Below are 53,782 nucleotides of genomic sequence, written 5' to 3'. Positions count from 1 at the left end.
ACCTGCGGCCCCGGTTTACGAGCTTCGACTTCTTGGTTTGTACCGTCGTAATAACGAGGGTGAACAGAAAGTCGTGTATGATTTCGCAGCCAAGGTGGCCAAACTCGACGCCTTTGGTGTGACGGATTTCGATAACAATCGTGACAAGTATGTCATCAAGGTGGACTCTGGGACTGAAGAGGACCGTTACGCCTACCAATTCGAGATTAAACTGCCGCTGCGCAAGCCCCTGCAATTCAAGTAAAGCCCCATGGACTGGATTCGTGAAAATAAACCGCTGGCCGCCATTCTTGGCGTCATCACTGCCGGGTCTCTTGCCCTGGGTTACCTTTTGTTTGGAGCCTGGAACAGCTATTCGGAAGTAAAGGAGAGCTATCTCGCCCAAGGAGGCCAGGTGGCCGCTTTGAAAAGTACTCGCCTCTCACCTGATGAGAACAATTTGAAAGCCAAGCGTGGGCTGGTCGATGAATACGCCGCGAACGTTAACAAGCTTGGCGGTGCGCTTCTTATTCTCCAGCCACCAGTGTCGCCAGTCAAAGATATTGAATTCCAGACAAAGCTGAAGGCAAAAATTGCCGAGGTACGCAAGTCCGCCGTCGCATCCAAAACCGTCCTCCCGGCTGAATTTGCCTTTGGCTTCGATGAATACACATCTGGCCTGCCAAAAGCCGAGGCCGCCGCCGAATTATCCAGCTATTTGGATGCGATGGTGGAACTGGTTAAGTTGTTCATGACTTGTGGAGTGCAATCCGTTGATGTGCTTGAACGCTCCAAACTTCCTGTGGAGCAAGAGCAGGCCTCGGCGACTTTGCAGCAGCGCAGAGGTCAGCAACAGACCATGGTGGGGCCGCAGATCTTCGAAAAACGTGAAATTTCGGTGATACTGACACTCGACCAAGGACCCTTGCAGTTGCTTATCAGCCGTCTGGCTAATCCGTCTGACATGCCTTTCTTTACAAGCCTTCGCCTGTTGCGTGTTGAAAATCAGATGCCCGAAGGTCCCCTGCGCGCAGATGTGCGTGTGCCGGAAGCTGTTGCCCCGGTTGAGGGTGGGAACACCACTGCTGCTGCCCCTGCCGCAGATGAGATCAAGCCGCCGCCGCCCGCTCCGGTGGACTCGGTTCCGGTCATTGGCCGAGAGCAGTTGAAGGTCAGAATGGAGATCGACCTTTTGAAATTTATTGACGCCGCGAAAGGCGCATCCGCTTCGACGCCTCTTCCCGGGCGCTGATCACTCTTATTTCTTAACCGCAGTCTCCTAGTACCATGCAGAACAGCCAGGGCAGCTACGAAAAAATCATCTTGACCGTTTCCTCCCTTTTAGCCATCGGGACGGCGGGGTTTCTCGTTTTTCAATCGCTGGGTTTTGAAGACGACTTGGTATTGGCGCAGGGTTCATCCCGCAATGACCTCAATCCGCCTGACAATCCAGCGGTTGTCGCGGCCATCGACACCATTAAGAAAAAATATTCTTGGCTGTCACCTGAGCGTAATGGCAAAGCAGTGCCGCTGAACAAGTCGGTGCTTTTAGTGATGAAGGGCGGAGAGCTTTTTGACCTCTTGCTCCCGGAGCCTCAATTCCGCCCGCCGATGACCAACCTCTTCCTTACGGGGGATCGCGCTAAGAACCCACCGGAACGGGAACTGCCTTCCATTTACTCACCCAATGTGGGTGACTTGGACGCAGATGACGATGGGTTTTCCAACATAGAGGAGTTTAATTCCAAAACTGACCCTCGCGATGCAACGAGCATGCCGCCTCTGACCAATAAATTGGTGCTGCGCCAGCGTATCAGCCATGACTACATCCTGGTTCTCAAAGGAGGCAGCGACGGCACCTTCCAGATTCAGCGCATACAACCCGCCAAAGGCAGTGTTTTCAAACCGCTAAATGAGGAGTTTGGGTTTGATAAAGGGGTTGTCCGCTTCAAAATGCTTGAGGCTCAGAAGAAAACCATCCAGCACCCGACGCTTGGTCCAATGGATGCATATGTTGTGAAGGTTAAGGATCTCTCCACCAACAAAGAATTTGAATTGGTTCAGGGCAAGGAGACAAACCTCGCTGAGTATGAGGCCGAGCTCGAATTTCGCTGGAAAAAACGCCAGCCAATTCCAGGGGTGAGGGAGGGAAAAACGTTCCAGCTCCCCGGTTTGGGAAGGACCTATTACATTTGGAAGCTGGAGGAGAGCAAAGCCATCATTTCACCCTTGGGCAATGACGGCAACCCCACCTCGGAAAAAATTGAAATTCAACAGGGTTGAGGAAGCCTCATTTTTTTCATCCGCTACAAAATTTATCTCGCCAAACTTCGCCATTGTCTGTTAGAAATCTCACTTTACCACAAAACACGCTGCTAGTCCGCCTATGACCCTCCACTCCCGTCCGGTCTTCAAATTCTCTCTTATCGCATTGGTCGCCCTGTCTCCACATGTCATGGCGCAAAGTTCTGTGTCAGGTATGGCAAGCCGCGAGATTGCTCGTCGTTATGCTCGCATTGAAGACGCTCGTACCGCCATGGATCGCGGTGACAAAATGTTCAGTGAGGGGGATTACGAGGGCGCTCTAGGTTCTTACAAGGCCGCCATTGACGCCCTTCCCAATGCCCCTCTGACTCGCGACTGGCTTGATTTGGCGCAGCTAAAACATGCCGATTGCAGCGTGGTTGTCGCTCGTGAGAAAGCCAAAATTGGCAAATATGACGAGGCGCGCCAGCTTCTCGAAGCCGCGATGCTTTCCGTTCCGGGGCACAAAGATGCCGCGTTGTTTCTCCGGCAGTTGGAGGATCCTGACCGTTGGCCGCCTGCCTTGACTGCTCAACATGTTGAGAATGTGGATAAAGTTCAGAAGGGATTGCTGCTCAGTAACAGTGCGGTTGAACTGGGCAAGTATGATGAGGCGATTACAGCCTATCAGGATGTCCTGCGCACGGACCCTTATAACAGTGCCGCTCGTCGTGGAATGGAGAATGCGGAGCGCAAGCGCATGGAGTATTTCAAGGCCGCTTATGATCACCAGCGTGCCAAAATGCTGGCGCAAGTTGACGAAGCTTGGGAGGACAAAGTTCCTGTGCAGGGGGCTGCAGTTACTTTTGATTATGGCATCGGTCGCAGTCCTGGAGCATATCTCACCGAGAAGATGAACAAAATCATATTCCCGACCGTTCAATTTCAAGGGGCTACCATTGATGAGGCTATCGAGTATCTGCGAGTCAAAAGTCGAGACCTTGACACGTTTACAGATGCCTCTGGAGTTAAGGGGGTGAATATAATTCTGCGAACAGGAGATGCTCCTAGCAATGCTTCCATTAGTTTAGATCTGAAGGACGTTCCTATGTCCGAGGCGCTTCGTTACATTACAGAATTGGCGCAGATGAAATACAAAGTTGAAGCGCATGCTGTTCTTGTGGTTCCCCTCTCCGAAGACGCTAATCAGCAGTACACTCGCACTTATCGTGTTCCGCCTGATTTCTTAAGTGCTGGCGGAGGCGATGTGGGTGGGGGGGCTGCGCCTGCTCCTGCCGCTGACCCTTTTGCTGCGGGGGGAGGGGGCGCCGCTGCTGGTGGCAGTGGGCTGATCACAAAAAAATCTGCCAAGCAGATTCTGGAAGCTCAAGGCATCACTTTTCCTGAGGGATCTTCTGCAAGTTTCAACCCCGCAACCTCGCAACTCATGGTTCGTAATACTCAGCCTAATCTGGATGTGGTTGAGGCATTTGTTGAAAGTTTGATCAACCAAGGACCCAAAATGGTGGTGATCACATCTAAATTTGTTGAAGTGACACAGAAAAACACTGAAGAGCTTGGCTTTGATTGGTTACTCGGCGGTGTGGGCACTAACGGGAATAACGTCTTTTTGGGCGGAGGTAATGCGGGTAGCGGCAATGCTTTCAATGCGACTAATTACCCATTCCAGACAACTGCAACCACAGCTCCTGTTCTTGTAAATGGGGCTGTAGTATTTCCTGCACTCCCCGTCTCTGGTGCTTTTGCTGGTGGCTTGCCTTCTGGAATTGCTTCAACGCTAACTTCGCAGATGCCTGGCGGAGCCGCAGCCCTACCAGTAGGTGGTGGCCCAATTAGTTCTGGGCTTAGATCTGGCAATTATGCAATCAGCAACAATAGCATCGATAACCTGCTTAGTACAGGATCAACTACGGGTGTTTCAAATGTTGCGCCTGGTATCTTTTCAGCAGCAGGCATTTTCACGGATCCACAATTTCAGACTGTTATTCGAGGTCTTAGCCAGAAAAAAGGTGTCGACTTGATGAGTGCGCCTAGTGTAACCACTAAAAGTGGAACCCGAGCCACAATGGAAGTTACTCGTGAGTTCATTTATCCAACAGAGTTTGACCCACCTCAATTACCTCAAGGCGGCGGCGGCAATCTCCAGCTTGGTGGTGGTGGTGGACAGCAAATCGCAACGCCAACAACTCCCACAGCATTCGAAATGCGCCGAACGGGTGTGATATTGGAGGCCGAACCTACAGTCGGCGCTGACGGGAACACTATCGAACTGACTTTGGCACCTGAAGTTGTCGAGTTCGACGGGTTCATTAATTACGGTTCCCCTATCTTATCTCCTTCGAGTCAGACGGTATTGCCGATCCAACTTGGTGGGGTGGCTGCGGGGGTGGCCGCTACTACTGGTTATATTCCAATTAGTCAGCCCGAACGCTTGATTACCCCTAACGTTATTAATCAGCCTGTGTTCTCGGTTCGCAAGGTTAGCACTGGGGTTTCCATTTGGGATGGGCAGACGGTGGCACTTGGCGGATTGATTCGTGAAGATGTGCAGGACGTTGAGGATAAGATACCAGTGATCGGTGATCTTCCGTTTATCGGGCGCTTTTTCAGGTCGGAATCTGAGCAGCATTTTAAGCGTAACCTGATGATTTTTGTCACAGCGCATTTGATTGACCCTTCTGGTCAAAGAGTGAAGAATAATCAGCCTGTGGCACCGGCAGTCGGAGGTACTGTTCCTGGTAATCCCCTCTTGCCAGCCGTGGCCCCATGATCACTTTAAGGGTGTCCAATTAAGAAATCTAAGGCAGGTGATTCAATCACCTGCCTTTTTCTTTTCTGTGTTCCAAGCAAACATATAATGAATATTTGGATAGTTACAGGTGGCATGGGTTGTGGTAAAAGCGCTCTAATTTCAAAGCTTAGAGGTGTGAATACTGGGCTTTCGATACTTATTTTTTCCGCCGATGAAGCCGTGGCGCTTGTTCTGCAACGTCAGGATATATTAGCGTCGCTCAGGGATATGTTTGGCCCTAATGCCGCGAATGCAGAAGGGCCTTGTCGTGGGTGGTTGCGCGCTGAAGTCCTTTCGGTGCCAGAAAAAAGGATCAAACTGGAGAAGCTTCTGCACCCGCCAGTTCTTTCTCTGTTAGAGGCCGCTCGTGAGCGTGCTCGGGAGGCGGGCTGCAATCTTTTCCTTGCGGAAGTCCCCCTGCACTATGAGATTGGCTCCACAGTTTCAGCAGACTTCGTCATCGTGGTGGCTTCCAGCCGGTCGGTGCAGGTCAGGCGGATGATGGAAAAACGGGGACTCGATGAACACACTGTTCAAAAGTTCCTGCAGGCCCAATGGCCCATCGAAGCCAAGGTGGAAAGAGCGGACGCCGTCATTTGGAATGATGGCAGTCTGGCCTCTCTCGAAGCCCAGGTGCTGACGCTGGCAAGTCCACTCTTGCAAGCATGAATGACCAACCCATCGAATCCCCTGTCACGACCCCGGTTTCCGCTGTCGAAGAGAACGCGCCCGACGTCCGCGTGGCTCCTGCTGTCCTAGATCGCGGCAGCGCACGGCCTGAACCTGTGCAGATGCCAACTGCGGAGCCTCCAAAGACTGATGGCGCACAGGCACCTTTCCCGCAGGAAGTTTCAATTAACGACCTGCAAAACGCCACTCTCACCGAGCTGCTGGAACTGGCGGAAACCGTCTCCTTCCGTCTCAATGCCAGCCGCACCAAGCACCAGCTCATTTATGATTTGTGCTCGTGGATGGCCGAGCACAAAACACGCCTAAAAGTCGAAGGCGTTTTGGAGATCGGAGCCGACAACTTTGGCCTCATCCGTTATCCCAAATACAGCTTTGCCCCGCTGCCCGAGGATGTCTTTGTTCCTCTGTTCCTGGTCAGGAAATTCAACCTGCGTCCGAGCCAGCGTATCACTGGCTTTGCCAAGGCTCCCAAAGACAAAGACAAATACATCGCCATCGACCGCATCACCGAGGTTGAGGGCATGCCCATCGAGCAATGGGAGCCACCGGTGGATTTCGACAAACTGACCGCCACTTTCCCGAATCAGCGTATCATTCTCGAAACCGCTAAGCCCTGCGCCGTCAGCTCCCGTATTCTGGACATCATCGCGCCGCTCGGCAAAGGCCAGCGCGGCCTCATTTGTGCTCCGCCGCGCTCGGGCAAGACGATCATCCTCAAGGACATCGCCAAATCCATCGCTCTCAATCACAAGGAGATCACCCTGATCGTCCTGCTGCTTGATGAGCGCCCCGAAGAAGTCACGGATTTCGAGGAGACCGTGCAAGGCTGTGAGATTTACAGCTCCACCTTTGACGAAAGCCCCAAACGCCACAGCCAGGTGGCTGAGATCGTCCGTGAGCGCGCCTGCCGCCTCGTCGAGATGAAAAAAGATGTCGTCATCCTGCTGGACAGCATCACGCGTCTCGCGCGTGGCTACAATTCCATGCAGGGCGGCAAAGGGGCCGTCATGTCCGGTGGTGTCGGCACCAAGTCCCTGCAAAAGCCCAAGAAATTCTTCGGCGCCGCTCGCAATGTCGAGGAAGGCGGCAGCCTCACCATCATCGCCACCGCGCTCATCGAGACCGAGAGCCGCATGGACGAGGTTATTTTCGAGGAGTTCAAAGGCACCGGCAACATGGAGGCCACGCTGGATCGTGAAATCTCCGAGCGCCGCATCTTCCCGGCCTTGCATGTGCTCAAATCCGGCACGCGCCGTGACGACTTGCTCTATCACCCCGACGAGTTCCGTCGCATCACGCAGGTGCGCAAGCAGCTTGCCGCAGTCCCTGCGGTCGAGGCGCTCGAGACGCTTATTCGCAACATCAACCGCACCAGCAACAATGCGGAAATCCTTCTCATGGGGCTGAAATGATCACGCCAGCACCAGAACAGACGGACCACGAGTTCATCGACAACCCGGAGCATCTTGAGCAATGGACCGCGAAAATGCACCAGTGGCTGGCGGAAAGCCCGGACAAGCGTTGCTGCATTGACACCGAGGCCGACAGCCTGCATCACTACCATGAGAAGCTTTGCCTCTTGCAGGTGAACTGCGCCGGGCGTTTCGCTTTGATTGATCCGCTGGCGATTGCCGATGTTTCCCCGCTGCTGGAGCTGCTCGACGCGCACGAGCTGTGGTTCCACGGCGCTGATTACGATCTCACCATGCTACGCCGCAGCTACGGCTGGAGCCCCCGGGTAATCCGTGACACGCAAATCGCGGCCCGCCTTCTTGGCGCTCGCCAGTTCGGCCTTGCCGCCCTGGTGAAGAACAACTTCGACATTGAGCTCTGCAAAGCCTCCCAGAAGGCCGACTGGAGCCGTCGTCCGCTTCCGCCGAACATGCTTTCCTACGCCGTTGATGACGTGCGCTATCTGCTGCCGCTGGCGGACAATTTTGTCGCCCAATTGCGAGAGAAGGGTAGGGAAGACTGGTTTCATCAAAGCTGTCTAGATTTGCAGGAGGATGTCGCCGCGCGTGACAATGCCGCTCGTGAAGATCCCTGGCGTGTGCAGGGCTGTGGGCGCTTGCAGCCGCGTGGCCTGGCCCTTTTGAAGGCGATGTGGGAATGGCGTGAAGGCATCGCGAAGGAGCGGGACACGCCATGCTTCAAAATCATGTCGAATAAACAGATGGCCGCTTATGCCGAGCAATTCGAGGCCGGTCAGCCGCTGAATCCGCCCAACGGTTGGCGTCCACGTTGGAAAAAAGAGTTCCAGGACATCGTTGTTGCCGTCATGTCTTCTGATCCTTCTACATGGCCGGCGCGGCCGAAAAAGACCAAGGGGCGTCTCAGCGACACGCAGCGTGACCAGATCGACAAACTCTGCGCTCATCGCGAAAAAGTGGCGCTGGAGCTGGAGATCGAGCCATCGCTGCTCGGTTCACGCAGTACGATTGAAGAACTCGTCATCGAGGGAAATCCCGCCAATCATCTCATGAGCTGGCAGCACGACCTCATGGCGCGTGGTCTGGAGCAGGTGCTCAAGGCGGAGTAGCCTCCTGCGGCGCTATTTCTGCTTCAGCCAGTCTGGCAGCACGATCTCCGCGCTTTTCACCGGCATGGTGTCGCCCTTCCATGCGAAGCCTGCTTCCTCAAAGCTGGCCCGGTTTTCGCGCAGGAAGGCCAGCAGGCGATGTCCCATTCGTTTGTTCGGCGAATCATGCCGCACCGCAAAGGGTTGCACGGCCTTCGATTTGTCGGCGGGCAGCGGCACGGCTTCAAAATGCTCTGGGGCAGACTGGATGTTGATTCGGTAAACCACCGCCGCGTCGAGCGATCCCGTGCGCATCTGGTTCACCAAGAAGTCGCCCGTCGGCACTTGTGATGACGCGTTCTTGCTCACACTTTCCCACAGGTTCATCGACTTCAGTATCGAGCTCGTCAGAAAGCCCAGCGTGGACTGCTCAGCATTGCACAAACCCACGCGCAGCCCGGGTCGTGCCAGATCTGCCAGCGTGCGGATGCCCTGCGGGTTGCCCTTCGGCACGGCGATCACGATCTCCGCCTCCGTCAGCATCACCGCCTCTGGGAAGTGCTCAGCCACTGGCGGCACGAAGCACACGTCGCACGCATAATACACATCTGGGAACTTCGGGTTGCTGCTGTCGCCCATCGTCTTCATCGCCGCGCACAGGATGCCGCAGCCGTTGTAGGTCGTTGTCACGCTGATACCCTCCCGGCTGGCAAATTTTTGCAGCACCTTCTCGATCGCCGGGCGGTTTACGCCGCCGCTGTAGAGAATCAAATCAGGCCGCAAAGCCCATTGATCGCCCGGCACTGCCTTGAAGCCATGCTTCTCAAAGACCTTGGCACCTTTTTCAGGAGCTGACAGATAACGCGCAAAACGCATCGCCTCCGATGGTTGTCCGCACGCATCCAGCACCGCTGCGGTGGCAAACTCTTCGTGTTTTGCCAGCTCGGCTAGTAGCACTGCCTCCAGACCTGCAAACTGAGGCACTGTCGAATCCCACACAATCGCCGCATCCACCGCTCCCAGAGACAAATCCGCCGCGATCTCCGTCACCGTCGGCTTCATGACCGCTGCCTTGGCCGCCAGCGCGTCCCATTCGGCTCCGAGCAGTTTTTTCGTCACCCGTCCGATGCTGGCTGATTCAGGATTCGGCAGCGCCAGTTTGATGCCATCCGCTTTCAGCGATGCAAGGCTGTCAATTTTCTTGGGATTGCCCTTCGCCACTGCCAGCACGGGCTTTTGCTTCGCGAGCTGAAACTCCTCGCGTGTCACGCCCAGCTTCTTCGCATCCGCCAGCGCCCCGTCATCAGCGGCGATGAACAGATCACCCTGCTTCGCGATCCTGATCTGGCTCAGCAGCGTTCCCGTGCCGCCATATTGCAACCTTACCTCCGTCCCGGTCTCTTTCTGATACGCCAGCGCGATCTCCTCCACCGGCTTCTTCAGTCCTGCGGCGCAAAACACTGTGAGAGGCACGCTGCCACCCTGTTTCGGCTTCAAAGCCATCCAGGCGCCTCCGGCGAGCGCTCCCAGGCACAATACAACGGCAAATTTCTTCATCATGACAGACCATGAACGTGCCAGACCACCGCTGTCGCTCATTTTTTACGCGATCAGCTTCTCGATCACCTGCCCGCCGATTTGCGAGAGCTGTTTGAAGCGCCCGCCGTGGTAAAAGGTCAGCTTGTTGTCATCCAGGCCGAGCAGTCGCAGCAGCGTCACATGCACATCACGCACATGGTGGACCTCCTCAATGGCCTCCATGCCGCGATCATCGGTGGAACCGATAGTATGCCCCGCCTTCACGCCGCCACCAGCGAACCAGATCGTCATCGCCTTCGGGTTGTGATCGCGTCCATACGCCGTACCGCCACGCACGCCATTGTCCGGCGTGCGGCCAAACTCACCGCACCAGACGATCAGCGTATCCTCCAGCAGCCCACGTTGCTTCAAATCCGCGATCAACGCCGCGATGGGCTGGTCCACCTGGCGGATGAGATTGCCGTGGGCACGCTCGATGTAGTCGTGGCTGTCCCAAGTGCCCGCGTAGAGCTGCACGAAGCGCACACCTTTCTCGACGAGCTTCCTTGCCAGCAAACACTTCCGTCCAAAGGCATCCGTGGCGTCTGTTCCGATGCCATATTGCTCCTTCGTCTTCGCGTCCTCCTTTTCGAGATCAATCACCTCAGGCACCTGCATCTGCATGCGGAAAGCCAGTTCGTAGTTGTTCATGCGTGCCTTCAATTCGTCATGCCAAGGGTGATCCTCGGCATGTTTGGCGTTCAGTTTGCCCAGCAGGTCCAGATTCGCCCGCTGATGCTCCGGCGTGATGGCCTGTGGCGGTCGCAGATCGAGAATCGGTGAGCCTTTGGCGCGAAGCGCCGTGCCTTGAAACTGAGCGGGCAGGTAGCCATTCCCCCAGTTTGCGCTGCCGCCCTGTGGATAGCTGATCTCCGGCAGCACGATGAAGCCGGGCAGGTCTTGATTCACCGAGCCAAGCCCGTAATTCACCCACGAGCCAATCGCCGGATCACCGCCGAAGCGATTGCCGCAGTTCATCTGATACATCGCCGTCGGATGATTCACCGAATCGACCTGGCAGCCGCGATAAAAGCACAACTCGTCTGCCACTTTGCTCAAATGCTGCCAGGGCTCGCTCATCCACGCGCCGCTTTGCCCGTGTTGAGCAAACTTGAACGGCGACTTCACATAGTAGCGCTTTCCGCTCTCCATCGCCGACTTCATCTTCCCTTCACGCGTGAACTCCTTCAGATGCAGCTTCTCCAGCATCGGTTTAGGATCAAAGCAGTCGATGTGGCTCGGACCGCCCTCCATCATGAGGAAAATGCAGTTCTTCGCCTTCGCCGGAATCTGCTGAGGCTTCGGTGCCAGCGGTCCCTTCGCTTCCGCCGCCAACAGTGAAGTCAAAGCCACACTGCCGAGCGAAGGGCCCAGCCCATACACAAACTCACGCCGTGTCGGCGCATGAAAAGCCCGCGAACCGGCACAAGGGAAGAAGGAAGTGTTCATGGCTCAGTAGAGATAAGAAAATTCGTTCGAGTTCAGCAGCACGAGGCACACATCCGCCAGGGCACGAGTTCGTGCATCGACATCCGCAGGTTGGAGATCGGGAACAAACTCGGTGTATCCGGGAAGCTTCTCCTGGAACGAAAACTTCTCGCCCGTGTTCTCTTCCACGGCGTCACGTTTCACGGTGAGGGGAGGTTCGGACGTGGTGAAGGTCAGTTTGGCCTGCTTGACCTCCATTTGCCTCCAATGGGCCTCACAGGCCGCTTTTTCATCCGCCGAAGGCTTTCGCCCATAGGTGAGTTTAAACACGCGGGTGATGACATCGTTCGGTTGTTCCTTCAAAACACGATTCGCCAGCGCCAGGGCGCGATCATAACTGCCCTGACCGTTGAAGAGACTGAAGACCTGCGGCGTCACCGTTGAGACTTCACGCGCCTCACACGAAAAATCCGGCGCAGGCTCGTTGAATACCTCCATGAACGGATCGCGCAGGCCGCGAATCTTCAGCGCATACAAGCTGCGGCGATGACGCTGCTGCGGCAGCGCGTTCGGCACCCACGCGGACGCAAATGTGCCCATGACCTGACGCGGTTGCATCGCCACCTCGATGTTGATCTGCGGTCGATTCGGAATGCCGCCGAGCGTCGGATTCAACTCGCCTGTGATGCTCAGCATCGCATCGCGCATCTCTTCCGCCATCAAGCGGCGGGGCTTGAAGGTGGCGTAGGACAAGTTTTCCAACTCGTTTTCCCCGGAACGAGTTGGAAAACTCGTCCTACGATAAGCCTCGCTCATCATGATCACGCGATGCATCTCCTTGAGGCTCCATTTCTTCTCCACGAGCGTTGCAGCCAGCCAGTCGAGCAAATCGGGATGCGTGGGCTTCTTACCGGTGCTGCCGAAGTTGTTTGGATTGCCCGCGATGGCCTGACCGAAGTGCCAGAGCCAGAGGCGGTTCACGATGGTGCGTGTGGTGAGCGGGTTGTCTTTGCTGGCGATCCACTTGGCGAGCGAGGTTCGACGACCTTCGACGGCCTCGGGGAACTCGATGCTGCCGAGCACGGACAGCACACCGGGTTTGACGGCCTTCGTCGGCGAGAATGGATCACCACCTCCGAGAATGGCAGTTTGTTCGAGCTCGCCTTCGGTCATGCGGTTCTGCGGCATGCGCATGGGCTGGTTCACCGATTTGAGTTCAGGCGTGCGGCCATTGTACACGCTGAAGGCAAAAGGCTCGTAGCGCTCCATCTCCCAGCGCAGCCGCTCCAGCCCTTTGCGGGCCACGCGTTCGTTGCCGAAGTCCTCGGGCTCAAAGCCGACGAGTTTCGGCGGATACTGGTCCTCGGCCACGTCTTGTTTGGTCAGGATCTGACGCGCACCGCCAAACACATCAGAGAAGGCCCGTTTGGCTTTCTTGCCACCGCCTTTTTGCGCTTGGGCCACGGCAGCGTTCCACTTGGTGGGATCGAGCTTTTTGTCAGCGAACCACTTCTGCGCATTGGCGAGCAGTTTGGCATCGAGCCGCTCCAAGACGGCCATGTGCTCGGCGCGGCGGGTTTCGAGATGTTTTCTCTCGTCGAAGCCGGTGGTGTTCTCCTCCTTCAAAAACGGCGCGGGCCGCTCGGCGAGCTGAGTGGTGCTGAAGCATGCCTGCATGGCGTAATAATCGTGCGTCGGCACCGGATCGAACTTGTGATCATGGCAGCGCGCGCATTGCAGCGAGTGCGCCAGGAAGGTTTCGCCGACAGAATTTGTCACATCATCGAGAAACCGCTGCCGCGCGACCTTCGCCACCTCCATGCCCGTGAGTTCCCAAGGCCCCATGCGGAGGAAACCCACCGCCATGAGCATTTCGGGTTCATTGGGCTTCAACTCGTCACCGGCGATCTGCTCCTTGATGAACTGATCATACGGTTTGTCCGCATTGAAGCTGCGCACGACGTAATCGCGGTAGCGCCAGGCATTGCCGCGCTCGTAGTCGTTCGCAAAGCCGCTGCTGTCCGCGTAGCGTACGACATCCAGCCAGTGGCGGGCCATGCGCTCGCCGTAGTGGGGGCTTTCCAAGAGACGCTCAATCAGCTTCGCATAGGTTGCATCACTCCCATTCGTCCTATCCATCTCATCCACAAATTCTACCACCTCCTCCGGAGTCGGTGGCAGGCCAAGAAGATCGAACGTGGCCCTCCGAATGAAAGTGCGCGCGTCTGCCGCTGGCGCAGGATCTTTGACCGCCAACAGCGCATCCACCGGTTGCACTGAGGCCTGGGCACTGAGCACTGGTTTCCGCACGGGTTGATACCCCCATAGCGCCTCCGACTTGTAGCGCCTGTTCGCCCACTCCGGCGACAGCGCGCCCGTTACTTTCACGGTGATTCCATCCTCAGCACTCCACTTCTCCGCGCTGGCTTTGGCGATGGCGCTTCGCTTCGCCTCATCCGGCCATGCTGCACCGGCGGTTATCCAGTCTTTGATCCAGACGATCTGCTCGGGCTTGAGTTTGTCGGCTTCCTTCGGCGGCATGGGCTCCCAGTCATCGTGAGTGCGCGTGGAGGCGAGGTAGAGCGGGCTTTTCTCGGGCTTGCCGGGCACGAGAGCTTTCGTTTCACTCTCACCGCCTTTGATCGCGCTTTCGAGCGTGCGCATGTCGTAGCCGCCTTTGATCTTCTTTTCGTCGTTCCCGTGGCAGGCGAGGCATTTCTCCTGAAACAAAGGCCACACGCGGCGCACGAACAGGGCCTCCGCATCCTCCGCATGGGCTGAGGAAACGAGCAGGAATGAAATCAGAACATGCTTGCGGATCATATCTGACATGTGAACGCGGCAAATGCCGTTTCATTGCGCCCACTTCACTCTGTCGCTGGTCTCCGGACCTGGCCCAGTGAGTGAAAAATTTCACACATTTCCTGCCACGGCTTTGCATAGTAGCCCTCATAGTTCCGACCGGCCTTGAGCGTCTTGTAAAACGAGACGTTGTCATCGTGCTGCGGCGTTTCGGAGTTCAGCTCGATGATGAGCAGGTCAGCACTGAATCCGGCGAGAACATCCGGCCTGGCATTGGCGAGGATTTCATCGACGGCGAGGCGGTTCCGGCCTGCGGGGAGCGGCATGTTCTTGTGCGCGTCGTCGTAGCCGGGGTATTCACCGCGCTTCGTGTTCGCATAGTCCCAGGCAACGACGATGAGGTCATAGACGATGGGTTTGGTCTGCTCGTTGCGCAGTGAAATCCACTTCCGCAAGGTATCGCGGCCAAAGCCACGATCCTGCCAGTCCTTGTTCGTCAAACCATGGCAAAAGCCGCTCCAGGTGTCCTCGACAGCGGCGGTGAACGGCGCATCGAGCGGCTCGTCCGGCTGCAAACCGACGCGGATCATGCCTTTCGGAAACTGCTTCGCCATCGCGGCCAAGGCGTCGCCCTGATCACGCTTGGGCAGCACGTCATAGATGGCGATGCGTTCGGCATGGATCTCCGCTTTAAAAAACGTGAGCAGTTCCTCAAGCTCCGCCGCAGTGAAGACGGGCGTCGTGGCCTTGTCATACATCTTGAGTACCAGCGCGGGAACGATCTCCACCGAAGCGGGGCAGGCTTTGCGCCAGTCACGGAAGATGCGTTTCGTCTCGGCAACGGGCAGTTCGTCATGATGAATGAGGTAAAGCTGGTTCGGATTCGCCTGCTGAATGAGCATCCGCGCGGCGTTGGTGATCTCGGCAGATGTCGGTGCTTCCGGCGGCGCGAAGCTGGTGCCCCAGTAGCCAAGCTTGGGCGCCGCCAGCGATGCATTCAGCCAGAACGAGCGCTCCAACTTCGCGAGATCATGACCACTCGACGCTGATACGAGTGAAAGCAGGGCGACGAGCCAGAGATGGAGCTTCTTCGTCATTCTGCGCAGCGATCACACCAGCATCTGCTTGATCACATGGCCTTCCACATTTGTGAGGCGGCGCTGGAAGCCGTTGTGCTCGAAGGTGAGGCGTTCGTGGTCGAGGCCGAGCAGGTGGAGGATGGTGGCGTTGAAGTCGTAGAGCGGATGGATGTCCTTCACGGCTTTCTGGCCGAGTTCGTCGCATTCGCCGTGGCTGACACCGGGCTTCACGCCAGCGCCGGTCATCCAGCAGGTGAAGCCGTCGGGGTTGTGATCGCGGCCTTTGGCTCCTTTTTGGAAGAAAGGCATGCGGCCGAACTCGGTACACCAGACAACGAGCGTGTCTTGAAGCAGTCCGCGTTGTTTGAGGTCGCGGATCAGCGCGGCTGCGGGTTGGTCGAGGATCGAAGCATGAACGTCATACTGCGCTTTGAGGTCGCTGTGGCCGTCCCAGTTGAGCTTGCCGCCGCTGGCATACGCGCCATTGAAAAGCTGCACGCAGCGCACGCCTCGCTCGATGAGGCGTCGAGCGAGGATGCAGTTCTTAGCGAAGGCTGCCTTGTCGGCGTTTTGCGTGTCGTCAGCACCATACAGTTTCAAGATGTGAGCGGGCTCGGTGCTGAGGTCGTTGATCTCCGGAACGCTGAGCTGCATGCGCGCAGCGAGTTCGTAACTGGCAATGCGTGCGGCGAGCTTTCCATCACCCGGATTCGCCTCCAGATGTCGCGCGTTCATCTTTTGCAATAGCGAGCGTGCGGCTTGGTCGGCGCTGGCGGAGACTCCGGGCGCGGAAAGATGCCTCACTGGGTTCTTGGAACTCATTGTTGTGCCTTGGAAGGCGGCGGGCAGGAAACCTGGCCCCCAATTGTTCGCGCCATTCTGCGGCACGCCACGCGGATCGGGAATGGCGACGTAGGAGGGTAGATCTTGGTTCTCGCTGCCGAGCGCATACGTCGTCCAGGCACCGAGACTTGGGAATCCATCAAGCACGGAGCCGGTGGAGAGGAAATTTTCCGCCGGGCCATGCGTGTTTGATTTGCTCGTGAGCGAATGCACAAATGCGAGGTCATCCGTCAGCTCCGCGAGATGCGGAATCATGTCGCTCACCCACTTGCCAGTTTGGCCACGAGGTCGGAAGGCATACTGCGGTCGTGCGAGATTGCCCGCAGGGCCTTGAAAGGTCACCGCCGGGCCGCCGGGCAAAGGTTTGTCGTCCCATTTGATGAGTTCGGGTTTGTAATCCCACGTCTCAAGCTGGCTCACGGCACCGGCGCAGAAGATGACGACGACGTTTTTCGCCTTCGCCGGAAAATGCGGCTGTCTCGGTGCATAAGGTCGCGCGGGGTCGATGAGCATGCCGTCCGCCGCCAGCAGCCTCGTCAGCGCGATGGATCCGAGCGCCGTGGCGCTCTGCGTGAGGAAGCCACGCCGGTCGAGCAAGTGGCGGCCAGCCGTGGAGAGATGTTCGTTGAGCGGGGTCATGGAAGCGTCGTCATGTAATCTCCACGCGGCGGGCGCATTTTACGAAGTTTCTTCGTCCAGCACCGCCAGCTCCCGCAGCACGGCGGTGGCATAGGTTCCGCGCGGCAGATCGAACCTCATTTGCAGATCGCCACCTTCCAAAATCACGAACTCCGGATTGATCGGGCGCAGCCGCATCACCCGCCGTTCCTGGCGCAGCCCGGCGGCTTCGAGCCCGGCGGTGAGTTCGGGAAAACGAGCCATCACCTCCAGCTCCAGCTCACGGACCTCGCCCGCGCTGTGCACCTCTCCGCAACCCCAGAGTGGCGCGGTGATCTCCACCTTTCCATCGGCGAAGCGCTGCATCTCGTCGCCCCGCTGATTTTCGATAAGAAGCAGCGTGCCGTTGTCAGGAAAGCCAAACACCTCGCCCGGCAGCGCCTTGTCCCAAAGGCCGCGCGCCATGCGCTCCGCCACCACGGCATTGAAAAGATGGCTGCGCACGGCGGAAAGCAGCAACCCGCGCAGCAGGCGGTCCCCCGGAGTGAATTCACCGCGAAACATCGCCAGCGCCTTCTCCATATTGCGGCCTTCATTCCCGAAGCGCTGGCTGCCAAACACATTCGGCACGCCGACACTCACAATCTGCTCCCACCTAGCCGCCGCATCAAAGTCAGGCTCACGCAGCCGGATGGTGAAGCGATTGCCAAAATGGATGCCGCGTCGCAGCTTTCGCGTGTTTCGCGTGATACGCAGCACACGCAGACCTTCCGATTCCAGCGCCGCTGGTTCCGGCGAAGGCTGCCCCGGCATGTGCAGGCTGAACCACTGACGCGTCACCGCATGCCGATCCTTCAGGCCACAGTGACTCACCAAGCGTCGTCGCAATCCGAGCGCATCTGCCAGTCGCCCACCGGCCGTGTTGCTATCCAGATCCCGTTTTTCTACCCACACCAAGCAATGCTCGCCCACGCCCGAAGGCTCAAAGCCCAGCAACTCCTCCACGACGAAGTCTTCCGGCTGCGCTTTGAATCGAGCGCTGCCAAGCGGGCCACCGTGCAGGTAGGGCGGTTCCAATGAGTCGATTTCCATGAAGACTCACCCTATCTCCACTCATGCGGTCCGGCCAATGACGGATGCAACTACGGCACAAAAAGAAACTCGTTGGAATTGAACAGCGCACGGCAAAGCGTGGCGATGCCGTGCTGGCGTACGATGGGCTGGGTTTCGTCGAGTTCTTCGCGTGTGGGTTCGCGGCTGAGGGCGAGTTGGTAAGCATGCGCGATTTGTTTGGCAATGTCGCCTCCAACTTCCTTTTTTACGCGTGATGCGAAGGCATCGGCCTGTGCCAGGGTGAAGAGGCTGTTGAAGAGGTTGAGGGCTTGAATCGGCGTCGTGCTGGCGCGGCGGATGGCGGTGCTTTGACCGGCGTCAGGACAGTCGAAGGCACCGAAGACGGTTTCAGGCTCGCGGCGGACTTTGTGGGCGTAGATCATGCGGCGCTGGTTGTCGGGCGTGAAGGTTTCGATGGGGTCGAAGCCGCTGAGGCCACCGCGTTGATCGAAGAGATTGAAGCCGCGGCCATGCATGTTGAGATTGAGCTGGCCGCTGACGACGAGCATCGAGTCGCGGATGGATTCGGCTTCGAGACGGCGGGAGGGGAAGCGCCAGAGGAGGCGGACGTCGGCGTCTTTTGCAGCGGCGTCAGACGAATCTGACATGTCGGACGACTGACGGTAAACGGCGCTCATCACGATTAACCGATGCATCCTCTTCACGCTCCAACCACTGCGGATGAATTCGGCGGCGAGCCAGTCGAGCAGCTCAGGATGGCTGGGCTTCATACCCAAATGACCGAAATCGCTGGGCGTGGGCACAAGGCCGGTGCCGAAGTGGCCCTGCCAGATGCGGTTCACCATCACGCGGGCGGTGAGCGGGTTTTGCGGACTCGCAATCCACTCGGCGAGAGCTTGGCGACGTTGTTGCTCGGCAGATTCCTTGGGCAGTTTCAAATCACCGAGCGCGGTAAGCACGGCGGGTGTGACAGGCTCCTTCGGTTGCTCGGGATCGCCGCGATTGAGCAAGTGAATGTCATCGGGCGTGCGGAAGGTGCCGGCGAAGACTTTTTGCGCGTTCTCAGCGGCTCTGATCTTGGCTTCGATGTCGGCTTTTTCCTGGATGAGTGGCTTCGCGCGTTTGGTCTCGTCGGGGCTGAGGCCGGTGAGGTTAGGCTTCGCGAGCTTTTTGTTCTTCGGGTCAAATTTTTGCCGGTCACTTGCATCGGCGACGGTGTGCCACTGGCCTGCGCTGTCGCCGATTTCGATTTGGTAGTCGATGGCGAGACGGTCAGTGAATTTGCCTTCGCGATCACGGCCCCAGACGACGCGCTCGATGGTTTGCTCCTGATTGAACTCCAGTTCGACCCAGCCTTTGCCTTTTTCGGCGGCCATCCAACTGCGCCCGTTGCCGTAACGACCGTCGTTGATGAATCGCAGTTCGTGGCGTTCGGCCACGCCGATGTCGCCACCAGATTTGCGCTGCGTGCCTGCGGTGGCGAGCGCGACGTTCTCACCGCCGGTGTTGAAGACTTCGAGTTCGTCGATGCAGGGCTCCAGGTTGTTCGTGGTCTTGATGGTGAAGCGCACACGTTTGGCCTTTATCGACGCAAAACGATCCGCGTTTTCACGCGCGTTGATCATGGGGCGCTCGGCACCGGATTTCACCAAGGGAACGAAGCGGGCGAGTTCTTTGTCGATCTCGGCGAGGCGTGGCTGGAGACGTTTGGCTTCTGCGCGTGCGGCCTCGGCCTCCGGAGTGCGCAGATCACGATCACCGTACTCGACTCCGGCGACGAAGGCCTGCATCGCGTAGTAGTCTTTGGCAGAGATGGGATCGAATTTGTGATCGTGGCAGCGCGCGCAGCCGATGCTGAGGCCGAGGAAGGTCTGGCCGATGTTCACGACGATCTCGTCGATGGAATCCTGCCGTGCGAGACGCTTCGACGGCTCATCTTTGCCGATCTGACCTGGCAGCAACACGGAGGCGGTGACGAGGAAACCTGTAGCGGCGTCCTGGCCCATCGCATCGCCGACGAGCTGCTCTTTGATGAAGCGATCATAGGGCGTGTCGTTGTTGAAGGCGCGGATGACGTAGTCGCGGTAGGGCCAGGCATTCGGGCGCTCGGTGTTCACCTCAAAGCCATGCGTGTCTGCGTAGCGGACGACATCCAGCCAGTGCTGCGCCCAGCGTTCGCCGTAGCGCGGTGATGCCAGCAGGCGCTCGACGACAGCAGCGTGGTCTTTGTTCTTCAAAAACTCGGCGACTTCCTCGGGTGTGGGTGGTAGTCCAATGAGGTCGAAAGTGACGCGGCGCAGCCAAGTAACAGGATCGGCGTCACGGGAGCGGTGGAGGCCATTCTCTTTGAGTTTCGAATCAATGAACGCATCAATCTCTCCACCCTTCGCTCTTTGCCCTTCGCTTCTCAGCGGCTTGAAGCTCCAGTGATCTCGGCGGTCTTCGAGTTTCGCGAGATCGACGCCATCGGGCCACACGGCGCCTTCGTTGACCCATCGTGTGAGTGTTTCGACCTCGACGGCAGCCAGTTTGCCCTTCGGAGGCATGAGTTCGTCCTCGTCATCGGTGGTGACGAAGTGAATGAGCGGGCTGTCTTTGGCTTTGCTGGCGATGATGTCCGGCGCGTGCTTGTCACCGCCTTTGAAGGCTTCGGATTTGATGTCGAGGCGGAGACCGGACTTCTGTTTTTTCTCGCCGTGGCACTCGTAGCAGTGCTTTTGGAAGATGGGTCGCACATCACGCACAAAGTCGATGGGCGCGGCGATGGCGGAGGAGGTGAGAAGGAAGCAGAGGAACCTCATGAATCGTGATCAGCGGTAAGGATTGCCGGCGGCGTGGAGGGCGCGAATTTCATCATCGCTCATGGCGCGGCCGAGGAGGAGCAGTTCATCCACGCGGCCGCTGAGTTTGCGGTCGTTGCGGTTCCAGTTGCCGATTTGCGCGGGTCCGAGCCTTGCCGGATGCGCGACTTCAAAGCGGACTTCCTTGTCGAACCTGCCGTTGAGGTAAAAGCGCACAGTTCTGGCCTGAGAATCATACACGGAGGCGAGGTGGACCCAGCGGCCTTGCTCGGGGAGCACGGGCGTGAGTGAGTCCGCCTCATACTGCTGGCCGGATCCTGGGGCGAGGGTGTTGGCACGGAGCGCGAGGCGCATGGTGGCATGGTGTGTGACCATCCAGTGAGCCTGGCCTAGATTGCTGGAATCCCAGCCATCGGTGTGCAGCAGCGACTGGTAGGGCGCGCCCAGGCGGTCCAGCCGAACCCAGGCGGCGAGCGTAAGCTGGGGCCAGGCACGGTCGCCGCCGACATCGAGTTTTAAATGATCACCGACATGCACGAACTCCGGCGCGTGAGAGCCGGGCCAGCGGCCTTGGACGCGGTGGTAAACGCCCGGCAATTCAACAGCGGACTCGAAATCGAGCAGCGCGATGAGCGCGGGATCGCTCTTCAATTTCGCCAGTGCTGCATCCGACTGCCCACGTTGCCCAGCGGCGAGACCGGCGGTGAGGCCAGGCATCTCATCCGGCTGGATGAAGGCGGAAGAGCGCAGTTCGCGTGAGGTGCTGGTGCCTTGATCAAAAGTCACGGCATCGCCAGTGCGCAGGCTTTGCTTCGACTGTGCGCCGGAGGCTTTGGCGATGACTTCGCCCTGAAATACATGAACTTCAGCAGCGCCGCTGGAGGGAACATCGACGCCGAAACGCGTGCCGAGGTCCACGGCATCGCCCGTGGGTGTGATGACCGTAAAACCTTTCGCCGCAGGAGGCACATCGGCGGCGAGACGTCCGCGCTTCATGTGCAGACGCTGAGCGGATTCGAAGTGGAATGCCGCTGGAGCTTCGATGACGATGCGTGCGCCGCGTGCGGTGACGAGAGCCACGGAACCTCCTTTGATCTCGTGCGATTCGCCGCGCAAAGCCGATCCATCGGCCATTTCGACGACCCCGGCGGCTTTTTCCACGGTGGCAAAGGCGCGACGCGAGTCCTGCCACCACCAACCGCCCAACAGCAGCGCCACACTGGCCGCTGCGGCGATCCAGCGAGGTGAGGCCGGGCGCCACTTGGTTTGGCGGATTACCGGCGCTTCATTTTTCGTCCAGCCAGCGGCCATCGCGGCAAGTGCGGAGTCCACGTTCAGGATTTCGGCATACTCGCGCCGCGCATCGGCATCTGCCAGCAGCAGCGCATTGAGCTGCTGCATCTCCGGCGCGGTGATGGAGCCGTCGAGGTAGGCTTCGATCAGTTGCGTGCTCATGACGCCACCTCCTGGGTCAAAGCGCGGCGGATGCACTCCAGCAGCAGCTTTCTCATGCGGTGCAGCCATTGATAAAAACCCGCGACCGTGCGCCCGCTGCCCTGCGCCACTTCATGGATGCGCGACTCGGCCTGATACGCCTGCATCAGCAGCTCGCGCTGATCACCGGGCACTTTTTTCATGCAATGCTCCAAAGCCTCGCGCTGCTGCTCCAGGCGCGGCTCATCAGCAGTGGTTTCTTCAGCGATCTTGGTGATGACCTCTTCATCAAGCACCAAGCGGTCACGTCCGCGATCCCGCAGCCACGCCAGCACTTCAAAACGAGCCACGCCGAAGGCCCAGGCTTTGAAGTCTGCGCCATCGCGGAACGAATCAAACTTCTCCCACAGCACCACGCTGATCTCCTGCATCACATCATCCGCGTCCGCCCGCGCGGGCACCAGCCGCCGCACATGGGCGCGGACGGCCGGCTCATGCGCGGTGAAGCTGCGCAGGAAGCGGTGATGGCGTTCGGTTTCGGCGGGCGACATGGGTGATCGAAGAGTTATCTCCACGAGACAGGACAATTTTACGAACCATCTCGATTTGATCGCGCGGGGGCATTCGCGGCCACTGGCGAACTTTTTGCTTCCCGATTGGTTAAGAAAGGCTTATTATCAGTAAGTTACGCCTTTTCGCACTCTCCGCATGCCGCCCCTTGTCCTCCAGGAACGAATGTACGACCGCCGGGTCGGAGTCGCGCCATTGACGCAGTTGGACGACCTGCTGCGCGAACTCATCGCCAATGGCGGGCCGATGCCGAACGAGTACGCGCTCATGAATCGCACGCTGCGGCAGCTTGGTGATGCGGTGCGCGCGAAGGTGATCGCTCGCGATGATGTGCTGGCCTACGCGCAGGACATCACCCACAGGCATCTCGAAGGGACGATGCAGGCGCGGGCGCTGGGAAAAAAATTTGGCTACAGCGGCGACTTTGAGATGATTGAAGCGATCTACACGCTGCAAACGGCCCAGGAGCCGCACCTGCGCCGCTGGGATCTGTATTTCCACTCGCAGGCGGCGCCGAACGCGGTGCGCAATCGCAAGGCCTACTTCCATCAACTGCTGAACTCGCACACGGCGGGCCGTGCCAAGGCACCGCTACAGGTGTTGAACGTCGCCAGCGGTCCGGCACGGGATGTGCGCGAGTGGGTGCTGGACAACCCTGAGCGCGAGGTGCTGTTCGACTGCGTGGACGCGGAAATTCATGCGGTCGAGCGTGCGAAAAGGCTCTGCGCGCCGTTTGCGAGCCGGATGGAGTTTTATCATCGCAATGTGCTGCGTTTCCTGCCCGCGAAGGGCTACGAACTCGTCTGGTCGGCGGGGCTGTTCGATTACCTCACGGACCGCACCTTCGTGTATCTGCTGAAGGCGCTCATGGCCGTGACGAAACGGGGCGGGGAAGTGGTGGTGGGCAATTTTTCCGACTTCAATCCCAGCCGCGATTATATGGAGCTGCTGGGCGACTGGGTGCTGCAGCATCGCACGCGTGATCACCTGCGCGAACTGGCGCTCGAAGCGGGCGCGGCGGCGGATTCCATCGACGTGCAATGGGAGCCTGAGGGCGTGAATCTATTCCTGCACGTTCGGCGTTAAAGGCGTGCTTCACCTCAGACCCTGCGGCATTGCTTGAAACGCGGAGCAGGCAGGCTACAGCGCAGGGATGTTCCGTGTTTCCATTCTCCCGCTTGCTCTCCTCATGCTGCTTGGTGCCCCCCGCGTGGATGCGGAAACGGCTGACCGCATCGTCTTGATGGTGAGCGTGGATGGCCTGGCAAACTTCTACCTCGACGATCCCGTGGCGGAGATACCGATGCTGCGCCGCCTGGTCGCCGAGGGGTCGCGTGCTCAGGGCATGATCGCCTCGATGCCCACGGTCACCTGGCCCAACCACACCACGCTGGTCACGGGCGTGCATCCCGGAAAGCACGGGGTGCTTGGCAACAGCGTGCTGGATCGCACGAAGAATGAGATCGTGCCGCTGGTGGTCGATCCCCTCTTCAACAAGGACGAGATCGTGAAGGTGCCGACGATCTACGACCTCGCGAAGCAGGCGGGATTGAAGACGGCCGCGCTGATCTGGCCGGCGACTCGCGGGGCGCGCACGCTGGATTGGACCATCCCGGATGTGGGCACGCTGGCGCTGGTGAAGCAGTTCGCCACACCCTCGCTGCTGGAGGAGTTTACGGCGAAAGGCATCCCCTGGGGCATGCAGGAGGAGTGGTGGAACACTGAGCGCATCGCCGAGCGGGACCGCATGTTTGCGCAGATGGGGAAGCACCTGCTGGGCGTTCATCGCCCGCATCTGCTGCTCATGCATTTCGTGGAGCTCGATCACGCGCAACATCGGTTTGGTCCCCGCTCACCGCAGGCCTATGCCGCTTTGAAAAATCAGGACGCATGCGTGGGCGAGCTCTGGCAGGAACTGCAGCGCACGCATGGCGGTCGCGCGACGCTGGTGGTGGTGTCTGATCATGGCTTCATCTCCTATCGCCGGCGCATTCAGCCGAATGTGCTGCTGCGGCAGGAAGGATTGCTCACCGCGCTGGGGACGCGCATCACGGGCGGCAGTGTCCGCGCTTTGGCGCAGGGAGGCGCCTGTTTTGTCTATGTGCTGCGGGAGGAAGGCCGTGCGGCCCAGGTCGTGAAGCTCGCCGAGCAGTTCCGCCAACTGGAAGGTGTGGGAGCCGTGATCACACCGGGCGACTTCGCCGCCCATGGGCTGCCTGATCCAGCGAAGAACCCGCAGATGGCCGACCTCGTGCTGTCTGCGGCCAGCGGTTTCAATTTCGTGGACTCACCGGTGGGCGATGTGGTCGTGACGCCGTTGGATGAGGTGACCAAGGGCTCACACGGATCGGACGCCGCACATCCAGACATGCACGCGGCCTTCGTCGCCTGGGGCGTGGGCATCCAGGCAGGTGCTACATGCGGCACGGTCAGCAACACCTCCGTGGCACCGACGCTTGCCGCCTTGCTCGGCTTGAAGGTGGAAAACATGGACGGTCCCCTCTTGCAGCCGCTCTTGGAGGGCAAATAGGCAGCTTCTCTGACGCCAAGAGATCACTCAGGATCTCGGCAGCAGCGGCGGCGTGCGGATCATCAGGCACTGGCATGCGTATGTTGGGACATGTTGAGAGAGAATGCAACCGCTCCGCGCCCCTACTTCTCCAGCCGCTTCACCTTCACAGCGGAGACGACCCACTCGGCGGCCAGGGTGCCTAGGCCGATCATGCCGGGCTTCGTGGTGGCCCAACTCGGATACTGGCTAAGAGCGCTGGTGAGGCCGGTCCATTGGTAGAGCGGACGCGCATCAAGCATGGCGGTGACGGTCGCGCTCGAACCATCGAGGCGCACGGTCACTTCCAAGTCGTGCGCCTCGGTGTCGTTCACCTGTTTTCCCTCGACGGCTCCCGGCAGGTCCTTGCCAAACTTGCCGTTTACCATGGTGAGGCCGGTATAGACGCCGACGGAGCCACGGCGATCCATCTCGAACCCGCACATCCGGTCTGCGATGGGGAGCACAACGTGAAAAACATTTTTCGCATTACCCTGCCGCAGTCGCAGTCGCACCGTGTAGCTGGTGCCGGAGAAGTCGCCGATGAGGGGCAGCACTGCGCGTTGCACAGCCGGGCTGATCAGCTCGCCGTCTTTCAGGCTCCACCCCTGACCGGTTGTTTCCACCCCGGCAGGTGTGAGCGACGCGAGGTGGTCTTCCCATCCATCGGCATCCTTCGGCAGAGCTGGCTTGGGCGTTGGCGGGGGTGCCTTTTTCGCTGCGGGGCTGGCTACCGTCACGCTCATACTCGTTGAACTGCGGCGTGTGAATTTCCCGAGCGGCGGTTCCGTGAGGTTGAAGATAGAGACGCCGCCGTTCCGATCGGTGCTGGCGAGGCGCGTGCCGCGCGGGCTGAAGCTGAGCTTTAGCGAATCGGTTGGCGAGGGACGCATCTCCTCGATGAGGCTGTTGTCGGCCAGGCTCCACAGCCGCACGGTCAGATCCACCGAGCCGGTGGCGAGCACGGGCTCGGTAGGGTGGAAGGCAAGCGAGGTGATGGTGGCGTCGTGCGCGCGGAATTCGCGCAACACTTCGAGCGTCTCCGCGCTGCGGATGCGCACCCGCTTATTCTCGCCCCCTTCGGCAAAGGTGCGCCCGTCCGGCGACACGGCGAGCCTGTCCGCGCTGAATGGGTTGCGCACATCGCGCAGGACCCGCCCGGTCGCGGCATCCCACACGGAGATGTGTTCCTCCGCCGAGGCTGCGCCGCGGCTGCCTCGTGTCCAGATGCCGAGGATCCGATCAGCACCGATCCAACCGAGGTCTCGGAAAGTCGTGACCAAATTCCCGTCACACTGGCTGAGCCGCCGGCCCGTGGTGGTGTCGAAGACTTCCGCAGTCTTGTTTTGATCGAAATAAGCAAGGCGGCTGCCGTCTGCACTGAGGCGCAACTGCACGACGCCCGCCTTCGTCAGCACCGTTTGTTGCAGTGCGTAGCCATCCGCGGCTTTCCGGAAAATCGCCAAGTTTAATCCAGCGTTGGCGTGTTTGCCGAACACGGCGACCTCCCCTGCGGCGGCCGCCATGAACGCTCCGCGGCATTCCTCGGGCATCAACAGGGGCAGGTCGTTCCAGTGGCCATCGTCACCGAACCTCGCTGGCTTTTCCGAGGCGATGAAGACATCCTCCGCGCCCCAGAATACCGATGCATACCAGCTGGCAGTGGTCTTCGACTCCATCGACCGCGTGGCCAAAGCCCATGTGCGCGTGTCTGGACCACTGATGATGGCCTCGTCAGTGAGTGGGTGTATCGCCAGGCCTTCGATCCCACCATTGCCGCCCATAAGTGTCTGGAGTGTGATGCTGGTGGCCGTGTCCCACACGCGGGCCAGTCGGCGCCGGCCGGGCAGTTGCACCGTGCCGACCAGTCGTCGGCCATCCGCACTAATTGCCACGCGCACCTGCTGGAGGCTTTCGGTGAGGCGCTGCTCGAAAATGATCGCGCCATCGGAGAGCCTCTGCCCGCGCACGACTCCATCGCCGCAGCCGAGGTAAAGCACCGAGCCATCCGGCGAAAGCGCGGGGAAATGGCCACCTACCCGCAGGTCTGGCAGCGTCCTGATGAGTGCGCCGGTGATGCCGTCATGGACGCGGATGTTGCGACCAGACGGGACAATAACGTCGCCGCTTGGTGAGAACACCGCGCGCGTGGCGGCTTTCACAGTCCAGAGGGTTTTTCCGTTCGTTGCGTCGTGGACAACCAGTTCACCTACGGAATTGACGTCAAGTGTCTTCATGCCATCGGGACTGAAGCGCACCCACTCGACGTCTCTCGCATCCCACTCGACGAGTGCCTTGCCGGTGGCCGTTTCGTAGATCGCGATGCCACCTGTACTGAGCTTGCCCGCGATGATGCGGGTGCCGTCCGGTGAGAAATCCAGGGAGCGGCACCAAGACCCGCTGCGCTGCCGCTCCGTGCCTGGAAACTCAAACACACGCTGGCCGCTGAGCGCATCCACGAATACGAACGTGTTACCCTTCAGCGCCCCGGCGAAGACTCCCGGCATCTTCGGGTGCGCGGCAACGCCGATGAACCAATTGTCGTTCGGAAAGGTGAGGGCGGTCTGTGAATTCTCCGCCCGTGCGCGCAGGTAGCGCCAGTCGGTGTCGCGCAAATCCTCCGGCACGCTGCCGAGCGCCGTGAGCATCGCGAGGCTGTCGAACTCCTGATACGCCGCCTCGGCAAGCGAGGTCTGCGAGCGCGCCAGCGCTTTGCTGGTTTCTGCCTCTCTTTGAACGGCGACGGCTTCGGCCTGCGTCGCCCGCTGCTCTTTGGCCTGCAGATTGAAAACGAACCACACGCCGAGCCCTGTGAGTAGCAGCCACGCCGCCGCTGCTGTGGTGAAGATGCCCTTGTTGCGTTGGATGAGCAGCGCGAGTTGCTTCATGACTCCGGCGTTCTCCGCGCTCGTCGCAAAACCGCCCTGATACTTCTCAATGTCCGCGCTGAAGGCCGCGACGTGCTGATAGCGCTTCATCTTGTCGAGCGTGAGCGCCTTCATCGCCACCGCGGAGAGCGCATTCGGCACACGACCGCCCGGCATGTGCGGCAGAGGAGTGATTTTCTTGGCTTCAAGCACGCTGCCTTTGGCCCTCGCGGTGCCTTTTCCCGTCGTCGTGGCACCAAACACCGTCGGCGCAGTGATGTTCGCCATCTGCACCTTCTCCAGCACCTCCCACACGTCCTTGCCCTCCACCGGCGGGCGAAGCGTGAGGATGCAATACAGGATGCCGCCGAGGGAAAAGATGTCCGAGCGCTCGTCGAGTTCGTTCACCTTTCCCATCGCCTGCTCGGGTGACATGTAGTTCGGCGTGCCCATCACCGCGCCGTCCATGGTGGCGGTGAAGGAGTCGGTAGAGGAGCGCGGACACTCTTGTCCGCCGATTGGATCCGGAACAGAGCGGCCAGGAGTGTCCGCGCTCCCTTCAATGCCGAGCTCATTCAGAACTTTCGCGATGCCCCAGTCCATCACCAAGACCTCGCCAAACTCGCCGACCATGACGTTCTCCGGCTTGAGATCGCGATGGATGATGTTGCTGGCATGCGCAAAGGCCAGGGCGTCGCACACTTTGCGGAAGATCGTCAGCAGTCGGTCCAGCGTGTAGTGCTCCAGCGCGTCCTTCTTCTCCTTGCGCAGATCGTCGATGATGTGCTGCAACGTGCGGCCCTTCACCAGCTTCATCGTGTAGTAGAGCGCGCCCTCGCTGTCGCGTCCGAGGTCGTAAACCGGCACGATGTTCGGATGCGCCAGCTTTCCGAGCACGGCGGCCTCCTGCACGAAGCGTCGCGCCTGGTCATCGCTGGCGTTGGCATCAAGCATGACCTTGACCGCAATGGTGCGGCCGAGTTTGCAGTCCTCACCTTCCAAAATCGCGCCCATGCCGCCCTTGGCGATGCGTTTGCCAAAGACAAAGGGCACAGGCGAGTCGGGATTGGCCCCCATCACCGCCACTTCGGAAGGCACAGCCGCCACCGGCTTCGCCACGGCGATGGTTTGCATGTCATCGGGCATGCCCGCGGCTGGATGGGCGGATGAATCGTCAGGAGCGGCCATGCAGCGGATGCTGGGACAGACGGGGTTTGAATGCAACCTTTCCGCGCCTCACTTCTAGAGTGCCTACCGGCCTCATTCAGTTTCAGTGTGACATCAGGGTCTCTGGTGGAAAAAGCGGACTTTCCCGGTCCTGAACAGCGACGAAGAGCGTATGTTCAGTTTATGAAAAACCTGTTTCGCGTCTCTCTGGGTCTTTTGGCAGCAGGCTTCAGCATCGCTGCCTGTGCCACCTCCCGTGCGGGCTATAAAACCGCGCCCTACAAGGTCCTCCGCACCGACGGCGACTTCGAGATTCGTGAGTATCCCGAGCTGAAGATCGCCACGACCGCGCGCGACAAGGACAACTCAAGCTTCATGCGCCTGTTTCGCTATATCGACGGCGGCAACGTGGCGAAGGAGAAGATCGCGATGACGACACCGGTGTTCATGGTGGAGGGCAAGATGGCCTTTGTGGTGCCAGACAAGCACAAGGCCGCCACGCCTGCCCCGGCGTCAGCCGAGGTCGTTGTGGACACGCTGAAGGCCCGGCGCGTGGCGGTGTGCCGATACAATGGCTCCCGTTCGCAGGAAGCCGAAACGCAAGCCCTGGCAAAGCTGAAAGCCTGGATGCAGCAGAACAAGCTCACGGAGTCCGGCGCGGCCTTCAGCGCCTACTACGACCCACCTTGGACGCCAGGCTTCATGCGGCGCAACGAGGTGCTCGTGCCGGTGACAAGGGGGTAGTGAAACTCAAGCGCCGCGCTTCATCGCTTCAGCTTGTTTGTTTTTAGCTCAAAGCCTCTCTTTGAATATGTTGTTGAACATTTCGTGTTCAAATAAATCAGCTCTTCGAGGTCGAGAGAAGGATTGCCAACCCTCTTCTCCAGCAATCCTAATCGTGCCCCCCCTCGATCTCGATCAGTTGATCAGGCTTCAAGATGGAGCGCGCAAAGAATCGATTGCTGGTCAGTAGTTTATCGCTTTTCCCCACCGCGAGCGAGATGGGAAAAGGCGGGCCTGAACGAGAGAGCCATTGGCGCTTCATCTCGATCCACATTTTCTGAAGCGCCTCGGCCTTGCTGCGCGGTGTTTCCATTGGGCTATCCCAATTTTCCAGCCCGCCAGCTTGCTCAATCTCAGTCAAAAGCTCCTTGTCTCCAACAAAGGGCGAGAGGAGAAACAATTCATCCACCTCCCCAGGGAAGCGAAGGGTGTAGGTGAGTGCCCCGAGTCCACCCATCGAGACGCCGATGATCGTCACACGCAGCCCCTGTTTTTTTGCCGGACCAATGATTTCTTCATGCAGGCAGGCATCCGCCAGACCCCTCATGTAATAGCCCAGGTGCAGATCGGGAACAACGATTCGCGCCAGGGGCCGCTCCTTCTGGACGAGGTCCACGATGCCAAATTGTACAAATTCCTCAGGCGGACTCAAGCGTCCCGGCAAGAGCACCACCAGTTCCCGGGCCTTTTTCCCTTGGGGGTCAAATTGGAGCTTTCGTACAGGTCGTGTCGGTGGGGGGAGAAGCAGACGACAGGCTGACATCGGCAGAACTGCCAATGCCGTCATGAAGTGGAGAAACTTGGAGCGCATCATAAATTGAGATCAGATCGCCTTAGAGATGGCTCGAACTCGCAACATCAATGCTCCATTCTTCGGCCTTAACCCTTTGGTGCAGTTGCGCCATAAGTTCGAATGAAGTCGAGTTCGACTGCGAAGGGGGCCTGCTTTTTATCGCCGATCAAAATACTGACGCGGCGAACCTTGGAGGTATCCAGTCGCTCTTCGGGCAAGTCGAGGCCTCGGAAGCTGCCTTTGAAAGCGGCAAAGGGAACCTTCACTTCGACCCACTCGCCCTTCACAGTGGCAAACTCGGCCGCGAATGACACCTCCATACCGCGAAAAAGGGCGTCGGTAGCGAGTCGCACCTGATAGGTGCGACCATCGCCCTTCACACGCAGTAGAAGGCCGAGATGGTCGCTGAGGTCCAGTTTCAAATCGCCACTGCGGAAGGTCGAAAAACCACCGTTGTTCTCCAGCGATAGCATGCCACTAAACATCATCGTCCCGGCTTGGTTCGGCGTCAGTTTTCCCTCGGACAGCCCACCCATCACTCCATCATTCACAACCTGCCAGTCGATACCGTCTTTGCCGTCAAACTCCGTGATCGAATGCGAGCGCGCCGTGCTGGGTTCATCGGCCCCCTGGACTCCGCTAGAAGAGCACAACAAAAGCCCGCAGACTGCGACCAGCGCTGGATGAAGTGATGTGGTATCCACGGCGGGCAAACGCACGACCGCCAGTGAAAAAGCCGCGCTGAAGAGGAGGGGGCCGAACATGAGAACGAACAGCATCCATGGCCCAACGACAGGACGCGGCCCCTCGAAGGACATCCAATCAGCAAGCCAAGCCAAAGGCACCATGCCGAACCAACAAGCCAGGGCAACTTTGACAACAGGATAACGTAGATATCGCATTCTTCTCATACGCTGCCATGGCCTGCTTAGGGGCGGGAAAAACCCCGGTGGCCTCAAACTTGCTGCCGAAGGCTGTCAGGAAATTACTTTTGAGGGGCTGGGTCGTGTTGGCCTTGGACGTGGCGCGGAGATTCGGAGTGACTGTGAGTGACGCCTCCATGCGCCGGGAGCTGTTCGCCCTCCATCTACCAATCCAAAACGTTGGAAGCTGATTTCGCGGTTCTCGCGGAGCTATCAGGCGGACTCAGCGGCGGGGAGGATTGGGCTTTGTGTATGATGATGTGTTCTTGAATGTGCTGTTCCGGGTCTGGTGCAGGATTGGACCTCGGTGTGGAGCGAAGAAGCGGTTTGAGAACGATGGCAGGGATTTGCTTGCTGTTTGAGAGCGAGTGAAGCAAGCTCAGCCGTGCTTGATTCCACCGAAGTTGAATCGTTTGCCTCTATACCATGGACTACCTCCTCATTGCTCTGAAACTCATCGTGGCGCTTGGCATTCTGAATGTCTGGCTTCTGCGTCGTAACAAATCGACAGCGTATCGTGGCAAGGACGCGAGAACCCTGCGCGAGGAGTTCGCCGTCTATGGTCTGCCTTTCCCGATTTTCTGCCTCATCGGCGTTCTCAAAGTCGGCCTCGCTTTAGCGCTTCTGGCCTCGTTTTGGATTCCCAGTTTGGCGCAACCTGCGGCGGTTGGCATGGGGGCGCTGATGTTGGGGGCCTTTGTCATGCACCTCAAAGTGAAAGATCCGATCAGCAAGGCGCTGCCCTCTCTCGCGGTGCTGGCGATGTGCGCCGCCATTGCGCTACTGTAGGCGGCGTGCGAATCAGAAGCCGGCAATGCAGAGATAGATGTTGAGCGCCAGATAAAACAGCGCCGGGATCGTTTGCAGCAGGGTGTCCTTGATCTGAATGCGGACGATGATGGCGACCACCATCATCAGCGCCAGTCCTCCTGCCGCCAACTGACCCATCCATGGCTGGCTCATTCCCACCAGCAGGCCGCCGCCCGCGCACCACTGCAAGATGCCCACCGGTATGCGCTGCGAGGCGAGACGGTAGCGAAGAAATTCCTGCTTCATGCGGCTCGAAAAGAAGCATGCTGATCCATAACCGAGGAAGGAAAGGGCGGAGAAGAGGATGAGGGCGGCTTTCAAGACGAAGACTTTGAAACACTGGATGGCAGTGAATCATTGGATATGAAGGATACGTCGGCAATGAGGCGATTGCGACGACACGTTCTGCCAAATGCAGCGAAACTGGTGCCTAGCCTGCAAAGAGGTCAGCCTTTGAGCCTTAACTCCAGCAGTTTGCGGTGCTTGGTGACGCGACCACTGACGCGCTTCCGCCAGCAGCGAAAGCTGGAGGGTTTGAGCTCACGACGTATGAGGTCGATGACTTGGCTTTCTACCAGGCCTGTGCGCTCTCGGATCTCTTCAAAGCTCGTGCGGTCCTCCCAGGCGAGGCGCACAATGAAGGAGGCTTGTTCGCTGCTGAGCTTGGTCTTCATGCACGAGTGACGATGGATTCGATCTGAGTTCTGAGGCGGGGAGAGTCGTCGAGGCCATTGACATACCTTTCTGGCATCTTTGAAACGCCCACCGCCCCGCCAATCAGGGCACCAAGCACGGCTCCACGATGGCAGTTGTCACCGCCGACATTCGCATTCGCCGTGACGCCGCCTTCAAAGTCGTCGGCATATTTCCATGCCAGATACAATGAGGCGGGGAAGGCTTCAGCAATGTAGCAGGCGGGGCTGACGCGCCTGCCGATCACGACTTCATCGGGTTCTGCGGACCAGTCCCGAGCTTTGCGTTGAGAGAACCAGTCGCCGCCATGGGCGAGGATGGATTCACGCAGGGGCAAGCCTTGGAGCACGTCACCAACCATCCTCACCATGGCGTCTGCTGCTGCGAGCAGTTCAGGAGAGCGGTGTGTGAGGCTGATGTGCTCGCGCACAGCCTCACGAGTGGCGCTGAGGTCGCCCCGAAAATAGGCGCACAGCACACCGACATGAGCCAGGCCGCCGATGTGGATGTCTGTGCCGCCGCATTTCCTTGGAGCGGTGCCACGAGCATAAGCGGTGAAGAACTTGCGATGACACTCCTCGACGTAGGTGTCCCGATGCTTCCCAGCCGTGAGCATGAAGTCGATGTAGCGCGTGAGATAGTCATCCGCATCGTAGCTGCCGCAGGCGATCAAGGAGTCCATCAACACCTTGGCGAGCTGGAGGTTCAGCGTGTTTTCACCCGCCCGCAGGAATTGGTGATAGTGGATGCCGCGCTGTCCCCAGTAGCGTGCCTGATCATGCAGAATATCCCCGCGCTCGTTGATCGCGGTGTATTCAGAGCGCCAGAGAATGCTGCCGGGATGCGGAGACTTCGGGGCCGTGTAGTCACGGATGGTGCCATAGTCTTGGCGCAGCGCTGAGCGGTCGTAATACCAATGCACAGGCATGGCGAGGGCATCTCCCATGAAGCCGCCCAAGGCGAGGCCTGTGAGTGAATCTTGAGTCTTTTCCATAACATCAGTGAGAGAGTGCCGCGCTTGGCTTGGCGGCTTTGTCCGTCCACTGAAGGAGTTTTAAATCACGAGCGCTCAGGCCTCGGTTGCTGTCCAGGCCGCGCAAGTTCCAATGATGAGCGTGGAGCTTGAAGGGGCTGCGGATTCGCTCATCGAAGTCGGTCGGCCAGAGGACGCCGTCGATGTTTTTGAAATCACGGAAGGTCACATCCACCTCGGCTCCACGGGTGCTGTCCAGGCCGTTGAGTGTCAGGCGCACTCTTCGTAGCAGCTTGCTGCTGCGGTCGATGTGGAGGATGACGCGATCCTCCTTTGCCATGCCGATGCCGGGACGTAGAATGGCAAGCACCTCATCGCAGAGAGCCTGATCCACGAAGGACTCACCATGCATGGCGAAGACCGTGCCGCTTTGCTGGAAGTAGAACGGGCCAAGCAAAAACAGCGCATAGGCATCCGCCACGAGGGCCGCGGCCTGCTTGGCCTCGGCATCCTGTGAGACGGTGCCGTTGTAGGCAATGGCGATTTGGCCGGGCTCACGCAGCACCTTCTTCACGCCTCCAGGTCCTGTATGGGATTGTGCGATGATTCTGGGTGAGAGAATGATCCTCTCCTCTGACGCCCCACGGAACTTCGAGTCCACCAGCACAGGTTGAAAGCGTGGCCCGATGGCCGCCCACTTGCCTTCGTAGATCACACTGAGATCCCTGATTTGATCAAAGGCGTCACCTCCATGAGCCTTCTGTGAGGCTTTGACGAGCGCCAGCGCTTCAGGTTCGGAGTTGGTGATGGATCGGCTGCAGATCTGCGTCGATGCACAGGAGCTGAGAAGACCGATCAGGAAGATGAGCATCAGAGGTATTTGTTTCATGAGGGAAAGGGTGGCAGGCAGAAACCGCCATAGCGTTTACGGACGGCGCCAGTCGTGTGGACGAAGTTCCGCACAACTTGTCAAAACGGCGTTCAGAGAGGATGCGGCTGCCCCTGCGATAATAGCGGATGCTAAAAGAGCGTGGACACTCGCTCTGAGCTCATGACTGGGACAGATGGGCGAGTAGCGTCTCGGCTGCGGCCATTCCTGAGAGTGCCGCGCCCTCGACTCGGGGCCCTGCAAAGGCGTCTCCGGCCATCACGAGGGGTGGAGATGCCTGCAACAGGGCGCAGGGATGCGCATCGACTTGAAGAGGCTTGCTGTAGCGCCAGCCGTGGACCTGATAGCTCAGCACCTCGGCACCCAGCCATGGCTGGGCGGCATCCAGGAGCAGCCGCCCGCTCTCCATGCGATCCTCATCCCAGTGATCGAGGCTGAACTCATGATTGGCATGAATCGTGACCGCAGGTTCCGCAGAGATGCCTTTGAGCTGATTGTCCGCAATCCATGAGACGGGGCCGCTGGTCGGCACAAGTCCACCTGGAGGCGGAATCGAAGACGGGCCTTTCAGCACGGCCATGACCGCCAAGCAGCGTTCGTATTGAATGCCTTCAAGCCGTGACCGCATCGCAGGATCAAGTTCGATTTCACCCGCTGCCAGCAGCGCGAGAGATTGTGGCACCGGCGGTGTGAGCAGCACTGCCGCCGCTGAGAAAACATCTCCAGTGTTCGTCTCGACCGAGTAACGATCACCCGCACGTCGGAGTGCCACGACTTGCTTTTCCATCCGTATTTCCAAGCCCTGCGCCAGATATTTGGCGACGGCCGTCATGGCTGGCTGACCACGCCAGCGCGTGTGTCCGTCGGCCTCAGTGGAAAAGCCTCGGCACCATTCCGTCATCATGCCAGCCTCCGCGCCCTGTTTGAGGATCGCTTCAAAACGGGCATCCCGGGTGGTGATGAACTGCGCTCCATGATCAAAGGTGGCCGCACCGATACGGCGACTGGCCAGCCTGCCGCCGAGACCGCGTCCTTTGTCCAGCAACAGCACGCTGCGACCAGCGCTCTGAAGCTCACGCGCTGCGATGAGGCCTGAGACACCAGTGCCAATGATCAGCACATCAACGGGAGATTCATGAGTCGGCATGGAGCTTGGTAAAGAAAGGAAACTGGTCCTGGGTTACGGTTGTGGCTGGCAGAAGGAAGAGCGTTTTTTCCAGCCTAGGTCATCGGAGACCACTCACCCGTGCTCCAGTCGAGCCATTCCGTGCCGCGAAACTGTTTCTTGTAATCGTAAGCACTGGGCTCGTGCGTGGCGTAGCCTGGGTAAAGCCAGCGCAGACCGGCTTCGCGGCAATGCTGAATCTCCAGTAGCTGAGTGAAGATGCCGAGGCTGCGTTTGCTTTCTGTCGGCTCAAAGATGCCATACACGCTGGAGGCGGCGGTTAAGCCCATGTCGAAGAAGCTGGCGGCGATGAGACGGTCGCCCTCAAACACGCGCACCATGCGGCATTCGCAGGGACCGGTGGCGGGATCGGGGCCGAGGAAGGTCTCCAGTTCTTCGGGCACGTTGTGGGTGAAGCGCTGCTTGTGGCGCTGGAACATCGCCCGCAGCTCGTCATCGAGCGCGGCGGGCACGATGTCGTGACGCAGGTCCGTGTTCTTGGTCAGCACGCGGCGCTGGCTTTTCGTGAAGGAACAGGACGCAAGGTCGATGCGCAGCGGCGTTATGGTCTGAGTGGTTCCTTGTTCGTCGGTTTGGGAGCTGTATCGAAAGAAATACCGGCCAAAATGCCTCCAGCCCGCCGCCCACAGCCTGTCCATGACTTCCGCCGGCAAGGAATCACAGATGAATGCGTCGTCGAGTTCAGGCGTCACAGAGCTTCAATAATCCGGCGGCGCGGATTGACAACCGCAGTCCCGCCCGCAAACTCCGAACCGTCAGCCCCCTCACGCGCATGAACTTCCTCGACCGCATCGAACGCGTCTTCTTCTGGCTCTCCGCAGCCTCCTCCGACAACCTCGACGCCTGCCCGGCCTGGGAGCGGCGAAAGTATGTGGCCTTCGGCGCGACGGTGCTGGTGCCCTCGATCTTCGCCATCATCGCCTGCGCCTATGCGCTGAGCACCTTGACGGACAATGTCTGGGTCATCGCTCCCGTCTCACTGGTGTGGGCCTTCATCATTCTCACGGTGGACCGCGCCTTGCTGGCCACCTATCGCGCCTACCAGGGCTTCTTCCGCAAGGCGGCGCAGTTCTCCCTGCGCATGGTGGTGGCGGCGCTGATGGGCATCACCATCTCGCATCCGCTCACGCTGCTGCTGTTCAAGGACACCATCAGCTCGGTCGTCGAGAAGCACCGCCAGGGCGAGATCGAGGCGGCGCGTGAAACCTCCAAGCAGCAGAAAGTCGCCGTCGAGGCGCGCATCGTGCCGCTGGAGGCCGAGATCGCCAAGCAGCGCGAGAATTGGAACGCAACCTTCTCCGCCAAGTTCCTCGATGAAAATGGCAAGCCGGTCGAAAAGCCGCTGACCGAAGACGAAAAGAAGCTCAAAGCCGAGCGTGAGGCGAAGATTGGCGAGGCGGTGGCTCCCGGCAAAACACGTCTCGAAACGCTCGACAAGGAAATGGCCAAGCTGAGCGCCGATTACCAAAAAGTCGCCGAGGAACTCAATCACTGGCAGACCGAGTTCGAGCGCGAGGTGAATGGTCAGCGCAGCGGCATCATCGGCCTCGGCCCGCGTGCCAAAAGCATCCAGGAAGACCAGCTCACCTGGCGCCGCGCCGAGTCCGCCCGCCTCAGTGGGGTGCTCGACACAATGACGAAGAACCGCGTGGCTCTCGTGGCTGAAGTCAAAGCCGCCGAGGACGGGGTGAACGCCGCGCTCGACGCCAAGGCCGCCGAGGAAGCCGCCCTCAACAAAGCCGAGCAGGCACGCGTCGCCGCGCTGAAGCAGAAAGTACAGACCGAGCAGGCAGATCAGTTCGTTTCACAGCAAAACGCCATCCGCGAGACCTTGAAGACGCAGATCGACACGCTGCTGCTCCAGGAGAAAAACATGCATGAGGAAATCACCGCCATCACGGCGGATGAGACCACCCGCATCGCCAAGATCAACGCCGAGCCGCGGCGCGACATCCTCACCCAGACGCTGGCGCTGCATGAGCTGTTTGAGAGCGGGGCGCAGGGCGGCACCTTCGCACTCGTTGCCTACCTCGTGCTCACCCTGCTCTTCATGCTGGTGGACACCATCCCGCTCATCGTGAAGTTCTTCTCCAAGCCCGGCCCGTATGACACGATGCTGGACCGCGAGGAGATGGGCTATGAAGGCGAGCGCAAAGCCTTCCTTGAAGGCTTCAGCCGCCAGATGAAGGAACTGGGAGAGAGCAAGATGCTGAACCTGACCCGGAACAAGACCCTGGAGCGCGCCCTGGTCACCGGCGTGGACGGCGCGCGCTCCGCCAAGGAGTTCCTCGTCTATCTGATGGACTTGGAGCGCGAGTTTGAGGAGAAAAGCCGCGCTGCTCGCGAACTGGCCGCCACCAGCGGCGTCAGCCGCACGGCTGAGGCGATCGAGGAGATGTCCCGCAACTTCTACGCCGATCTGCGGGAGCGCATGGAGAAGTTCTTCCACGACGACGACAAGCGCCACACGCCGGCCACGGGCCGGGCGTGAAGAGTAAGACTTCGAGATCGCGGGGCGTACTAGCTGGCGTGAATTCTCTGCCTTCTATCCCCCCCTTCAGCCGCCGTGACATGCTGCGCAGCTCCTGCGCGGGCTTTGGCTACCTGGCGTTGCAGGGCGTGCTGGGGCTGGAGGCCGCCCAGGGGGCGGTGATTGACCCGCTGGCGGCGAAGCGGCCGCATTTTCCGGCGAAGGCGAAGCGGGTGATTTTTCTGCTGATGAAGGGCGGGCCGTCGCAGGTGGACACGTTTGACCCGAAGCCGCTGCTGGACCGTGATCATGGCAAGCCGCCGCCGTTTGCGCTGCCGCGCGTGAAATTCGCGGAGACGGGCAACCTGCTGAAGTCGCCGTGGAAGTTCAAACAGTACGGCCAGAGCGGCCTGCCGGTGAGCGATCTGTTTCCGCATGTGGCGAAGCATGTGGATGATCTGTGCGTGATCCGCTCGATGCATGGCACGAATCCGGCCCATGGCGGTGCCTTGCTGAAGCTGCACACCGGCAGCGACACGTTTGTGCGGCCGAGCCTGGGATCGTGGGTGAGCTATGGACTGGGGACGGAAAATTCCGATCTGCCAGCGTTCCTGACGATTTGCCCGACTTTGGCGCACGGAGGCGTGAACAACTGGGGCTCCGCCTTCCTGCCGGCGCACTGCCAGGGCACGCCGCTGGGCAATGCGAGCATCCCGGCCGATCAGGCGGTGGTGCGGCACATCCGCAGCAAGTCGCTGACGCCGGACTTGCAGCGCGCACAGCTCGATCTCGTGGCGCAGATGAACCAGACGCATTTGCAAACCACCGGGGCGAACGCGGCGCTGGAGGCGCGGATCAACTCGTTTGAGCTGGCCTACCGCATGCAGTCCACGCTGCCGGAACTGCAGGACATCTCGGGCGAAACGGAGGCGACGCGCAAGATGTACGGCCTCGACGACCCGGTGACGGCGAATTTTGGCCGCCAGTGCCTCATGGCGCGGCGTTTTGCTGAGCGCGGCGTGCGCTTTGTGCAGGTGACGCACAGCGACGGCTTCGTGCAGTGGGACCAGCACGGCGATCTGCTCAAAGGCCACACGAAAAACGCCGCCGAGGTGGACAAACCCATCGCTGGCCTGCTGGCGGACCTCAAATCTCGCGGCCTGCTGGATGACACGCTGGTGATCTGGGGCGGTGAGTTTGGCCGCACGCCGGTGGCGCAGGGCACCGATGGACGTGACCACAATCCGCATGGGTTCACGATGTGGCTGGCCGGTGGCGGCTGCAAACCGGGCACGGCGTATGGCGCGACGGACGATTACGGCTACTACGCGGCAGTGGACAAGGTCCACATCCACGACCTGCACGCCACGATCTTGCACCTGCTCGGGCTGGATCACCTGAGGCTTACCTATCGTTACGCCGGTCGTGATTTCCGGCTCACGGACATCGCGGGCGAGGTGGTGAAGGGCGTGATGGCGTAAAAAACGCGGAATGCGTTTTCGCACATTCCGCGTCGGGTGATCAACAGGCTGGCAGCCTGTCTCACGATATTACTGGATGAAGAAGAACTGGCGGGTGTTCAGCACAGTCCAGAGCACGTCACCACGGTCGGTGGCGTCGGCGTTGTCGGCGATGGGCTGGAGCAGCGCTTTTTCCTCGGCGGTGGCCTTGCGGCTCATGAGGCTGAGATAAACCGTGTCGATGACGGACTCGCCGCCTTCCTTCTTCGCCTTGTCCAGGGCACGGGCGATGACGGTGTAGCGGTTCATGAGGTGAGTGAAGGTTTTGCCGTTCAGCAGCATGAGCGCCTGGCCCACGCTGGCCTCGTCGTTGGAGTTTTCGACGAGTTCGCGGTCGCTCTGGCCGAACTCGCGCAGGAAGTGGCCGTTCGGGGCCGGGCTGCGCAGGTCGGCGGCGCGGAGCATGTAGGTGTCGCGGAAGTTTTCCCAGGCGGCGAGGGAGGTCTTTTCGTTTTTGTCATCGGCCTCAAAACGCTCGGCATCGGCCTTCATGCGGGCCTTGGCTACCGCCTGCAGCTTGCTGCGGCGTTGCTTGGCGAGGATGCCGAGGGCTTCGTCCATGCTCAGGTCTTCGCCGTTCTTGGCTTTGATGACGGCGGCGACTTCCTTGGCGAAGGCTTCGTCTTTGGTGAAGTCGTCGAGCTTGCCCTCCCGGGCGAGTTCAGCGAAGCGCTTGAATCCGGCATCATAGACGATGGCGTCCACGGCCTCGTCGATGCGCTTGCGCTGGCTTTGAATGGCTTTGCGGGCCTCACGGATGGCGTCCTCGTCCTTGGCCTTGGAAGCGGCCTCCATTTTCTCCTGGGCGGTGCGAACTTCGGCGGCGAGTTCCTTCTGCTTTTGGGCGACTTTGACCGAGCAAGCCTGGAGCTGCTGAGGGGTGAGGGTGTTCAAGGCGCGGTCAAGCCACTCGATGCGGCGGAGGGTGATCTCGGCCTCGACCTTGGTCTCGATGCTGGGGGCGTCAGGATTCGGCTTGTAGAGCGCGACCATGCTGTCCCAGATCTGCTCGGCGCTCATGCGGCGGAGCAGGGGGCCGGGGAAGTTGTACACTTCGCCTAGCTCGACGTCCTTCGTGTAGGCCTCGCGCTGGTAGGCCTGGGAATTGAGGATGGCACGCAGGACGGCCTTCATGTCGTAGTTGGAGGTCTTCATCGTCTCCTCCAACAAGCTCATGAGCTGCGGATTGCTCGGCACGGTGCTGTCGGTGATCTCATCCACGGGTTCGATGAGGCCCTGGCCCATGAGTTTTTTCCACAGGCGGTTGGCGATGACGGTGGTGAAGCGCGGGTTCTCCTTGCTCGTCATCCAGGCGGCGTAGGAGGTGATGGGCTGCTGGCCTTCTTTGACGATCTTGCCGTCCTTGCTGAAGGAGGCGGGGATGACGGGCTCGATCTTCTGCTTCGGCTTGGCGTCAGTGTATTGGTAATCGTGCGGCAGGGTCAGCGCCTTCTTGTCGGTCTGATCCAGCACGGTGTTGTAGCGCAGCGGGCGGAGGATTTCCGTCATGGCGCGGCCCACATCCTTGCGCTCGATGCCTTCGGGCAAGTCGAATTTTGTCACCGCTCCGCCGTAGCGGTTGTTTTTGTTTTTCGCCGCGCCTCCGCCGTAGATCGCCTGGGCGAGGAGCGGGTTGGTCAGGCCGTTACTGCCGGTCATGCCGTAGGTGTGCGCGGCCATCTGGTAGTAGTCCATCTGCGTCCATTTATCGAACGGATGATTGTGGCACTGGGCGCAGACCATGCTGGTGCCGAGGAAGATCTGGGTGGTCACCGCCATGTTGTCGAGCGGCATGTTGTAATCCCGGATGTAGAAGCCGATGGCGCCGTTCTCGTAGCTCTTGCCATCGGCGGTGACGGCCTCGCGCACCATCTGGTCGTAGGGCTTGTTCTCGCGCAGGCTGGATTTCAGCCAGTTCGCATAACCGTAGAAGGCAGGCAGGCTCTGGCCGCCACCGATCATCTGGCTTTTCATGCGTAGAATGTCGGCCCAGTAGTTAAAGAAGTTCTGCACATAACCTTCGCTGGCGAGCAGTTCGTCGATCAGCTTGGCGCGCTTGTCAGGATCGCTGTCTTTGAGGAATAGGGTGGTTTCCTGGAGCGTCGGGATGCGGCCCACGACATCCAGATAAACACGGCGGACGAAGATTTCGTCGCTGGCGGCCTTGTTGGGAGTGATTTTCTCTTTGGCCAGCTTGCTGTTGACGAGTTCGTCGATCTTGGAGGCGGTGGCCTTGAGATCGGGGGCGGCGGCGCTGGCTGCCAGGGAAAGGGAGGTGAGGAGGATGCAGAAAGAGGCCGTTTTCATGAACGAAAGCGAGGGCGAGGGGTTTGGGGAGGCGCGAAAACGCGCTGCTATGCGGGCTCTTTCACCTTTAAAGCGCCTTTTACGCCGTTCATGACACATTACCGCCAGGGCTTACGCATGAAAATGGGCAACTGTTGATGGTGGGTAACGCGAATCCAAGCCAAATGGGCCGCGAATGACCACGAATCAGGTGGAGAAGCCGGATTTGCGGCCATTCGCGTGTCATTCTTTTTCATTCGCGTTGGTTTGGAAGCCTTCCGCTGGGTTGATTGCATCTTGATCAACCTGATCATCCTATTGGATACCCAATCAGGGCATTCTCCGTGATTTTGGGGCGTAAGCCCTGCATTACCGCGACATTACCCGAATTTAGCTTTGACATTTACTCCCCATTTCCGACAGAATCGCACTTTCTTATGAAATTGCTGCTGTCACTCTCCCTGCTCACACTCCTCGCCTCTTGCACAAGTAACAATACGCGTCCTTCGGCTGAGCTGCCATGCAGGGCGGCTCCGGCGACCAACAGAGGTCTGGCCTATCTGAGCCAGGGTGTCGGACAGGCAGGCACGACGGTGATGGACATCACCGACGACACGACCAATTACGGTGGCAAGGTGGTGGATCGTCAGGGACGGGACTATTCAAACATCGCCTTCAATGCCGCCCGCCGGGGTGATGACATCGTTTATCGTGAGGCCAACCGTTACGCCGACCTCACCATGGACACTGTCGATGACGGCGCTGATTTCTCCGCACGAGCCATTGGCCGTTATCCTGCCGTCGTTAGCGGAACCGTGAAGCGTGGCTTGTTCTCCACGAGAAAAGTCTATCAGAGCAGCCTGATTTCGTATGGGGACGTGGTGACCGACAGCTACTGGGGCTTCTGGAACGTTTTCCGTCCGCAGGATCCGAAGCCCTACATGGTGGGCAGCTTGAATGACATGCATGGCGGTCATGCCATGCCGGGTTCAGGCTGGCACTGCCGCCTGCCTGAGATCCCGGTGGAGCCTGTGATTCAGACTTCGTCCAAGAATCCTTACACCGTGTCGAAGTAAGCGTTTTTCAAACACGGGAGCGGCTGTGATGGCCGCTCCCGTTTTTTTATGCCCACACATGCCAATGCAGGCGCTTTTCTTTGATGCCGCTGGCACGCTCATCCAGCCTGTGGAACCGGTTGGACTGACGTATTCGCGGTTGGCGTTGAGGCATGGTATTCAAGCCGCGCCGGATGATTTGATGCAGGCATTCCGCGCCGTGTGGAAAGCCACGCCGCCGCCGCTTCATCCATCGGGAGTCCCGGCTGCAGACGATGATCGAGGCTGGTGGCGTGGATTGGTGGACCAAGTGTTCGCCCGAGTGCTTGGCGTTCCCTTGCCGGTGCAAACGTTCGACGGTTTGTTCGACGAGCTTTACCAACACTACGCCAACCCCGCCGCCTGGAGCCTATATGCTGATGTGGTGCCTGCTTTGAGCGACCTCTCACGTGATCATCGCCTCATCGTGCTTTCTAATTTCGACCGGCGGCTTCGCAGTATTCTCGCCGGGCATGATTTGAGCCGCTTTTTCCAGCAAATCGTGATCTCAAGCGAAGTGGGAGCCTCCAAACCGCATCCGCGCATGTTCCAGGCCGTGCTGACCGCCGTCGGTCTGGAGCCGCAGGACTGTTTGCACATCGGCGATGATGCGAGATGCGATGCCGAGGGTGCCGCACAGGCCGGAATCCACTTTTTTGCTGTCCAACGTCCCGAGAGCGGTCTCGACCTGCTGGTTCAGAAAGTCCGCTCTGGAGCATATTCCGGCTTGCGCAGTGCTCTCTTGTGAATACATACCGCCCCCGTTTCGGAAATGCGCAGGTAGCTCAGCGGTAGAGCAGTTGGCTTTTAACCAATTGGTCGAGGGTTCGATCCCCTCCCTGCGTACCATTTCCCCAGCCGCAATCATTCGAGCGGCATGGTGGATGAAACTTCATGGGCAAACTCCGCGTTAATCGCCGCGCATGATGAAAAAACTCTTCCCCGCCTCGTTGCTGCTGTTTGCTCCGGTTCTTTTTGCTGCTGACTGGAATCAATGGCGCGGCCCGGACCGCAATGGCGTCTCCCAGGACACCAGCCCGATCGCGGACGCGTTTCCAGCAGAGGGGCTCAAAAAAGTCTGGGAGAGCGAGTTCATCCCCAGCAACGAATACGGCGGCCATGGCAGCCCGGTGGTGAGCGGCGAGCGTGTGTTTCTGAGCGTCGTTTGGCATGAGCGCGTGGTTTCTGAAACGCGCGAGATCGACACCGAGGTCATGCAGACGCTCAACTTTCGCGGCACCTCACCGGAACTGACCAAGAAGCTCGAAGAAACTCGTCTCAACCTGCCGAAACTGCGTGGCGAGAAGTTTGACGAGTGGGTGACCCAGTGGCGGAAAGACAACCTCAACGAAAAAGAGGAGATCAACATCGGCTCGTGGGTCGCCAGTCGTTTCAAGGCCGGAAAAAACGCCATCGGCCTCGAATGGCTCGAAAAGATGTCGAACCGGCAAGGCAAGCCGTTTGAAAACGCCGCAGCCTTCACCAAGTGGCTCGATGACGAGGGCTTCCCGCCAGATGTGAAGGAAAAGATGATCGCCACCGTGCCGAACACCGTGAAGGTGGCCCAGGACGTGATTTTGTGCCTCGATCTGGCTTCTGGGAAGCAGGTGTGGAAATACACCAAGCCCGGCAAGCCCAGCGGCCGCCAGTCCTCCAGCACCTGTGCGGTGGTCGATGGCAAAGTGTACGCCGCGTGCAGCACCGAGCTGATTTGTGTGAACGAGGACGACGGCAAGCTCGTCTGGACCGCGCCGCTCGGCATGAGTGGTCCGGCTGCGTCTCCGCTCATCGTTGGCGATCGTGTTTACATGGCCGCTGGCAAGGTCTGCGCCTTTTCCAAGGCCGATGGCAAGCTCGTGTGGGAGCAAAAAGCCGCCAAAGGCAGCATCGCCAGCCCGACCTGGTGGAAACCGCAGAGCGGTGGTCCCGTGCTCGTCATCAACGGCAACAACGCGCTCTACGGCCTCAATCCCGACAGCGGTGAGTTGCTCTGGACGGTCGAAGGCGGCAGCCAGAGCACACCGGTGGCCAGCGGCGACTGGCTCGTGCTCTACAGCGGCACCGAAGGCGTGGGACTTCGCGCTTATCAAATGCAGACGGATGGCAAGCCCAAGGCCGCGTGGTCGCATTTCTGGGTCACCCGCCGCTACACCGGCAGCCCCATCATTTACGAGGGCAATGTCTATCTCTGCTGCGGCGAGAAGCATCAATGCCTCGACCTCGTCACCGGCAAGGGAAAATGGGTCGTGAACGAGATCAACAGCACCATCACCTCCCCGCTCATCGCCGACGGCAAACTGCTCGTCTATGAGAACAACGGCACGCACGTCCGCATGCTCAAGGCCACCAACACCGCCTATCAAGACCTCGGCCGCGCCAAGACGGATGCCATGGGCTGCTCCTCTCCCGCCATCGCGAACGGCAGGCTGCTGGTGCGTCAGAAAGACAAGCTCGTGTGCTTCGATCTGCGGCCGGCGAATTGAAATCAGCGACTGCGCAAAACGGTGCCTGAAACAGAAAGCGGACTGCCTGCGGCTCCCTGCCGAACCATGCCCAGGCCGATGGTGAAGCCTGTGATGGGATGCGTGGTGACGCTCGTCACCGTGCCAACGGCTTTATCCGTCCAAATCTCAGCGCCGACCATGACCGCTGTCTCTGTTTCAAACGCGATCATCTCACGCGGCATCTTCCCGGTCGTTTTGATGCGTGAGAGCACCTCCTGGCCGATGTAGCAGCCTTTGAAGAAATCCATCGCCCGTGCTTCGAGTCCGGCCTCGGGTGGAAAGGTCTCTGTATTCAGCTCATGCGGCCAGCGCGGCACTTTTTGCAGGATGCGCCAGGTTTCGAGGTCTTCTTCGGTCAGAATTTGGAAGCCGGGTTCAATGGTCGTTCCGACTGGCTGCCACACATCCACGCCTTCACGGCCAAAGCGGGTCGATGGAATGCCTTGAGGCATGTTGGCGCCCCAGACATGCCAGAGCTGCCATTCATCGCTCACATCGGTGAGTTCGGCGTCATCGGCCACGATGTATCGTTCAAGCCGCAGGCCGAGGGATTCGCGCAAACCGGGCTCGGCATCGAGTCGGAGCGCATCTTCTGTCGCATGAATGAACACATCGCCTGCGATGCGGCCTTTGGCATCGGTCACGCAGGCGTAGAGCGTGCTTTGGGCGCTGGCGCGGCGCACATCGTTGGTCACCTGGCCGTTCAGGTAACGGATGCGGTCATTGCCAGTGAGGCGGAATTTGGCGCGTGCGGAGAGATTCACTGCGGCTCCGTTTTGGGCGATGTCTTGGAAGGTTTCAGCAGTCATGTCGCATGAATGGGCAGGCAGGGCCGGGTGGCAAGCCGGCAACGGAAACCGCGCCCTGTCGCCACAAATGCCGAGGGAGTGTTTGACTCACTGTGTGGCGTTGGTATCTGCAAATTCTCCTATGCGTCTTCTCTCTCTGCTCTTGTCCGCTGGTTTTCTTGCCGGTTTTGCCTCACCCTCCGCCGCACAGGCTCCTGCCGCAGCTCCCGCTGCCGCTCCGGCACCCAAAGTGCGTGTTGTCACCCGCAACCTTGAACCTTTCTCGTTTGATAAAGAAGGCCGTCGCGTCGGCTATGCCGCCGAGCTTTGGGACCAACTCGCCCGCGAGACCGGCCTCGAATACGATGTGCAGGTGGTCAAAACCGCTCAGGAAATTATCGACGCGGTGAAGAACAAAACCGCCGATGTCGGTGTGGGAGCTATCAGTGTCACGGCCAAGCGCGAGGAGATCATTGATTTCACGCAGCCGTTCTATGAATCCGGCCTCCAGGTGCTCGTTGCTGGTGGCAGCGGCAGCTTTGCGGACAACATTCTTCAGCTCCTTGGCAATCTGTTCAGTCTGGAACTCATCGGCATGTTCCTGCTGCTCATCGGTACGATGTTTCTGATCTCGCACCTCGTCTGGCGCTACGAGCACAAGGTGAATGGCGACCAGTGGCCGGAAGACTACAAGGCGGGCATCTGGGAATCGTTTTGGTGGACGCTCAGCACGCTGCTCGTCGGTGGTGCGGACAACAAAGGACCGGTGGGCGTTGGCGGGCGTATCGTTGCCATCGTGTGGATGCTGCTGAGCATTGTGCTCGTGTCCTTGCTCACGGCTTCGTTCACCACCGTGCTGACCGTCAACTCCCTCAAGGGCGACATCAACGGCCCTGGCGATCTTCCTGGGCGCAAAGTTGCCACGGTCAAAGGCAGCACGACGGAAGGCACGCTCACAACCAAGGGTGCAAAGGTCGTGTCCTTCCTCACTCCGGTGGAATGTGTCATGGCGCTCAAGAGCGGTGATGTGCAGGCGGTTGTGTATGACGCCCCGGTGCTCCAATACGAGGCTGGCAAAATGAATGACGAAAAACTGCAAATGGTCGGCCCCGTGTTTGAGCGTCAGAACTACGCCTTTGCCCTTCAGCAGGACAGCCCGCTGCGCGAACGCCTCAACCAAGCCCTGTTGAAACTCTCGGAGCAAGGCGTTGGCAACGAACTGCGAAAGAAGTACTTCGGCGAGGATCAATAAACCGGCGTCACGCCCTATTTCATTCGCGTGCCCACTTCTCCCGGCATCCTCGCTACCATCGCGTCGGTGTTTCGGCAGAACCGGGCTTCTTGCCTCGCGCTGAACTTCATCGCGATTAGCCTCGTGGTCAGCTACTACCAGGTTCCGGCGCTCGCTGGTTTCTGGGAGTCGCTGGGTGCGCTCAAGCTGCGCTGGTCCTTCGTTTTCGCCTGTCTCTCCACCATGTTTGCGGCGGCGGTCCTGCCCACGTTCATCCAACTGGCGCAGGGTGTCCTGCCGCAGGAGGGGAGGTGGAAGCGCCTCACGCTGCTGATGCTGTTCTGGGGCTATCGTGGCATGGAGATCGACCTGTTCTACCGCCTCCAGGGCATGATCTTCGGCCATGGCAACGACGCCGCCACGTTGGTGAAGAAAGTTGTGTTTGATCAGTTCGTGGCCAGCCCGCTGTGGTTCGTGCCCACTTATGTCATCGCCCTGCGCTGGGTGGAAATGGGCGGCTCATGGTCGCGCACCCGCGCCTCTCTAGATCGTGAGTTCTGGACGCAAACCTGCCCCACCGTGCTCGTCACGAACTGGCTTGTGTGGATCCCCGCTCTCGCGCTCGTTTACAGCCTGCCCGCCGCGTTGCAGTTCCCGCTCTTCTCCGTCGTCATGTGCTGCTTCATCCTCATCGTCACGGTCATGGCGCGGGGAAAATGAGGCCGCGTTGCATTTCACGACCATTTCATCCCCGGTTCATCAAGGTTTCATGGCCCTGCTGAGCTTGGGTGTCGATGAAACCATTCATTCTCCTCCTGCTCGGAGCCACTCCACTGCTGGCTCAAACCGTCAAGCCCGTCACCACCGCCACGCTTGATGAAAGCGAGGTGCGCATCACCTACGGCGAGCTGAAACGTCTCGTCGCCGCCACGCTGCCGAAAGAAGCGCTTGTGGCAGTGAAACCGCCGGTCCAGGCGGCCTTGCTTTCGACGGCGTATCAAATCGACGCCAAAGCAGGCACGATCATCGCCGAGATGCAGGTGGAGAGCTTCGAGGCCGCCTGGCAGGCCGTTCCTCTGGCTGGCGCTGCTTCAGGCGCGATCTCCGTCGAGCCCAAGGACGCGCGCATCGTCGTCACCGAGGATCATCTCTGCCTCATCACCGATCAAACCGGTGCGCAGAATGTGAAACTTACCTTTGCTCTCGCCAAAGAAGGGCAGGGGACCACGTTGCATCTCGCCGCCTCACCCGTGGCCTCGCTGGAGGTCAAAGAACTGCCCGAAGGCAAAGTTCTGCGCCTCCAAAGCGGTGTCACGACACAAACCTTCGCCACCGCAGGCATCATCGCTTTGCCTGCAAGCGGCGGCGAAATCACCCTCACGCTCGAAGACGCCCGCAAAGCCTCACAAGTCCCCCTCGCCGGGCCCACCGACGATGCCATCGTCTCCACAGCCGCTTACACGACCCAAGTCGTGCGCGATGGCTCCGTGCTCACCGAAGGCGCGATCAATGTGCGTCACGATCATCCCGTGAAGCTGGTCCTGCAACTCCCCGAGGACTCCAAACTTCTTCAATGCCACGTCAACGCCGATCCCGTGCGCCCCAAGACGGGCGAGGCCGGTCGCATCGAGATCCCGCTTGATGATCCTGCCACTGACGGAGCCGAGTCCGAGGTGAAACTCTCCTTCACCGCCACTCTCACCGCCTTGCAGGCCGCCGAAGGCGAACTCGACCTCGCCCTGCCACAGACGCCGCTCTTTGCGAAACAGATCGACTGGAACGTGCAGCTCCCCACCGGCTACGACCTCAGCTTCACCGGCAACGTCGATCCCATCGCCGACAAACCCAGCGAGCCCGGCCTGCACCTCCGCAAATCCCTCTGCCGCGATCAACAACCCCAGGCCCGCATCACCTACCGCAAACGCACCACCAATTAAGAACCAAGAACAACGAACCAGGAACCCATCATGAAACTCACCCACCTCATCGCCATCGCCGTCATCTTCGTCTGCACCACCATCGCCTGGTGGCTTCTCGGCGGCGTCATCACCCAGCGCACGAATCACGTCTCTTATCAAACCGGCGACAGTGTCAGCGGTCGCTGGGGACCGCCACTGCTACAAAAACATCCGGGAGCACGTTACACCTCCTCCAGCGGCAGCAAGGTCACGCTCCAGCCCGCGAACAGCGACGTGAAGATCAAACTCGCCTACCAGCCGGTGAAGATGGGCCTGCTGTGGCATCGCACCTATGGCGTGACCTTTGAAGGCCACTACACCTTCACCAACAGCACGGCCATCACTCAGAACTTCGACATCGACTTCGAGCTGCCCAGCTCCGAGGCCTTGCTCGACAAAATCAAGTTCACCCTCGGTGAGGGTGACAAAGCGCGTGATTCCATCGCCTCGCCCGAGCAAGGCGTCATCACCGACAGAGTGCAGCTCGCCCCAGGCGAAAGCATGCCCATCACCGTGAGCTACGAATGCCGTGGCATGGACTTCTGGCGCTACGCCTTCGCCGATGCCAGCCGCATCCGCGACTTCACGCTGACGATGAACACCGACTTCAGCGACGTGAACTTCCCCATCAGCTCCCCCACCGACCGCAAATCCGCAGGTGAGGGCATGCAACTCGTCTGGAAATACGAGGATGCCATCTCCGCCCCCGGCATCGGCATGGAAATGCCCCGCGAACTCAATGCCGGCCCCGTGGCAGCACAGATCTCATTCTACGCGCCGCTCTCGCTTCTGCTGTTCTTCGCCGTGATCATCATCACCGCCCTCACACGCGGCGTGTCATTGCATCCCGTGAACTACGTCTTCCTCGCCGCTGGCTTCTTCGCCTTCCCGCTGCTGTTCTCCTACATGCTTGATGTCGTGCCCGTGCATTTGAGCTTCGTCATCGCCGCGCTCGCTTCCCTGGTGCTCGTTTGCGGCTACCTGCGTGCCGCCGCCGGAAAATTCATCTTCCGCGTCGCCGTCGTCGCGCAAATCGCCTACATGGTGCTGTTCAGCTACAGCTTCTTCTTCAAGGGCCTTACCGGTCTCACACTCACGCTTGGTGGCATCGTCACCCTCGGCGTCTTGATGGCCCTGACCGCGAAAGTGGACTGGAGCCAGAAGCTCGGCGCGGTTTCGCCGCGTCTCGCATGAGTCATCCCAATCATGGAGGAACTGAGAATGGCGGAATGGAGAACTGAAAATGGCTCCAGACTCGCCGCCACTTCTGTTTCAGACCATTTGCCATTTGAAGTTCATCCATTCCCAGCTCTTCCATATCATCCTTCAATGCCAGCCCGCATTCTCATCGTCGAAGACGAACCTTCCATCTGCGAAAACGTGGTCTATGCCCTCGAGGCGGACGGATTCGCGGTTGCGACCGCCACCACCGGCCGCGAGGCGCTCGATCGGATGACGGCGCAGACCTTCGATCTCATCGTCCTCGATGTCGGCCTGCCGGACATAACGGGCTTCGAGGTGTGCAAAGCGATCCGCAAAACCCAGTCGCTGCCGATTCTCTTCCTCACCGCACGTTCCAGCGAGGTGGATCGAGTCGTGGGCCTGGAGATCGGCGGAGACGACTACGTCGTAAAACCCTTCAGCCCGCGCGAACTCGTCGCCCGCGTGCGTGCCATCCTGCGCCGCGTTTCCGCCACACCGTTGCCGCCAAACGCGCATGATGCCGCCATCCCGCTCGTCATCGACGACGTGCGCTGCCAGGCCATCTACTTCGGCACTGCCTTGAATCTCTCCCGCTACGAATTCCGCATGCTCAAAGCCTTCGCTGCGCATCCGGGCCGCGTTTTTAGCCGCGAGCAGCTTATGGATCACGCTTCTGAAGAACCCGATGCCTCCATGGAACGCACCGTGGACACGCACATCAAAACCCTCCGCTCCCGCATGCGCGGCGTGCGGGCAGGCATTGACCCCATCGTCACCCATCGCGGCATGGGCTACTCTCTGCTCGAAACCTGGCCCGACGCATGAGCCTCACCTCGCGCTTTCTTCTCGGTTTCGCGCTGGTGGCCAGCGTGGGGCTGTTTGTGCTGTTCTCGCAGCTCATTCGTCGCGTGGAGCGGCAATACTTCGAGGCCATCGAGGAGCCGATGGTCGATGTGGCGAACATCCTGGCCGAAATCCTTGTCGCAGACGCAAAGAACGGTGTTTTGGAGCCGCAGGCCGTTGAGCAAGCCATCCGTGCGGCACACGGGCGCGAACTCAACGCGCAGATCTACAACCGCACCAAGACGCAGGTGGACATGCAGGTGTATGTCACCGACGCGCAGGGGCGCGTGCTGTTTGATTCCGCTGGCATCGAAAAGCCCGGCACGATCTCGAATCATCGGGATGTGAACCTGACCTTGATGGGGCAATACGGTGCCCGTTCCTCGCGCATCAGCGAATACGACCCGCTTTCGGTGGTGATGTATGTCGGCGCGCCGATTCGACAGAACGGCAAGCTGATCGGCATGCTCAGCGTCGCCAAGCCGCAGCGTGGCGTGCTGGCCTTTGTGTGGGAGACGGAGCGCTGGCTGAAGTGGTCCATCGTCACCACCGTCGTGCTCATGCTGCTGGGCATCTACCTCGCCGCGCGCTGGGCCACGCGGCCTTTGGATGATCTTGCGCGTCATGCGCTGGCCGTCAGCCGTGGTGAACGATCCGCCTCGCCGCACATGCCGGGGCATCAAATGAAGACACTCGCCAAAGCCCTCGAAGACATGCGCGATGCACTCGAAGGCCGCGAATACGTCGAGAACTATGTCCAAAGCCTCACGCACGAGTTGAAAAGCCCGGTGGCTGCGATTCTTGGCGCGAGCGAGATTCTGCAAGGCGATGTGCCCGAGCCGAAACGCGCCCGCTTCCTGCAAAACATCCGCAGTGAGGCCGATAGGCTGCGCGATCTGCTCGAACGCCTGCTGCACCTCGCCGCGCTCGAAAAGCAGAAGACCCTCGAAAATCGCGAGTCCGTGAACCTGCGCGAAATGCTGGACCGCGCCTGGGACCATCACGCGCTCATCGCCGCCTCGCGTGAGGTCAGCTTGCAGCGGGATTTGGCCGACGAACTCGTGATTCAGGGCGATCCCTGGCTCATCGAGTTGGCTTTGAGCAATCTCATCCAGAACGCCATCGACTTCGCCCCGAAAGGCAGCGCCATCGTCATCCGCTACTATCGTTTTGACGCCAAAGCCGTGATCGAGATCGAGGATCGCGGTCCCGGCATTCCTGATTATGCGCGTGAGCGCGTGTTTGAGCGCTTCTACTCCCTGCCTAGGCCGGACACTGGCAAAAAGAGCACCGGTCTGGGCCTGTGCTTCGTCAAAGAAGTCGCGCAACTGCACGGCGGCAGCGTGGAGCTCTCGAACGTCGAGGGTGGGACAGGTGCAAAGGCGATGCTGATTCTGCCGGCGTGACCCAGCAGTCGCCAAACTGGCCTTTTTCCTGCTTGGCACGAGGTTTGACAACCCAACCTCGCGCCATAGTCTGCGCCCCAGTTCCTTACCCAACTCATGAGCACCCCAGAAGCCGGAAAGCCCGTTTACAACGTCAAGAACCCCTGCATCGCGAAAGTGAAGCGCATGTTCAACCTCTCTGGCCCTGACGCGCCGAAACACACGGCTCATTACGAAATCGACCTCTCCGGCAGCGGCCTCGAATACACGCCTGGCGACTCGCTGGCCGTGCAGCCCACGAACGATCCCGCGCTCGTCGATGACACGCTCGCCGCGCTTGGTTTTTCCGGCACGGAAATCGTGAAGCATCCGAAAACCGCCGCCGAGGTGCCGATTCG

General features: G+C 59.6%; 42 protein-coding genes, 1 tRNA gene and 1 pseudogene. 24 read left to right on the top strand and 20 right to left on the bottom strand.

Annotation, left to right across the window (positions count from 1 at the left end; all coding sequences use genetic code 11):
• The 7 genes from ACILSI_RS16335 to ACILSI_RS16305 all read left to right on the top strand — a co-directional run.
• Positions 1-244: hypothetical protein (locus ACILSI_RS16335; protein WP_395722965.1), on the top strand; the 244-nt coding region annotated here is incomplete at its 5' end.
• Positions 245-250: 6 nt separating this feature from the next.
• Complete coding sequence (locus ACILSI_RS16330) at positions 251-1,231, top strand: Amuc_1100 family pilus-like protein (RefSeq protein ID WP_395722964.1); 981 nt, start codon at positions 251-253, stop codon at positions 1,229-1,231.
• Between the two features lie 35 nt (positions 1,232-1,266).
• Positions 1,267-2,262 carry an Amuc_1099 family pilus-like system protein gene (locus ACILSI_RS16325; protein ID WP_395722963.1) on the top strand — a complete coding sequence of 332 codons (996 nt, stop codon included), beginning with the start codon at positions 1,267-1,269 and terminating at the stop codon, positions 2,260-2,262.
• 103 nt (positions 2,263-2,365) lie between these two features.
• A complete protein-coding gene (locus ACILSI_RS16320) occupies positions 2,366-5,014 on the top strand; it encodes an Amuc_1098 family type IV pilus outer membrane protein (protein ID WP_395722962.1) in 2,649 nt (882 codons plus the stop codon).
• Between the two features lie 87 nt (positions 5,015-5,101).
• Positions 5,102-5,704: a dephospho-CoA kinase gene (gene coaE, locus ACILSI_RS16315; RefSeq protein WP_395722961.1), complete on the top strand. Its 603-nt coding sequence runs from the start codon at positions 5,102-5,104 to the stop codon at positions 5,702-5,704.
• Positions 5,701-7,137 carry a transcription termination factor Rho gene (rho, locus tag ACILSI_RS16310; protein WP_395722960.1) on the top strand — a complete coding sequence of 479 codons (1,437 nt, stop codon included), beginning with the start codon at positions 5,701-5,703 and terminating at the stop codon, positions 7,135-7,137. The genes coaE and rho overlap by 4 nt, the downstream gene beginning before the upstream one ends.
• Positions 7,134-8,264 carry a ribonuclease D gene (locus ACILSI_RS16305; RefSeq protein ID WP_395722959.1) on the top strand — a complete coding sequence of 377 codons (1,131 nt, stop codon included), beginning with the start codon at positions 7,134-7,136 and terminating at the stop codon, positions 8,262-8,264. Before rho ends, ACILSI_RS16305 begins: the two co-directional genes overlap by 4 nt.
• 12 nt (positions 8,265-8,276) lie before the next feature.
• Here the strand turns inward: ACILSI_RS16305 and modA are convergent, their stop codons facing one another.
• From modA to ACILSI_RS16260, 9 genes are read right to left on the bottom strand one after another with little or no spacing between them, the layout of a single operon-like run.
• Entirely contained in the window at positions 8,277-9,803 is a 1,527-nt protein-coding gene (gene modA / locus ACILSI_RS16300; protein WP_395722958.1) for a molybdate ABC transporter substrate-binding protein, read from the bottom strand.
• A gap of 42 nt (positions 9,804-9,845) precedes the next feature.
• Positions 9,846-11,270: a DUF1501 domain-containing protein gene (locus ACILSI_RS16295; RefSeq protein WP_395722957.1), complete on the bottom strand. Its 1,425-nt coding sequence runs from the start codon at positions 11,268-11,270 to the stop codon at positions 9,846-9,848.
• A 3-nt stretch (positions 11,271-11,273) separates the two neighbouring features.
• Positions 11,274-14,072: a PSD1 and planctomycete cytochrome C domain-containing protein gene (locus tag ACILSI_RS16290; RefSeq protein ID WP_395722956.1), complete on the bottom strand. Its 2,799-nt coding sequence runs from the start codon at positions 14,070-14,072 to the stop codon at positions 11,274-11,276.
• A 44-nt stretch (positions 14,073-14,116) separates the two neighbouring features.
• Positions 14,117-15,148: a hypothetical protein gene (locus ACILSI_RS16285; protein WP_395722955.1), complete on the bottom strand. Its 1,032-nt coding sequence runs from the start codon at positions 15,146-15,148 to the stop codon at positions 14,117-14,119.
• A 12-nt stretch (positions 15,149-15,160) separates the two neighbouring features.
• A complete protein-coding gene (locus ACILSI_RS16280) occupies positions 15,161-16,612 on the bottom strand; it encodes a DUF1501 domain-containing protein (RefSeq protein ID WP_395722954.1) in 1,452 nt (483 codons plus the stop codon).
• Positions 16,613-16,651: 39 nt separating this feature from the next.
• The gene (gene truD, locus ACILSI_RS16275; protein WP_395722953.1) at positions 16,652-17,683 is read right to left on the bottom strand and encodes a tRNA pseudouridine(13) synthase TruD; all 1,032 of its coding nucleotides are present in this window, start codon (positions 17,681-17,683) and stop codon (positions 16,652-16,654) included.
• Positions 17,684-17,733: 50 nt separating this feature from the next.
• On the bottom strand, positions 17,734-20,466 hold the full coding sequence (locus ACILSI_RS16270) for a PSD1 and planctomycete cytochrome C domain-containing protein (protein ID WP_395722952.1): 2,733 nt from the start codon (positions 20,464-20,466) through the stop codon (positions 17,734-17,736).
• Positions 20,467-20,475: 9 nt separating this feature from the next.
• Positions 20,476-21,921, bottom strand: coding sequence for a LamG-like jellyroll fold domain-containing protein (locus ACILSI_RS16265; RefSeq protein ID WP_395722951.1), 1,446 nt, complete (start codon positions 21,919-21,921; stop codon positions 20,476-20,478).
• Positions 21,918-22,451 (bottom strand): sigma-70 family RNA polymerase sigma factor, encoded by a 534-nt coding sequence (locus ACILSI_RS16260; RefSeq protein ID WP_395722950.1) that lies wholly within the window; start codon positions 22,449-22,451, stop codon positions 21,918-21,920. Before ACILSI_RS16260 ends, ACILSI_RS16265 begins: the two co-directional genes overlap by 4 nt.
• 157 nt (positions 22,452-22,608) lie before the next feature.
• Here ACILSI_RS16260 and ACILSI_RS16255 point away from each other — a divergent pair, with 157 nt between their 5' ends.
• Entirely contained in the window at positions 22,609-23,556 is a 948-nt protein-coding gene (locus ACILSI_RS16255) for a class I SAM-dependent methyltransferase (protein ID WP_395722949.1), read from the top strand.
• Between the two features lie 67 nt (positions 23,557-23,623).
• Positions 23,624-25,000: an alkaline phosphatase family protein gene (locus ACILSI_RS16250; protein ID WP_395722948.1), complete on the top strand. Its 1,377-nt coding sequence runs from the start codon at positions 23,624-23,626 to the stop codon at positions 24,998-25,000.
• A gap of 122 nt (positions 25,001-25,122) precedes the next feature.
• Here ACILSI_RS16250 and ACILSI_RS16245 read toward each other — a convergent pair whose 3' ends face one another.
• Positions 25,123-29,073, bottom strand: a complete 3,951-nt coding sequence (locus tag ACILSI_RS16245) for a WD40 repeat domain-containing serine/threonine protein kinase (RefSeq protein ID WP_395722947.1) — start codon at positions 29,071-29,073, stop codon at positions 25,123-25,125.
• A gap of 162 nt (positions 29,074-29,235) precedes the next feature.
• Between ACILSI_RS16245 and ACILSI_RS16240 the strand changes: the two genes are divergently transcribed.
• Entirely contained in the window at positions 29,236-29,796 is a 561-nt protein-coding gene (locus ACILSI_RS16240) for an SOUL family heme-binding protein (protein ID WP_395722946.1), read from the top strand.
• A gap of 148 nt (positions 29,797-29,944) precedes the next feature.
• On the opposite strand, the gene ACILSI_RS16235 is transcribed toward ACILSI_RS16240, so the two are convergent.
• Entirely contained in the window at positions 29,945-30,649 is a 705-nt protein-coding gene (locus tag ACILSI_RS16235; RefSeq protein ID WP_395722945.1) for an alpha/beta hydrolase-fold protein, read from the bottom strand.
• A 65-nt stretch (positions 30,650-30,714) separates the two neighbouring features.
• Entirely contained in the window at positions 30,715-31,407 is a 693-nt protein-coding gene (locus tag ACILSI_RS16230; RefSeq protein ID WP_395722944.1) for a CIA30 family protein, read from the bottom strand.
• Between the two features lie 570 nt (positions 31,408-31,977).
• Between ACILSI_RS16230 and ACILSI_RS16225 the strand changes: the two genes are divergently transcribed.
• Positions 31,978-32,340: a DoxX family protein gene (locus ACILSI_RS16225; protein WP_395722943.1), complete on the top strand. Its 363-nt coding sequence runs from the start codon at positions 31,978-31,980 to the stop codon at positions 32,338-32,340.
• Between the two features lie 12 nt (positions 32,341-32,352).
• Here ACILSI_RS16225 and ACILSI_RS16220 read toward each other — a convergent pair whose 3' ends face one another.
• From ACILSI_RS16220 to ACILSI_RS16195, 6 genes are all read right to left on the bottom strand, one after another.
• On the bottom strand, positions 32,353-32,682 hold the full coding sequence (locus ACILSI_RS16220; RefSeq protein ID WP_395722942.1) for a DoxX family protein: 330 nt from the start codon (positions 32,680-32,682) through the stop codon (positions 32,353-32,355).
• 125 nt (positions 32,683-32,807) lie between these two features.
• Positions 32,808-33,035 carry a TIGR03643 family protein gene (locus ACILSI_RS16215; protein WP_395722941.1) on the bottom strand — a complete coding sequence of 76 codons (228 nt, stop codon included), beginning with the start codon at positions 33,033-33,035 and terminating at the stop codon, positions 32,808-32,810.
• Complete coding sequence (locus tag ACILSI_RS16210; RefSeq protein ID WP_395722940.1) at positions 33,032-34,048, bottom strand: ADP-ribosylglycohydrolase family protein; 1,017 nt, start codon at positions 34,046-34,048, stop codon at positions 33,032-33,034. Before ACILSI_RS16210 ends, ACILSI_RS16215 begins: the two co-directional genes overlap by 4 nt.
• A gap of 4 nt (positions 34,049-34,052) precedes the next feature.
• A complete protein-coding gene (locus tag ACILSI_RS16205) occupies positions 34,053-34,916 on the bottom strand; it encodes a hypothetical protein (RefSeq protein ID WP_395722939.1) in 864 nt (287 codons plus the stop codon).
• A 160-nt stretch (positions 34,917-35,076) separates the two neighbouring features.
• Positions 35,077-36,063 (bottom strand): NAD(P)/FAD-dependent oxidoreductase, encoded by a 987-nt coding sequence (locus ACILSI_RS16200; protein ID WP_395722938.1) that lies wholly within the window; start codon positions 36,061-36,063, stop codon positions 35,077-35,079.
• A gap of 74 nt (positions 36,064-36,137) precedes the next feature.
• Positions 36,138-36,740, bottom strand: a complete 603-nt coding sequence (locus ACILSI_RS16195) for a GNAT family N-acetyltransferase (protein WP_395722937.1) — start codon at positions 36,738-36,740, stop codon at positions 36,138-36,140.
• A gap of 29 nt (positions 36,741-36,769) precedes the next feature.
• On the opposite strand from ACILSI_RS16195, the gene ACILSI_RS16190 reads away from it, so the two are divergent.
• A complete protein-coding gene (locus tag ACILSI_RS16190; RefSeq protein WP_395722936.1) occupies positions 36,770-38,593 on the top strand; it encodes a DUF4407 domain-containing protein in 1,824 nt (607 codons plus the stop codon).
• A gap of 80 nt (positions 38,594-38,673) precedes the next feature.
• A complete protein-coding gene (locus ACILSI_RS16185) occupies positions 38,674-40,053 on the top strand; it encodes a DUF1501 domain-containing protein (protein WP_395722935.1) in 1,380 nt (459 codons plus the stop codon).
• 69 nt (positions 40,054-40,122) lie between these two features.
• Here ACILSI_RS16185 and ACILSI_RS16180 read toward each other — a convergent pair whose 3' ends face one another.
• Positions 40,123-42,399: a DUF1549 domain-containing protein gene (locus ACILSI_RS16180; protein WP_395722934.1), complete on the bottom strand. Its 2,277-nt coding sequence runs from the start codon at positions 42,397-42,399 to the stop codon at positions 40,123-40,125.
• A gap of 416 nt (positions 42,400-42,815) precedes the next feature.
• Here ACILSI_RS16180 and ACILSI_RS16175 point away from each other — a divergent pair, with 416 nt between their 5' ends.
• The 4 genes from ACILSI_RS16175 (at position 42,816) to ACILSI_RS16160 (ending at position 45,955) form a co-directional block, all read left to right on the top strand.
• Positions 42,816-43,454, top strand: a complete 639-nt coding sequence (locus ACILSI_RS16175) for a hypothetical protein (protein WP_395722933.1) — start codon at positions 42,816-42,818, stop codon at positions 43,452-43,454.
• A gap of 64 nt (positions 43,455-43,518) precedes the next feature.
• On the top strand, positions 43,519-44,220 hold the full coding sequence (locus tag ACILSI_RS16170) for an HAD-IA family hydrolase (RefSeq protein WP_395722932.1): 702 nt from the start codon (positions 43,519-43,521) through the stop codon (positions 44,218-44,220).
• Between the two features lie 26 nt (positions 44,221-44,246).
• A tRNA-Lys gene (locus tag ACILSI_RS16165) sits at positions 44,247-44,321 on the top strand.
• A 74-nt stretch (positions 44,322-44,395) separates the two neighbouring features.
• Positions 44,396-45,955, top strand: a complete 1,560-nt coding sequence (locus ACILSI_RS16160; RefSeq protein WP_395722931.1) for a PQQ-binding-like beta-propeller repeat protein — start codon at positions 44,396-44,398, stop codon at positions 45,953-45,955.
• 2 nt (positions 45,956-45,957) lie between these two features.
• On the opposite strand, the gene ACILSI_RS16155 is transcribed toward ACILSI_RS16160, so the two are convergent.
• The gene (locus tag ACILSI_RS16155; RefSeq protein ID WP_395722930.1) at positions 45,958-46,785 is read right to left on the bottom strand and encodes a YgfZ/GcvT domain-containing protein; all 828 of its coding nucleotides are present in this window, start codon (positions 46,783-46,785) and stop codon (positions 45,958-45,960) included.
• Between the two features lie 121 nt (positions 46,786-46,906).
• Between ACILSI_RS16155 and ACILSI_RS16150 the strand changes: the two genes are divergently transcribed.
• The 7 genes and pseudogenes from ACILSI_RS16150 to ACILSI_RS16120 all read left to right on the top strand — a co-directional run.
• On the top strand, positions 46,907-48,016 hold the full coding sequence (locus ACILSI_RS16150) for a transporter substrate-binding domain-containing protein (protein ID WP_395722929.1): 1,110 nt from the start codon (positions 46,907-46,909) through the stop codon (positions 48,014-48,016).
• Positions 48,017-48,043: 27 nt separating this feature from the next.
• The gene (locus ACILSI_RS16145; protein ID WP_395722928.1) at positions 48,044-48,715 is read left to right on the top strand and encodes a hypothetical protein; all 672 of its coding nucleotides are present in this window, start codon (positions 48,044-48,046) and stop codon (positions 48,713-48,715) included.
• 74 nt (positions 48,716-48,789) lie between these two features.
• The gene (locus ACILSI_RS16140; protein ID WP_395722927.1) at positions 48,790-49,932 is read left to right on the top strand and encodes a hypothetical protein; all 1,143 of its coding nucleotides are present in this window, start codon (positions 48,790-48,792) and stop codon (positions 49,930-49,932) included.
• A gap of 30 nt (positions 49,933-49,962) precedes the next feature.
• Positions 49,963-51,147, top strand: coding sequence for an inner membrane CreD family protein (locus ACILSI_RS16135; protein ID WP_395722926.1), 1,185 nt, complete (start codon positions 49,963-49,965; stop codon positions 51,145-51,147).
• 135 nt (positions 51,148-51,282) lie between these two features.
• Positions 51,283-51,981: a two-component system response regulator CreB gene (gene creB, locus ACILSI_RS16130; RefSeq protein ID WP_395722925.1), complete on the top strand. Its 699-nt coding sequence runs from the start codon at positions 51,283-51,285 to the stop codon at positions 51,979-51,981.
• Complete coding sequence (gene creC, locus ACILSI_RS16125) at positions 51,978-53,405, top strand: two-component system sensor histidine kinase CreC (protein ID WP_395722924.1); 1,428 nt, start codon at positions 51,978-51,980, stop codon at positions 53,403-53,405. The genes creB and creC overlap by 4 nt, the downstream gene beginning before the upstream one ends.
• Positions 53,406-53,501: 96 nt before the next feature.
• A pseudogene (locus tag ACILSI_RS16120) lies at positions 53,502-53,782 on the top strand (sulfite reductase [NADPH] flavoprotein alpha-component); the annotation flags it as partial.

Origin of the sequence: Prosthecobacter sp., assembly GCF_044232965.1 — a bacterium.
Classification (GTDB): Bacteria; Verrucomicrobiota; Verrucomicrobiia; order Verrucomicrobiales; family Verrucomicrobiaceae; genus Prosthecobacter.
This window is presented reverse-complemented; position numbering and strand designations above follow the sequence as displayed.

Excerpts from the sequence above, each read along its gene's own strand:
- creB (WP_395722925.1), top strand. The coding sequence starts at position 51,283 with ATGCCAGCCCGCATTCTCATCGTCGAAGACGAACCTTCCATCTGCGAA.
- truD (WP_395722953.1), bottom strand. The coding sequence starts at position 17,683 with ATGGAAATCGACTCATTGGAACCGCCCTACCTGCACGGTGGCCCGCTT.
- ACILSI_RS16155 (WP_395722930.1), bottom strand. The coding sequence starts at position 46,785 with ATGACTGCTGAAACCTTCCAAGACATCGCCCAAAACGGAGCCGCAGTG.
- ACILSI_RS16320 (WP_395722962.1), top strand. The coding sequence starts at position 2,366 with ATGACCCTCCACTCCCGTCCGGTCTTCAAATTCTCTCTTATCGCATTG.
- ACILSI_RS16330 (WP_395722964.1), top strand. The coding sequence starts at position 251 with ATGGACTGGATTCGTGAAAATAAACCGCTGGCCGCCATTCTTGGCGTC.
- ACILSI_RS16190 (WP_395722936.1), top strand. The coding sequence starts at position 36,770 with ATGCGTCGTCGAGTTCAGGCGTCACAGAGCTTCAATAATCCGGCGGCG.
- modA (WP_395722958.1), bottom strand. The coding sequence starts at position 9,803 with ATGATGAAGAAATTTGCCGTTGTATTGTGCCTGGGAGCGCTCGCCGGA.
- creC (WP_395722924.1), top strand. The coding sequence starts at position 51,978 with ATGAGCCTCACCTCGCGCTTTCTTCTCGGTTTCGCGCTGGTGGCCAGC.
- ACILSI_RS16160 (WP_395722931.1), top strand. The coding sequence starts at position 44,396 with ATGATGAAAAAACTCTTCCCCGCCTCGTTGCTGCTGTTTGCTCCGGTT.
- ACILSI_RS16285 (WP_395722955.1), bottom strand. The coding sequence starts at position 15,148 with ATGACGAAGAAGCTCCATCTCTGGCTCGTCGCCCTGCTTTCACTCGTA.
- ACILSI_RS16180 (WP_395722934.1), bottom strand. The coding sequence starts at position 42,399 with ATGAAAACGGCCTCTTTCTGCATCCTCCTCACCTCCCTTTCCCTGGCA.
- ACILSI_RS16210 (WP_395722940.1), bottom strand. The coding sequence starts at position 34,048 with ATGGAAAAGACTCAAGATTCACTCACAGGCCTCGCCTTGGGCGGCTTC.
- ACILSI_RS16225 (WP_395722943.1), top strand. The coding sequence starts at position 31,978 with ATGGACTACCTCCTCATTGCTCTGAAACTCATCGTGGCGCTTGGCATT.
- rho (WP_395722960.1), top strand. The coding sequence starts at position 5,701 with ATGAATGACCAACCCATCGAATCCCCTGTCACGACCCCGGTTTCCGCT.
- ACILSI_RS16260 (WP_395722950.1), bottom strand. The coding sequence starts at position 22,451 with ATGTCGCCCGCCGAAACCGAACGCCATCACCGCTTCCTGCGCAGCTTC.
- ACILSI_RS16215 (WP_395722941.1), bottom strand. The coding sequence starts at position 33,035 with ATGAAGACCAAGCTCAGCAGCGAACAAGCCTCCTTCATTGTGCGCCTC.
- ACILSI_RS16250 (WP_395722948.1), top strand. The coding sequence starts at position 23,624 with ATGTTCCGTGTTTCCATTCTCCCGCTTGCTCTCCTCATGCTGCTTGGT.
- ACILSI_RS16135 (WP_395722926.1), top strand. The coding sequence starts at position 49,963 with ATGAAACTCACCCACCTCATCGCCATCGCCGTCATCTTCGTCTGCACC.
- coaE (WP_395722961.1), top strand. The coding sequence starts at position 5,102 with ATGAATATTTGGATAGTTACAGGTGGCATGGGTTGTGGTAAAAGCGCT.
- ACILSI_RS16185 (WP_395722935.1), top strand. The coding sequence starts at position 38,674 with ATGCTGCGCAGCTCCTGCGCGGGCTTTGGCTACCTGGCGTTGCAGGGC.
- ACILSI_RS16245 (WP_395722947.1), bottom strand. The coding sequence starts at position 29,073 with ATGGCCGCTCCTGACGATTCATCCGCCCATCCAGCCGCGGGCATGCCC.
- ACILSI_RS16280 (WP_395722954.1), bottom strand. The coding sequence starts at position 16,612 with ATGACCCCGCTCAACGAACATCTCTCCACGGCTGGCCGCCACTTGCTC.
- ACILSI_RS16195 (WP_395722937.1), bottom strand. The coding sequence starts at position 36,740 with ATGGACAGGCTGTGGGCGGCGGGCTGGAGGCATTTTGGCCGGTATTTC.
- ACILSI_RS16170 (WP_395722932.1), top strand. The coding sequence starts at position 43,519 with ATGCAGGCGCTTTTCTTTGATGCCGCTGGCACGCTCATCCAGCCTGTG.
- ACILSI_RS16295 (WP_395722957.1), bottom strand. The coding sequence starts at position 11,270 with ATGAACACTTCCTTCTTCCCTTGTGCCGGTTCGCGGGCTTTTCATGCG.
- ACILSI_RS16240 (WP_395722946.1), top strand. The coding sequence starts at position 29,236 with ATGAAAAACCTGTTTCGCGTCTCTCTGGGTCTTTTGGCAGCAGGCTTC.
- ACILSI_RS16200 (WP_395722938.1), bottom strand. The coding sequence starts at position 36,063 with ATGCCGACTCATGAATCTCCCGTTGATGTGCTGATCATTGGCACTGGT.
- ACILSI_RS16205 (WP_395722939.1), bottom strand. The coding sequence starts at position 34,916 with ATGAAACAAATACCTCTGATGCTCATCTTCCTGATCGGTCTTCTCAGC.
- ACILSI_RS16175 (WP_395722933.1), top strand. The coding sequence starts at position 42,816 with ATGAAATTGCTGCTGTCACTCTCCCTGCTCACACTCCTCGCCTCTTGC.
- ACILSI_RS16255 (WP_395722949.1), top strand. The coding sequence starts at position 22,609 with ATGCCGCCCCTTGTCCTCCAGGAACGAATGTACGACCGCCGGGTCGGA.
- ACILSI_RS16270 (WP_395722952.1), bottom strand. The coding sequence starts at position 20,466 with ATGAGGTTCCTCTGCTTCCTTCTCACCTCCTCCGCCATCGCCGCGCCC.
- ACILSI_RS16235 (WP_395722945.1), bottom strand. The coding sequence starts at position 30,649 with ATGATGCGCTCCAAGTTTCTCCACTTCATGACGGCATTGGCAGTTCTG.
- ACILSI_RS16265 (WP_395722951.1), bottom strand. The coding sequence starts at position 21,921 with ATGAGCACGCAACTGATCGAAGCCTACCTCGACGGCTCCATCACCGCG.
- ACILSI_RS16290 (WP_395722956.1), bottom strand. The coding sequence starts at position 14,072 with ATGATCCGCAAGCATGTTCTGATTTCATTCCTGCTCGTTTCCTCAGCC.
- ACILSI_RS16140 (WP_395722927.1), top strand. The coding sequence starts at position 48,790 with ATGAAACCATTCATTCTCCTCCTGCTCGGAGCCACTCCACTGCTGGCT.
- ACILSI_RS16150 (WP_395722929.1), top strand. The coding sequence starts at position 46,907 with ATGCGTCTTCTCTCTCTGCTCTTGTCCGCTGGTTTTCTTGCCGGTTTT.
- ACILSI_RS16325 (WP_395722963.1), top strand. The coding sequence starts at position 1,267 with ATGCAGAACAGCCAGGGCAGCTACGAAAAAATCATCTTGACCGTTTCC.
- ACILSI_RS16305 (WP_395722959.1), top strand. The coding sequence starts at position 7,134 with ATGATCACGCCAGCACCAGAACAGACGGACCACGAGTTCATCGACAAC.
- ACILSI_RS16230 (WP_395722944.1), bottom strand. The coding sequence starts at position 31,407 with ATGCTGTTCGTTCTCATGTTCGGCCCCCTCCTCTTCAGCGCGGCTTTT.